Consider the following 56,746-nt stretch of genomic DNA (forward strand, 5'->3'; position numbering starts at 1 on the left):
CGGCATGATGGTGGCGGCGCGTGCATGGGTGCGGCCGAGCTTCGACTTCCGGGGCGCCGGCGGGATTGCCCGCTATGGCGTCCTGATGGCGGCGGGCCAGCTGTTCTGGGTCATCCAGAGCCAGGCCGACGTCTTCGTGGCCGGCCGCCACCTCGATGCCCATGCGCTCGGCATCTACACGACGAGCCTGTTCCTGGCGCAGATCCTGGTCGCGAAGTTCGTGCCGCCGATCAACGACGTCGCCTTTTCCGCCTATGCCCGGATCCAGCATGACCGCAGCTCGGTCGCCGCCGCGTTCCTGATGGGTGTACGCATGGTGCTGCTGCTGGCGATGCCCTTCTACCTCGGCCTCGCGGGGGTGGCCGAGCCGCTGGTGTCGGTGGTGCTGGGGGAGAAGTGGCTGGAGACCGGCCCGGTCGTGGGGCTGCTCGCGCTCGCGATGCCGTTCCTGACCCTGCAGATCCTGTTCGCGCCGGCGTGCGATGCCTGTGGTCGGCCCGGGATCAGCGCGGGCAATGGTGCGATCGGGGCAATCCTGCTGCCGATCGCCTTCCTTGTTGGCGTACGCCATGGCGTCCTGGGTCTCGCTACCGCCTGGCTCGTTACCGCGCCCCTGTACCTCGCGCTTTGTGCTTGGCGGACGCTGCCGGTGATCGGGGTGCGCGCAGGGGCGCTCGCCGCGGCCGTCTCCCAGCCCTTGCTGGGGAGCGTCGGCATGGCGATTGCGGTGCTGCTGGTCGATCACCTGCTGCCGCCGCTCGCGCCCTTGCCGCGGGTCGCCATCCTGGTTCCGGCCGGAGCGCTGGTCTACGCGGGCTGGATGCTGACCTTCGGACGCGGGCTGCTGGCCGAGGCGCTGGCGCTGGTTCGGTCGCGGCGCGCCTGAGGGGGTCGGTCAGCCGCCGATATAGGCGCGCATCGCCTGCGCCTCGGCCTCGATGCGCTCGATCCGGTGCTTCACCAGGTCGCCAATCGAGACGATGCCGACGAGACGCCCCGATTCGAGCACGGGAAGATGGCGGATGCGCCGGTGCGTCATCAACGACAGGGCCGCGAGCACGGGGCTCCTGCGGGGAGACGGTGACGGCGGGCGCGGTCATGGCCGCGGTCACCGGACGATCGAGCGTGGCCGCCCCGCCTTGGTGAAGGCAGCCGATCACGTCGCGTTCCGAAAAGACGCCCAGGATCGAGTCTCCCTCGACCACCGGCACCGCGCCGATCCGTCGCTCGGCGAGCAGGTGGACGGCGTCGCCCACCGTCCTCCCAGAGTCGATCGAGACCACGTCATGGCCCTTGCCGCTCAGGATCACCGCGATGGTCATCGCACCCTCCTCTGCCGCCGCGTGCATCGACGGGGGTTGAGCATCCCATGTTTGGATGGGATTGCAAGACGATGCTGCACGATGACCGCGATCCGCTGGACGATCCGACCTATGCGCACTTCGCCTGGGGCAGGTTTCGGCGGCTGCTGAAGTGGATGGCCGCCGTCGCGGCGCTCGCCGCGGGCGTCGCGGTGGCGTTGCTGTGGCACCTGGTCGGTCCGCTGCCGATCCACATGGCGATCGCGACCGCGCTCGGCGTCGGCCTGTCGGTGTTGATGGCGGCGGTGCTGATGGGGCTGATCTTCCTGAGCTCGGGCACGGGCCACGATGCGGCAGTCGACCGGTTCGGGCGCAAGGACCGCCCCGAGGCCGACGCTCGCGACACGGAATAACAAAAGGGCCGGCACCGCTGGTTGCGGTACCGGCCCCTTGTTTTCAGGCGTGCGCTCGACCTCAGGCGGCCGGGGGCATCACCTCGTCGTCGGCGCGGACACGGCGGCGGCGGCGCGGACGCTCCTCGCCTTCGCCTTCCACAGCACCGAGCGCCGGCGGCAGCCGATCCGCATCGATCCCATGCGCCTCGGTCGCGGCCTCTGCCGGCTGCTCAGCGTCCCGGCGACGGGCGCGCGGGCGAGCGCGGGGCGTGCGCGCCTCCGCTTCCACCGGCTGCACGTCGACGTCGTTGGCGGCTTCGGCAGGAACCAGCTGCAGCTGCTCCACCGGAGCGCCATCCACCTCGGTCTGCGTTACCGACGGACGCTCGCCGCGCGGGCCACGCTCGGGCCGCGGACGTGCATCCCGCTGCGGACGATCCTCGCGCTGGGCTCGGTCTTCGCGGCGGGGACGTTCCTCGCGCTGGCCCCGCTCCTCGCGCTGCGGGCGGTCGTTGCCGCCGTTCTCGCCCTCGAACTCGAACTCCTCGCCCTCGTCATCGGAGGCGAAGTCGCCGCGCTGACGCTGGTTCTCTTCGACCCGCGCGCGATTGTCGTTGAGGACACGGAAATAGTGATCGGCGAACTGGAAATAATATTCCGAGTTCACCCGATCGCCCTGCATCTGCGCATCGCGAGCCAGGTTCTTGTACTTTTCCAGCAGCTGCGCGGCATTGCCGCGTGCACGACTGTCGATACGATTGCCGTTATCGGAACGGCCGGGGCTGCCGCCCCCGCCTTGAGGACGCTGCCCACCACGGCCGCGACGGCGGCCGGCTTGCCGGTTGTTTATCAACGTGTGTGTGTCCCGTTCAAAACTGTCCGTCGATCCTGTCGATCCCGGATGCTGCCTGTCGCGGAGGCGCGCTCTTGCGCGACCCCGTCTGCCATGGCCACCGGACCGCAGTGGCGCGCATGACGCTGGAGGGGGCAGTGCCCCGAACTCACCTGTGACTGGTCGAAGGTGGCTTGCCCCGCCCCGGTCTTAGCGGCTGCACGGGCGATCTCCAAGGGAAATATGGGGGTGCCAACGCCGGGTTCAACCGGCAACGATCGCGCGAGGGCGCCCGCCCAGATCCTGTGCGACGCGGACTGAAAGCCCCTGGGCACGGAGCAGCGCGGACACCGCCTCCGCTTGGGTGAAGCCGATCTCCGCCACTGCCACGCCGCCGGGCGCGAGCAATCGCGCGAGCTGCGGCGCGAGCAGGCGATAGGCGTCCAGACCGTCCGCGCCGGCGAACAAGGCCCCGGCCGGCTCATGCCCCACCACCTCCTGCGGCAGGCATTCGTCCGTGCCGATATAGGGCGGGTTGGTGAGCACCAGGTCGAAGCGCGCGTCCAACGCAGCCGCCCAGTCGCCCAGCATGAAGCGCGCCCGCCCGCCCATGCCGAGCCGCTCGGCATTGCGGCGGGCATAGCCCAGGGCGTCGGCCGACCGGTCGACCCCGAGCCCCTGCGCGTCCGGCCATTGGTCGAGCGCAGCGAGCAGCAGCGTGCCGGGTCCGGTGCCCAGGTCGAGCACGGTCGCCGGGGCGCGATCGGCGAAGTGCGCCACCGCCGCCTCGATCAGCGTCTCGCTGTCGGCGCGCGGGACCAAAGCGCCCGGCCCCACCTCCAGATCGATCGTCCAGAAGGCGCGGCTGCCGGTCAGATAGGCGACCGGGGTATGCGCCAATCGCGCCCCGACGAGCGCAGAAAAGCCAGCCGGCACCGGATCGGCCAGGCGCCCGAGCAGCAGCGCGTTGCGCTCGACGCCCATCGCATGAGCCATCAGCAGTTCGGCATCGAGCCGCGGCGTGTCCGAGACGGCGGCGATCCGCTGTGCCGCCTCCCGTACCGCCTCGGCGGCGGTGAGCGTCACGCGGCGTCGAGCGTCGCCAGCCGCTCCGCCTCGTCCTCGGCGATCAGTGCGCCGATCAGCTCGTCCATCTCGCCCTCCAGGATTTCGGGCAGGCGGTGGAGCGTCAGGTTGATGCGGTGGTCGGTCACCCGCCCCTGCGGGAAGTTGTAGGTGCGGATCCGCTCGGAGCGATCGCCCGATCCGACCATCGCCTTGCGCGTGCCGGAGCGTTCCGAGGCCAGCCGCTCGCGCTCGGCCTCGTACAGGCGGGTGCGCAGGACCTTGAGCGCCTTGGCCTTGTTCTTGTGCTGCGACTTTTCGTCCTGCTGGATCACGACCAGCCCAGTCGGCAAGTGCGTGATGCGGACGGCGGAGTCGGTGGTGTTGACCGACTGGCCGCCCGGCCCCGACGAGCGATAGACGTCGATGCGCAGATCCTTGTCGTCGATCTGGACGTCGACTTCCTCGGCCTCGGGCAGCACCGCGACGGTCGCGGCGGAGGTGTGGATGCGCCCGCCGCTCTCGGTCACCGGCACGCGCTGGACGCGGTGGACGCCGCTTTCGAACTTCAGCCGCGCGAACACGCCCTGACCCGTGACCGAGGCGACGACTTCCTTGAATCCGCCCGCGTCGGAGGCGCTGGCCGAGATCATCTCGACCCGCCAGCCGCGGCTGTCGGCATAGCGTTGGTACATGCGGAACAGGTCCCCCGCGAACAGCGCCGCTTCGTCCCCGCCGGTACCAGCGCGGATTTCGAGCATCGCCGGGCGCTCGTCGGCGGCGTCGCGCGGCAGCAGCGCCAGCGCCAGCGCGTGCTCGGCCGCCGCCAGCCGCTCCCGGTTCTCGTGGAGTTCCTCGGCGGCCATGCGACGCAGTTCCTCGTCGCCGTCCTGGCTCATGTCCTCCAGCGATTCGGCCTCGGCCCGCAGTCGCCGGACGGCGCCCGCGGCCTCGGCCACCGGCTCCAGCTCGGCATATTCCTTGGACACCGCCACGAAGCGGTCGCCCGGCAGCTCGCCGGTCGCCATCAGCGCCTGGAGTTCGTCGCGCCGCGCCTCGATCTGGGCGATGCGATCGGGAGAGATGGCGGTCATGCCTGGCGCAGCAGCTGCTCGGCACGCGGCTCTCCGCGCAACGTGCGGAAGGCGGTCGCAGACGCTTCGCCCTCGAACCGCAGCGATACCGTCTCGGCCGGCTCCAGCTTGAGCGCCTTGTCATAGCGCTTGCGCGGCGATCCGGTCGCGACGAGGTCGGCGATCAGCCCCGCCTTGCGCAGCCGCGCGACGGTGGCGACACCCTCGGCAAGCGCGCGCTCGTCCTCCACGACGACGGCGACGTCGAGCTGGGGCGCGGGGGCGCCGTCCAGCAGCATCGCGAGCCGCTCGATGCCGGCCGCCCAGCCCACGCCCGGCGTCTCGGGGCCGCCGAGCGAGCCGATCAGCCCGTCGTAGCGGCCGCCGGCGAGCACCGTGCCCTGGGCGCCGAGCCGGTCGGTCACGAACTCGAACGCGGTGTGGCGGTAATAGTCGAGCCCGCGCACCAGCCGATCGTTGCGGGTCCACGCCACGCCGGCGGCATCAAGGCCCGCCGTGACGGCGGCGAAGAAGTCGCGCGCTTGCGGCGTCAGATAGTCGTCGATCCCCGGCGCCGCGTCTGCGACCGGGCGATCGCGCGGGTCCTTGGAATCGAGGATGCGCAGCGGGTTCTTGTCGAGCCGCGCCAGGCTGTCCTCGCTCAGCACGTCGCGGTGCGCCTCGAAGTGCGCGACCAGCGCGGCGCGCCACGCGTCGCGGGTCTCGGCGTCGCCCAGCGTGTTGAGCTGCAGCGTCACGCCATCGGCGATGCCGAGTTCGTGGAGCAACTGGTCGGCGAAGGCGAGCAGCTCGACGTCGGCACCGGGCTCGGCGGCGCCGATCACCTCGGCGTCGATCTGGTGGAACTGGCGATAGCGCCCCTTCTGCGGCCGCTCGTAGCGGAATACCGGGCCGTGGGTCGCGATCTTGAGCGGGGCATACTGCTGCCAGCCGTCGGTCAGATACGCCCGGGCGATGCCGGCGGTGAACTCCGGGCGGAGCGTCAGCGAATCGCCGCCGCGGTCCTCGAAGCTGTACATCTCCTTGGAGACGACATCGGTGGTCTCGCCCAGCGAGCGCGCGAAGACGGCGGTTGATTCGAACACCGGCAGCTCGACGCGGCCGAAGCAATAGAGCCGGCGGATGCGCTCGAAGGCGTCGACCACGCGGCCGAAGCGGCGCTGGTCTTCGCCGAAGATGTCCTGGGTGCCGCGGATGGGGCGGGGCGTTTCGATGCGGGCCATGGCGGCTCTCTAGGGCTGGTCCGCAGCTCCGGCAATCGCGCGGCGAGGACGCCGTGGCGGGCGGAGGCGGAAAGAAGGTGGAGCGGGTAACGGGAATCGAACCCGTGTATTCAGCTTGGAAGGCTGCTGCACTACCATTGTGCTATACCCGCCCGATGCGCCGGAGGTAGCCGCGCGAAGCGGCGGACGCAAGAGGTGGGACGGCGGCGCACGCGACACCGGAAAGAATGCCCCTCCCCCACCCCCAAACCCCGTTTGTCTCGAGTAGGGATCGAGCTTGTCGAGAGCCCGTATCGAGAGAGCCACAACAACCGGCTTCTCGATACGCCGTCTCGACAAGCTCGACGGCTACTCGAAGCGAACGGGGAGTTGAATGACGATCGGGGTGGACGGGAGGAAGCCGAAGAGGATCGAATACGCCCCTCACCGCGGCCCGAACAGGATCGCCAGGCACCCCGCGAGACACAGCCCCCCGCCGATCAGGTCGAAGCGGTCCGGCGGCAGCCCCTCGACCAGCCACATCCAGCCGAGCGAACTCGCCACATAGATGCCGCCATAGGCCGCATAGGCGCGCGCCGCCGCGGGCGTGTCGGCGAAGGTGAGGATCCAGGCGAAGCCGGCAAGCGCGACCAGTCCGGGGATCAGCCACAAGGGCGAGGCGCCGAGCCGCGCCCATTTCCAGAACGCGAAGCATCCGCCGATCTCAAGCATGGCTGCGGCGATGAAGATCAAAGGGGTCGGCAGCGCAGGTGTCCCTTCTTCCGGGAAAACCGATCCGCCGCGCCGGGGCGGATGGTGGAAGGGGCTGGATTCGAACCAGCGTACACTTGCGTGGGCAGATTTACAGTCTGCTGCCTTTAACCACTCGGCCACCCTTCCACGGGGCCGCTTCGCTGAAGCGAGGTGGCCCATTGCCGTCCGACGCGCACGCTGTCAACGGCTTGCGCGCCTTTCCCGGGCCGCATAGCGTCGTTTGTGACACTTTTCTCTCCCTCGCATGAACGGAACCCGATGCGCGCGCTCAGCCTTGCCCTGCTTGCCACCGTTGCCGCCACGCCTCTTGCCTCCCCGCTCGCCGCCCAGTCGGTCGATCGGGACGCCGTCACCCGGATCATCGACGAGGGCACCAACCAGTCGGAAGTGATGCCGATCGCGCAGCACCTGACCGACGTGATCGGCCCGCGCCTCACCAACTCGCCCGGCATGCGCCAGGCAGAGGAATGGACCCAGTCGAAGTTCCGCGAATGGGGCCTGAAGAACGTCCACAAGGAAGGCTTCGAGTTCGGCCGCGGCTGGTGGATCGTCAGCTCGAGCGTGCGCATGGTGACCCCGCGCCCGATCCAGCTGACCGCGATCCCGATCGCCTGGACGCCCGGTACCAACGGCACCGTCACCGCGCCGGTGATCGTGGCGCCGATGTCCAAGGAAGCGGACTTCGCACGCTATCGCGGGCAGCTGGCGGGCAAGATCGTGATGGTGACCCAGCCGGACACCGGCTCGGAGCCGGACCGCCCCGCCTTCCGTCGGCTCAGTCAGCAGGAGCTCGCCGATCAGGACTTCTTCGAGGCACCGGTCAATGATCCGGACGCGGCGGACCGCCGGCTCAAGCGGCTCGACTTCTCGCTCAAGCTCGACGCGTTCCTGAAGAGCGAGGGCGCGGTGGCGATGGCGACCATGTCCAGCCGCGACGGCATGCTGCTGCACGGCAGCGGCTATCTGTTCGGACGCGATCAGACCCCGGCGACGCCCGGGATCGAGATCGCGGCCGAGGACTATCGCCGCCTCGCCCGCCTCGCCCGCGTCGGCCAGGCACCGACGCTGGAAGTGACCAGCAACGTCCGCTTCGACGACAGCGACGTGCAGGCCTACAACATCCTCGCCGACATCCCTGGCACCGATCCCAAGGCCGGCTATGTGATGGCTGGTGCCCATCTCGACAGCTGGGCCGCAGGCGATGGCGCCTCCGACAACGCCGCGGGCTCTGCCGTGGTGATGGAGGCCGCGCGCATCCTATCGCAGATGGGGGTGCGGCCGAAGCGCACGATCCGCTTCGCGCTGTGGAACGGCGAGGAACAGGGGCTGCTCGGCTCGCTCGCCTATATCGAGCAGCACATCGCCACGCGCGCGCCGGCCGCAACCGGGCCGACGACCGGCCTCGCCCGCTTCTATGGCTGGACCTCGCGCTGGCCGATCACGAAGAAGCCGGGCTACGACCAGCTCGCCGCCTATTTCAACCTCGACAACGGCTCGGGCAAGATCCGCGGCATCTATGCCGAGAACAACCAGGCCGCGGTGCCGATCTTCCGCGAATGGTTCGCGCCGTTCCAGGCGATGGGCGCCGGCACCGTGGCGATGCGCCGCACGTCCAGCACCGATCACTATTTCTTCCAGTCGATCGGGCTGCAGGGCTTCCAGTTCATCCAGGACCCGCTGGACTATGGCAGCCGCATCCACCACACCAATGCCGATACCTTCGACCATATGAAGGGCGAGGACCTGCGTCAGGCGTCGATCATCATGGCATCCTTCCTTCTCAATGCAGCCAACGCGGACAAGCCGCTGCCGAAGCCGCCGCTGCCCCGCCAGCCGAAGGTCACCGACCCGTACGCCTGGCCGAAGGCGGAGGACTGAGCATGGCACGTCGTGGTCATCGCCCGAGCCAAGGCTCCCCGCAGCGCCCCCGTTTCTGGGGCCGCCATGCGGTACTCGCCGCCCTCGCCAACCCTGAGCGCACGGTGCGCAAGCTGTGGGGCACGCACGAGGCGTTGTCGCAGCTCGACCTTCCGTCGACGCTGACCGTCACCTATGCCGAGGCGGCCGACCTCGGCCGGCTGGTTCCGAACGACGCTCCGCACCAGGGCATGGTGGCAGAGGTCGATCCGCTGGAGGACATCTGGCTGGGCGACCTGCTGGAGCGCGGCCGTTCCGACACCCGCCCGCTGCTGGTGCTCGATCAGGTCACCGACCCGCACAATGTCGGCGCGATCCTGCGCTCGGCAGCCGCGTTCGACGCGCTCGGCATCGTGACGCAGGACCGGCATGCACCGCCGGAGTCCGGCACCGTCGCCCGCACCGCGTCGGGCGCGCTGGAGATCGTCCCCTGGGTGCGCGTGGTGAACCTCGCCCGTGCGCTCGAGGAGATCGCCGAGGCCGGCTATTGGCGCATCGGCCTGACCGGCAACACCGACCTGACGCTCGACCAGGCGATGGGCTCGGACAAGGTCGCGCTGGTGCTGGGCGCCGAGGGCGAAGGCATGCGCCAGAACACCGCGGCGCATTGCGACGTGCTCGCGCGGTTGCCGATCAGCGATCAGATCGAAAGCCTGAACGTCTCCAACGCAGCGGCCATCGCGCTCTACGCGGCGGCGACACGGCGCGGCTGAGGCGGACGACGGGGGCGCGGCTTCGGCCGTGTCCCCTCGCCTTTGCACCCGGGACAATCGCGGCTACTCCTGCAGGCATGAAGTGTTTCCTCAGCTGTGCAGCATTGCTGCTCGCCGTACCCGTCGTTGCGAGTGCCCAGGTCGCCCGTCCCGCCCCAGCCGCCAAGCAGGCGGCGCAAGGCATGGTCAGCGCTTCGGACCCCCGGGCCGCGGCGGCGGGCGTCGAGATGCTGCGCGCCGGCGGCAGCGCCACCGATGCCGCGATCGCGACGCTGCTCGCGCTCAATGTGGTCGAGCCGCAGAACTCCGGCATCGGCGGCGGCGGCTTCTGGGTCGGGCATGATGCCAGGACCGGAAAGCTCCTGACCATCGACGGGCGCGAGACGGCTCCCGCGGCGGCCGATCCGCGCTGGTTCTACGCGCCCGACGGCAATCCGCTGAGTCATTCCGCGGCCGTGCCCGGCGGGCGCAGCGTGGGGGTGCCGGGCAACCTGCGCGAATGGGCGATGGCGCATGCCCGCGCCGGCAAGCTCCCCTGGGCGAAGCTGTTCGAGCCGGCGATCCGCCTCGCCCGCGACGGCTTTCGCATCACCCAGCGCCTCAACGCCGGGATCGACCGCTTCGGCAGCCACATCGACGCGTGGGCGCGGACAAAATATCTAACGCCGGACGGCAAGGCGCTGCCGGTAGGCACGCTGCTCAAGAACCCCGAACAGGCCGCCTTGTTCGAGCGCCTGGCACGGCTGGGCCCGGACAGCTTCTATGTGGGGCCGGACGCGCAGAAGCTCGTTACCACCGTCAACACCGCCGCCCGCAACCCGTCGAAGATGACCGCGGGCGACCTCGCCAGCTACGATGCCAAGGAACGCGCGCCGGTGTGCGGCAGCTACCGCGCCTATCGCATCTGCGGCATGGGCCCGCCCTCGTCCGGCGGCGTCGCGGTGCTGATGATCCTGAAGCAGCTCGAACGCTTCGACATGGCGAAGCTGGGTAAGGACTCCCCGGTCGCCTGGCACCTGATCGCCGAGAGCCAGCGGCTCGCCTATGCCGATCGCGACATGTACCTGGCCGATCCCGACCATGTGACGGTGCCGGTCAAGGGACTGCTCGACCGTACGTACATCGCCGCGCGCTCGGCCCTGATTTCGCCCGACCGGACAATGGCGAGCGTCGCGCCCGGCACGCCCGCCGGTGCTCCTGCCCGCATCCGGGTCCAGCAGAGCGAAGTGCCGGGGACCACCCATGTCTCGGCAACCGATGCGCGCGGCAACGCGGTGTCGGTCACGTCGACGGTGGAGGGCTATTTCGGCTCGGGCCTGTCGGTGAACGGCACCATGCTCAACAACGAGCTGACCGACTTCGACATCGTGCCGGAAAAGAACGGCCACCTGGTCGCCAACAGGGTCGAGGGCGGCAAGCGGCCGCGCAGTTCCATGTCGCCGACCATCGTCTACGGCCCGGACGGCAGGGTCCGCCTGGTGATCGGTGCGGCAGGCGGGTCGACCATCATCGCCCAGGTCGCCAAGGCGGTGATCGCGGTGATCGACTGGCGGATGACGGCGCAGGACGCGATCGGCCTGGGGCTGATCTATGCACCGGGCAGGATTGCGACTCTCGAACAGGGTACCCAACTCGACGCCATGGCGCCGGCACTCGAGGCGCTGGGAGAGCCCGTGAAGATCGCGCCCATGGGCCTGAAAGCCAATGCGGTGGAGCGCGTCGGCGGTCGCTGGGTCGGCGGCGCCGATCCGCGCAGCGAGGGTGTCGCCATGCGGCAGGATGGCACCGTCGTCGAAATCAAGCGGGTCGGCGGCTTCGGCACCCGTCCCCCGGAATAACAACAGGCAAGTCCCCGGCGCACGGATGCCGGGGCGGCAGGAGAGGCCATGCGTACCCTCGAGCACTTCCCGAATCTCGTCACGATGTTCTTCGCGCGTGCGCGCGAGAAGGGCGACAAGCCATTCCTGTGGCACAAGGCCGGGGGCGAATGGCAGCCGACCAGCTGGGCGGAAGCCGCGCGCCAGGTCGCCAGCCTCGCCGCAGGCCTGAAGGCGCTCGGCCTCAAGCGCGGCGACCGGGTGATGCTGGTGTCGGAGAACCGCCCCGAATGGTGCATCTCCGACCTCGCCATCATGGCGGCGGGCTGCATCACGGTGCCGACCTATGTCACCAACACCCAGCGCGACCACCAGCACATCATGGAGAATTCGGGCGCCTGCGCCGCGATCGTCTCCACCGCCAAGCTCGCGCGCGAGCTGATCCCGGCCGCCCTTCACGCATCCACCCCGCAGAAGATCATCGGGATCGAGGACGTTCGCCTGGTCCAGCCCGGCAGCATCGAATTCCACAGCTGGCATCAGCTGATCGCCGATCATCCTGCCAGCGCCGACGCGGCCGCGGGCGAGGCAAGCTTCCAGCGCGAGGACCTCGCCTGCATCATCTACACCAGCGGCACCGGCGGTGCTCCCCGGGGCGTGATGCAGCACCATGGCGCGATCCTGCACAATGTGGCCGGCTGCTCGGCGGTCATCGCCGAGGATTTCGGTTGGGACGACGAGGTGTTCCTGTCGTTCCTGCCGCTGAGCCACGCCTATGAGCACACCGGCGGCCAGCATTTCGCGATCGGCCTGGGCGGGCAGATCTATTATGCCGAGGGCCTCGACAAGCTCGCCGCCAATATCGAGGAAGTGCGCCCGACGATCATGTTCGTCGTGCCGCGGCTGTTCGAAGTGCTGCGCACCCGGATCACCAAGGCGGTCGAGAAACAGGGCGGCATGGCCGCCTATCTCCTCGGCAAGGCGATCGAACTCGGTAATAAGGAGAGCGAGGGTCGCCTGCGCCTGACCGACCGGCCGGCGCAGCTGGCGGTGCGGACCTTGTTCCGGCCCAAGATCGCCAAGCGCTTCGGCGGGCGGATGAAGGCGATGGTGTCGGGCGGCGCGCCGCTCAATCCTGAGGTGGGGCTGTTCTTCCAGGCGCTGGGTGTCACCTTCCTTCAGGGCTATGGCCAGACCGAGGCCGCGCCGGTGATCTCGTGCAACCGCCCATCGGCAGGCGTCCGCATGGACAGCGTCGGCCCGCCGCTCGCCAACACCGAAGTGCGCATCGCCGAGGACGGCGAAATCCTGGTCCGCGGCGAGCTGGTGATGCACGGCTATTGGCGCAACGAGGTCGAGACGGCGCGCGTGCTCAAGGACGGCTGGCTGCACACCGGCGACATCGGCCTGATCGACGAGGCGGGGCGGATCAAGATCACTGACCGCAAGAAGGACATCATCGTCAACGACAAGGGCGAGAACGTCGCCCCGCAGAAGGTGGAGGGGATGCTCACCCTCCAGCCCGAGATCTCCCAGGCGATGATCGCGGGCGATCGCCGCCCCTATATGGTCGCGGTGATCGTGCCCGATCCGGAGTGGACGCAGGAATGGTGCGCGGCCAACCGCGCGGTCTGCGACTTCAAGCGGCTGGCGGAGGACAGCGGCTATCGTGCAGCGTTGAGCGCCGCCGTGGACCGGGTGAACCAGGACCTGACCGTGACCGAACGCATCCGCCGCTTCATCCTGGCAGACCGGCCGTTCACCATCGAGAACGAGCAGCTCACCCCCAGCCTGAAGATCCGCCGCCACATCCTGCGCCAGGTCTATGGCGAGCGGCTGGACGCGCTCTACAAGGGGTAAGCTGAGAGGCAGGGCAGAGCCACCCGCGTCGAGCCCGCCGGCTCTGCACTCCTTCGCAGGAGCACGGAAACGGGCGAGACTCGCCGGAGTCGACGCGGCAGCCTGGGTAGGTCAGGAGCCACTATCGCCTAGCGTGCTCCTGCGCAGGCAGGAGCCCAGGGCCACAAGCGTGTCGCTCGTTGACCCGGGCCCCCGCTGCGCCGGACCCGACGAACTCAGTTCGCCTTTTTCTCCGGCACGACCACCAGCGACCAGTCCTTCTCCGGGCGCAGGTATTTCGCCGCGAGCGCCTGGATCTCGGCGGAGGTCGTCGTGCCGATGTCGGAGGCGATGGTGTTGATCGCGTCGATCCGCTTGGGGTCGAGCGTGCCGCCCGCGGTCTGCTGCATCCAGAACATGTTGCCGCTCGACACGCGCGCGATGAACTGCAGCACCGGCGCCTGTGCGCGCCGCAGTTCGTCCTCGGTGATCGGGTTCGCCACCAGGTCTGCCGCGATGCCGCGCGCCAGCTGGAAGAAGAAGTCCGTCTTGTCAGGCGGCACCGCACCGATCGCCAGGATCTTGCCGCCGCTCGGCAGGCCCACGGGCCAGTCGGTGGAAACGTTGGGCGTATAGCTCACCCCAGCCTCCGACCGCAGCTTGTCGAGCAACCGATCGCGGAAGATGGCGGCGAGCAGTTCCAGCTTGCGGCTTTCCGTCAGCCCCGCACTGCCACCGCCGGTCGGCCAGGCGATCACCGCGGCCGCCTGGTTGGGCTGGCCGGTATGGGTGCGCACGACGGGCGTCGCAACATGGTCCGGGAACCGCACGTCGACATTGCCCACCGGCGCCGCCGGCCGCGGCTTCAGCGCACCGAAGGTGCTGGCCACCGCAGCGATCGTGGCGTCGGCCGTGGTGTCGCCATAGACCTGTACCTCGATCGGGCCACTGGCGAGCAGCGGCTCCCAGAACGCGCGGAACCGAGCAGCATCCAGCCCCTCGATGTCCTTGCGATCGGGCGAGGCCCAGCGCGTGTCGCCGGCGTGGAGCAGGCCTTCCAGGTCGCGCTGGAGCACGCCCACCGGCGAGGAGGACTGGCTCTCGTAGCTGGCCAGCATCACCGCGCGGGCACGCGCCACGGGCTTGGGATCCCAGCCGGGGGAAGCGAGCTTGGTCGCGATCAGCCGGAGCTGGTCGTTGAGGTCGGCCGCCGTGGTGATGCCGCCCAGCACGAAGGCATCTTCCTGCATGCCGAAGGACAGGCCGATCTGGCGGTCGCCGGTCAGCTGGTCGAGCTCTTCCTGCCCGAACTTGCCGACGCCGCTCGCCACCAGCGCCAGATCGCCGGCGAAGGCGGGCGTCTGCTTGTTCGAAGGAAGCGCGCTCAGCCCGCGGCCGAAGCGGACCTGGACATAGACCTTGCCGGTTTCCGAGTTGTTCGGGAACATCAGCAGGTTGACGCCATTGGCGAAGCTCACCTTCTCGATCTGCGGATCGGTGAGCACCACGCTGCGGCCGGTGACCTTGCCGGGCGCGCCGAGCTTGGGAAGCTCGTCGAACTTCACGGTGCGCTGGGGCCCGCGCTTCTCGGCGGCTGCCGTCACATCCGCCTGGATCGCCGCTGCCAGCTTGTTGGCTGCGGACGGGTCCGGCGTCGGCGTGTTGACGAGCGCGCGGGTCTCGACGCCCTCGAAGACCTTGCGGGTCGCCGCCTGCACCTTGGCGGGGGTGAAGAACTTGCCGGCCACCGCACCGTCGAAGATGCGCAGCGACATCTCGGGTCCTGCGACCGTCTCGCGGATGTCGACCGCCTCCACCAGATTGTCGGCAAGCTTGGCGCCCGCATCGACGCGCGACGTCGCGACGGCATTTTCCATCGCCGCGCGGATCTCTCCCACCTCGCGGTCGATTTCCTGCTGCGAAGGCGGGTTGCGCAGGGCACTGGCGACGGTGGCGCGTACGTCGCGCACGGCCGCCTCCCAGTCGTTCCCCACCGGCATGATCGAGATCGCCGTGATGTTGGCCGAACGCGACACGTCTTCCAGGTCGGCACCCGCGCTGATGTAGCTGGCGCCCGCCCGCGCCCGGCTTTCCAGGCGGCGGTTGATGATGCGGATGGCGATCTGGTCGACCATGCGCTCCTGATTGAAGACGATGGTGTCGTTGCCGACGGTCCAGGGTCGCACCGTCGCCATCTGCACCAGCGTCGGCAGCGCCGGTTCGTTCACGACGGCGCTCAGCGGCCCGCCCGCCTTGGGCTTGCCGAGGTCCGGGTTCTGGGGGGCTGGCCCCTTGCCCTTCCAGCCGGAGAAATGCTTCACCACCGCCGCCTCGAGCAGCTTGGGATCGGCGTCTCCGGCAATCACCACCACGGCCCGGTCGGGGCGGTACCAGCGATCATGAAAGGCGCTCACCACGTCGGCCGTCGCCGCCTGCAGCGTCTCGACGTTGCCGATGGGCGAACGATCGGCGAGCGGCTGGCCGGCAAAGAACAGCGCGCGCGTCGCGTCGCCCAGCCGGAGCTGCGGACCCGGCTGCTCGCGCTGCTCGGCAAGCACCACCGGGCGCTCGGCATTGAGCGAGGCCGGGGTGATCGTGGGCTCGGCCATCATGCCGGCCAGGATCTTCATGCTCTCGTCCAGGCCTGCCTGGGTGGCCCCCGGAAGGTCGAGCTTATAGACCGTCTGGGTGAAGCTGGTCGCGGCATTGGTGTCCGAGCCGAACGTCACGCCCAGCCGCTGCCACACGCGCTTCGACTCGCCATCGGGCACATGCATCGAGCCGCGGAACGAGAGATGCTCCAAAAGGTGCGCGAACCCGCGCTCCTGCTCCGTTTCCATCAGCGAGCCCGCGTCGATCGCGACGCGGATGGCGATCTGCCCCGGCGGCACGCCGTTGTGGCGGACGGCGTAGCGCAGGCCGTTCGGCAACACCCCATAGGTCCAGGACCGGTCGGGCGGGATGTCGCTGCCCTTGAACAGCCAGGGGGTGTCCGGCCCCTGGGCCACGGGCTGCAACGGCGGCAGCTGCCGGCTCTGCTGCTGCGGTGCGGGCGGGGGCGCCGTCTGGGCGACGAGCGGCGTGGTGGCGATCAGGGCCAGAAGCGGCAGTGCGATCCGGCGTACGCGTACAGGGAATGCCATGCGCCAAGCGTAGCGGGCTTTTCCCAGCACCGCCAGCGCGGGCGACCAAGTGTTCGGAATCACCGGGAAACTGGCGGACACGATCTTCCACGCGACCGCCACCTTTTCGCCTTTTCTGCGGCGCAGCGTTGCAGGCTGAAGGGAGGGGGCAATGCACCGCGCAACACGACCGGCAGACGACGAGGCACGCGCTGCGCCGGCGACCGGCCAAGCACAGCATTCGCTCGTCCTGCGCGCGGGCAAGCGGCTGCGGCACGTCTTCGACCGGCTGATCCGCGCGTCCTCGCTGGTCTCCAACGCGCCGGTGCTGGACGTGCGCGCCTTTCCCTGGACCCGGGAGCTTCGCGGCCAGTGGCAGGCGATCCGCGACGAGGCGGAGCGGGTGGCGCTGCCGGAGGGTGCCGCTCCCCCGCTCGCCGCCATTTCGCCCGATCCCTGCACCCTCGCTGCCGTCGATCGGTGGCGGTCATTCGTGCTGTGCGGCTATGGCTATGACATGGACGCGAACCTCGCGCGCTGCCCGGTCACCGCCCGCGCGCTGCAAGGCATCCCCGGTCTCACCAATGCGATGTTCTCGATCCTGGCGCCGGGCAGCCATATTCCCGCGCACCGCGGCGTCACCAAGGGACTCATCACCTGCCACCTGGCGCTGGTGGTGCCGCGGGACGGCGACGTGCGCATGCGCCTCGACAATCGCGTACTGCGCTGGGCCGAGGGCGAGACCCTGGTGTTCGACGACACCTATGAGCATGAGGTGTGGAACGACACCGGCAGCACCCGCGTGGTGCTGCTGATTCAGTTCAAGCGGCCGCTTCGGCAGCCGGGCCGCTGGGTCGCGGACCTGCTGCTCGATCTGGTCCGTCGCTCGGCCTTCGTCCAGGAGGCGCGGCGCAACCTGCTCGCCTGGCACCGCGCCCCGCACGCCGGCGCATCGCCCGCCCCGAACGGATCGTTTCCGGCGTCCGCTTGATCCTGCCCCCCCGGCACGCCAAATGACGGTCATGTTGATCGAGACCGAACCGACGCCCAATCCCGCAACCCTGAAGTTCCTTCCGGGTCGGGTCGTGATGGAAACCGGCACCCGCGACTTCGCGACGCCTGAGGAAGCGGAAATCTCACCGCTTGCGGAGGCGATCTTCGCGCTGGGCGATGTGACCGGCGTGTTCTTCGGGCGCGACTTCGTCTCCGTCACCGCCGCACCCGGCGTCGAGTGGCCGAGCCTGAAGCCCGACGTGGTCGCGATCCTGCTCGACCATTTCTCGGCCGCGATGCCGCTGTTCCGCCAGGGCAGCGCCGGTTTTTCGGTGCCGTCGGCCGATAGCGACATCGTCGACAATCCTGAGGACGCCGACATCGTCGCGCAGATCCGCGAACTGATTGAGACTCGCGTGCGTCCGGCGGTCGCCAACGACGGCGGCGACATCGTCTATCGTGGCTTCGACAAGGGCAAGGTCTACCTCCAGATGCAGGGCGCCTGCTCGGGCTGCCCCTCCTCGAGCGCGACGCTCAAGAACGGCATCGAACAGCTTTTGAAGTATTACGTCCCCGAAGTGACCGAAGTGCGGGCCGTCTGATGGCGATGCTGGACGACGCCGCGCTCGACACGATCTTCCGCACCGCCCGCAGTCACACCCATTTCACCGACCAGCCGGTCACGCAGGCGGAACTGGAGGCGATCTGGGACCTGATGAAGATGGGGCCGACCTCTGCCAACCAGCTGCCGGCGCGGCTGGTGTGGTGCGTGTCGCCCGAGGCGCGCGAGCGGCTGGCCGTCTGCTGCAGCGACAGCAACGCGGACAAGGTTCGCCAGGCGCCCGTCGCGGTGATCGTCGGCATGGACACCGAGTTCCACGAGCATCTGCCCGAGCTGTTCCCGCATACGAATGCCAAGGCGTGGTTCGACGGCAATGCGGAGCTTCGCCAGGTGTCGGCCATGCGGAACTCGACGCTGCAGGGTGCCTATCTGATCATCGCCGCCCGCGCGCTCGGCCTGGACGTGGGTCCCATGTCCGGCTTCGACAATGGCGCGGTGGACAAGGCGTTCTTCACCGCAACCCCGGCCGTCCGCTCCAACTTCATCGCAGTGCTCGGCCATGGCGACCCGTCGCGGCTGCACGAGCGCTTGCCTCGACCGGCGTTCGACCGGTTCAACACGATCGCCTGATCCCTTGCGCACGCTGGTAATCGAGACCGCGACCGCCGCCTGCTCGGTGGCGGTGATGGAAGACGACCGCATCCTGGACTTCCGGCATGAGGTGGTCGGCCGCGGCCATGCCGAACGGCTGGTGCCGATGATCGCCGAACTTCCGGACGCCGGTCGCGCCGAGTGCATCCTGGTGGATTGCGGTCCCGGCAGCTTCACCGGCGTTCGGGTGGGGCTGGCGGCGGCACGGGGCCTAGCGATCGGCTGGGGGTCGCAGGTCTTCGGCTTCTCTTCCCTGGCGCTGATTGCGGCAGGGGCGTTCGACCGGCGGCTTTCGACCGACACGCTCGCCGTGGTACTGGAGGGCGGCCATGGCGAGGTGTTCGTGCAGGAGTTCACTGCCGATCCGTTGCGCGAAGCTGCCCCGTTCGCATCGCTGCGTCCCGAGGCTGCGCTGGAGCGACTGGCCGGACAGCTGGCCGTGGGTAACGGCGTGCGTCGGCTCCAGGCGCTCGACGCCGGCATCGCCGCCGCGGAAGCGCTGCCCGATGCGCGCGATGCGCGTCTTCTGCCGGCGGCGCTCGCCAGCCTGGCGCCCCGCCCCCTCTACGGCCGCGCGCCGGACGCGAAGCTGCCGCAGTCGTGAGCCGGACGCCGGGCCCCGTCACCCTGCGCGCCGGCTCGGTCGCCGATCTCGATGCGGTCTCGATCGTGATGCGCGAGGCGTTCGACGCCCGCTTCGGAGAGGCATGGACGCCTGCCCAGTGCCTGGGGATGTTGTCGCTGCCCGGCGTCTGGCTGACCCTGGCGGAGCAGGACGAGGGTATCGCCGGCTTCGCACTTTCCCGGGCGGTGATGGACGAGGGCGAACTCCTGCTGATCGCGACCCGCCCGGCAGCGCAAGGGCGCGGCGTGGGCGGCATGCTGCTGCGCTCCGTGATCGACGACGCGCGACGCCGGACGCTCTCGCGCTTGCATCTTGAGGTCCGCGCGGGCAATGCCGCCGTAGAGCTCTACAAGCGCGAAGGTTTCGCCAAAGTAGGCGAGCGGCCGCGATACTATCGGGGCCGGGCCGGAGAGGCTTTTGATGCGCACAGCTATGCGCGCACCATTCCCTGAACTGTAACGAAACAATTTGTTGCAAAAATTTCATCCTCACCGCTGTTGCGATTCAGTCGCACGGGGTGAATAGGTCCGAACGGGGACGGCGGTGTTTTGCCGTTCTTGTTGAAAGGGTAGTAGAATGGAAGTCCAGCAGCCGCCGGCCGACGCGCTGATCGCGTACACGGCCGATATCGTGGCAGCCCATGTCAGCAACAACAGCGTGTCGCTCGCCGACCTGCCGTCGCTGATCCAGAATGTTCACGGCGCGCTCACCACCCTGGGTGGCGCGAACACCGCACCCGAGGCGAAGCAGGAGCCGGCGGTGCCGATCCGCGCATCGGTGAAGCCGGACTTCATCGTCTGCCTTGAAGACGGTAAGAAGCTCAAGATGCTCAAGCGTCACCTGATGACGCACTATCAGATGACGCCCGACCAGTATCGCGCCAAGTGGGGTCTTCCGGCCGACTATCCGATGGTCGCCCCCAACTATGCCGAGCAGCGCCGCAGCCTCGCCAAGGCGATCGGCCTCGGCACCAACCGCAAGCGCTGATCTCCCCTCCACCGGTTTTGTGCCGTCCGTTCGCCGTGAGGGCGAAGGGGCGGCCAAGCCCGCTTCCCGAAGCGGCCACCATCCGCTAAATGTCGGGCTGCACTGAAAAACGGAGAAGGAATGCCGCGCAGGATCGACCTCGAGGCGCTGTGTCAGGAAAAGGGGCTGCGCATCACCGAGCAGCGCCGCGTGATCGCGCGCGTGCTGTCGGAAGCGGAAGACCATCCGGACGTCGAGAAGGTCTATGAGCGGGCCTCTGCCATCGACCCCGGCATCTCGATCGCCACCGTCTATCGCACGGTACGGCTGTTCGAAGAGGCGGGGATTCTCGACCGCCACGACTTCGGCGACGGACGCGCTCGCTATGAGCCCTCCCCCGAATCCCACCATGATCACCTGATCGACGTCGAGACCGGCAAAGTCATCGAATTCGTCGATCCGGAACTCGAGCTCCTCCAGAAGCAGATCGCCGAACGGCTGGGCTTCCGCCTCGTCGATCACCGCATGGAGCTCTATGGCGTCAGCCTCGACCGCAAGGGCTGATCCGGTGCCCGGCCTGGCCGGGCACGTCCGCTTCGCCGGGCGCCTGGCGGCAATCCTCGGCTGCCTGCTCGGCGCGCTGGCGCTGCATGGACTGTGGCGGCTGTTCCGCCGCCCCTCCCCTTGGCCGCCCCGTTTCCTCGGCGCCGTCGCCTGGCTTGCGGGGGCGCGCGTACGCGTCCTCGGGCGTCCGCTGAAACAGAACGTCCTGCTGCTCGCGAACCACCAGAGCTGGCTCGACATCCTCGCCATCGCCGGCGCGTCCGGCAGCACCTTTGTCGCCAAGGGCGAGCTCCAGTCGGCGCCACTCGTCGGCTGGCTGTGCCGCCTCAACGATACGCTGTTCGTGGAGCGGGGCGACCGCCTGGGAGTCGCCGCACAGGTGGCCTCCCTCCGCCGTGCCCTCGGCGGTCGCCCCGTCACCATCTTCCCCGAGGGCACCACCGGGGACGGCACGGCGATGCTGCCCTTCAAGGCGTCGCTGCTGGCGGTCGTCGACCCTGCCCCGCCCGGGCTTCGCGTCCAGCCGGTCGTCCTCGACTATGGAATCGCGACCCCCGAAGTGGGCTGGATCGGCGGCGAATCCGGCATCCACAACGCCGTGCGGCTGGTCTCGCGCGCCGGCACCATTCCGCTCACGATCCGCTTCCTCGAACCCTTCGATCCCGCGGGGCTCGGCCGCAAGGGGGTCGCGGCCGAGGCGCGGCGGCGGATGGAGGCGGGGCAAGCTGGCAGCGAAGGCCAAAGCGGCGTATAGGCCCGCCCCCATGAGCACGCCTCCAAAAAGCTTTCACGTCAAATCCTTCGGCTGCCAGATGAACGTCTATGACGGCGAGCGCATGGCCGAGTTGATGGCCGCGCAGGGCATGACCGCGACGACGGACGCGGCGGCCGCCGACCTGGTCGTGCTCAACACCTGCCACATTCGCGAGCGGGCGACCGAGAAGGTCTATTCGGACATCGGCCGGCTGCGCCGTGAGGACGGATCCCGCCCGATGATCGCGGTCGCGGGCTGCGTCGCGCAGGCCGAGGGCGCCGAAATCGCGCGCCGGGCGAAGGTCGACGTGGTGGTAGGCCCGCAGGCCTATCACAACCTGCCGTCGCTGGTTGCCGAGGCAGCCGGCGGCCGACTGGCGATCGACACGGACATGCCGCCTGAATCCAAGTTCGGCGCGCTCGCTCCCCGTCGGCGCTCGGGACCGACGGCCTTCCTGACCGTGCAGGAGGGTTGCGACAAGTTCTGCACCTACTGCGTCGTGCCCTACACCCGCGGTGCCGAAGTCAGCCGCCCCTGGGGCGCCCTGCTGGACGAGGCACGCGCGCTGGTGGATGCAGGCGCGCGGGAGATCACGCTGCTCGGGCAGAACGTGAATGCCTGGAGCGGCGAGGACGACACCGGCCGGATGCAGGGCCTGGACGGCCTCATCCGCGCGCTCGACCGGCTGCCCGGCCTCGCACGGATCCGCTACACGACCAGCCACCCCAACGACATGACCCAGGGGCTGATCGACGCGCACGGCGATGTCGAGAAGCTGATGCCCTATCTCCACCTGCCGGTGCAGTCGGGCAGCGACCGCGTGCTAAAGGCGATGAACCGCAGCCACACGCGCGACAGCTATCTGCGGCTGCTCGATCGGGTGCGTGCGGTGCGCCCCGACATCGCGCTGTCGGGTGATTTCATCGTGGGCTTCCCGGGTGAAACCGACGCAGAATTCGCCGACACGCTGAGGCTGGTCGATGCGGTCGGCTATGCGCAGGCGTTCAGCTTCAAATACAGCCCGCGGCCCGGCACCCCCGCGGCAGACTATGCGGGCCCGGTACCCGCCGAGGTCATGGACGACCGGCTGCAGCAGTTGCAGGCGGCGCTGCTGCGCGACCAGCAAGCGTTCAACGCGGCGGCAGTCGGGCGTGCCACCCAGGTGCTGATCGAGCGCCGGGGCAAGCTGCCGGGCCAGATGCTCGGCAAGTCGCCCTGGCTCCAGTCGGTCCATCTCCTCACGGAGGCACGGATCGGGGACCTGGTGGAGGTCGATCTGGTGGCCGCCGGCCCGGTGTCGCTGTCGGGGGCGGAGCGGGTCGCGCAAGCCGCCTGAGCGGTCTGCGCGTCTGCCCCCTAGGCTTTCGCACGGCAAAGCTTGGCGCCGGGGATCATGCTTCCCATATTCCCCCTGTCCGTGGATGCCCACCTCTGCCACATTCCCCCGGCATGCAGCCCGGCATTCTTCGCCCGCTCCGCTTCGGCGCAACCAACCACTGGCCGCGCACGTTCGTGGCGGCTGACGCTCGCATGTCTGTTCCGGGGGTAATGTCCGCCCCCTGCCGCATCCGCCACGAAAGGATCGCATGAGTCGCAAGCCCGTTCCCGCCCGCTCCGGCGATCGCAGCCGGGTCGAGGTCAGCTTCGACAAGCCCCAGTTGTTGCCCCGCCTGTTCGGCGAGTTCGACAGCAACCTGCTCGCGCTCGAAGAGCGGCTGGGCGTCTATATCACCGCGCGCGGCGATCGCGTGGGGATCGAGGGATCGGCCGATTCGGTCGCCCGCGCGCGAGAGGTGCTTCAGGAGCTGCACCACCGCATCCTGCGCGGCGAGGACGTGGACACCGGCCTGATCGACGCGGTGATCGCGATGGCCGACCAGCCCACGCTCGACGGGATCGTGCGTGCAGACGGGGGTGGCGCAGCGTCGTCGATCATGATCCGGACGCGCAAGAAGACGATCGTGCCACGCACCGCGGCGCAGGCCTCCTACATGCGCCAGCTCGTCGGCCACGACATCATCTTCGCGCTCGGGCCGGCGGGTACCGGCAAGACCTATCTCGCGGTCGCCCAGGCGGTTGCGCAGCTGATCACCGGTTCGGTCCAGCGCCTCATCCTGTCGCGTCCGGCGGTGGAGGCCGGCGAGAAGCTGGGCTTCCTGCCCGGCGACATGAAGGAGAAGGTCGATCCCTATCTGCGTCCGCTGTACGACGCGCTGCACGACTGCCTGCCCGCCGAGCAGGTCGAGCGGCGGATCGCGAGCGGCGAGATCGAGATCGCGCCCATCGCGTTCATGCGCGGCCGCACCCTCGCCGATGCCTTCGTGATCCTGGACGAGGCGCAGAACACCACGCCCGCCCAGATGAAGATGTTCCTGACCCGCTTCGGCCAGAACAGCCGGATGGTGGTGTGCGGCGACCCGAACCAGACCGATCTGCCCGGGGGCGTTTCCGCCTCCGGCCTCGCCGACGCGACCGCACGGCTGGAGGCGGTGGAGGGGATCGCCTTTGCCCGCTTTGGCGCTGCCGACGTGGTCCGCCACCCGATCGTCGGACGCATCGTCGAGGCATACGAAGGGAAGGACGCTTGACCGGCGGCACCGCCCGGCTACCCGTCGCTGCTGCCGACAACCGGAAGACGATGCATGCTTGATATCGCGGTTCTACCAGAGGGCGACTGGCCCGCCGATGTGGACTGGGAGGCGTTGGCCACCCGCGCCGCGGAAGCGGCGTTCGCGCGCACGCCTTACGCGGGCTGGTCCACCGATCCGGCGGTGATCGAGGTGGCGATCCGCCTCACCTCGGACGAGGAGGTGCACGGCCTCAACCGCCAGTATCGCGGCAAGGACAAGCCGACCAACGTGCTGTCCTTCCCGATGATCCAGCCGGACCTGCTCGACACCGTCACGCAGAACTCCGACGACGGCGAAGTGCTGCTGGGCGACATCGTGCTCGCGCATGGCGTGTGCGTGGCGGAGGCGGAGGAGCGCGGGATTTCGGTCGCGGATCACGCAACCCACTTGATTGTCCATGGTTGCCTGCACCTGCTAGGCTACGACCATCAGGACGACGCCGAGGCGGAGGCGATGGAGGATATCGAGCGCCTCACGCTGCGCCAGCTCGGCCTGCATGATCCCTATCACGTTCGCGAGGATTGACGAGACTTCCATGCCAGAAGGTTCCAGTAGCGCCGCCCCGGGGGGCGACAGTAGCCAGGCCGCCGGAGAGGGCGGCGTATGGCGGGGCATCCGCGCCCTGCTGTTCGGCGAGGAACACAACGAGACGCTTCGCGGGCGGATCGAGGAAGTCATCACGGAGCATGAGGAGGAAGAGGCCCGGCCGGTCGCCGGCGACCTTTCCCCGATCGAGCGGCAGATGGTCCGCAACATCCTCCACTTCGGCGAGCGCGACGCAGGCGACATGGGCGTGCCGCGCGCGGACATCGTCGCGGTGGAAGAGTCGACGCCCTTTTCCGAACTGGTCCAGATCTTCGCAGAGGCCGGGCACAGCCGGCTCCCCGTCTATCGCGAGCGGCTCGACCATGTGATCGGCATGATCCATGTGAAGGACGTGTTCGCGATCCTGGCGCGCGAAGGCGCGCCGCCTGCAAGCATCACCGACCTGATGCGCCAGCCGCTCTACGTCCCCCAGTCGATGGGGACGCTCGACCTGCTCGCGCAGATGCGCGCCAGCCGCACCCATCTGGCGGTGGTGCTGGACGAATATTCGGGCACCGACGGGCTCATCACGATCGAGGATTTGATCGAGGAGATCGTCGGCGAGATCGAGGACGAGCACGACGAGGCGCCGGCAGCGCTGCTGGTGCCGATCGACGGCGGCGGCTGGGACGCGGACGCCCGCGCCGAGCTGGAGGATGCAGCCGAGCTGATCGACCCGCGGCTGGGCGAGGTGGAGGAGGACGTCGAGACGCTGGGCGGTCTCGCCTTCGTGCTCGCGGGTCACGTTCCCAAGCCCGGCGAACGACTGTTGCACTCCAGCGGCTGGACGCTGGAGATCATCGACGGCGATGATCGACGGGTCACGCGCCTGCGCCTCCACCCCCCGGTTGCCGAAGCGGCGGTCGAGGAATAGCTCCGCCGCCTGCTGGCTGGCAGGCGGACCCGGCACCCTGGCCTCGCCGGGGTGCCGACCCGATTACACCCGCGCAAAACTCCGTCTGCCGCGGCTATTCCCACTAGCATCGATGTTTTCGATCACGCTGGGCACTTCTATGCGTTTGAGTCATTCCCTCGGCTGCGGCACCAACGTGCCCGGACGATCAGGAGACATGCCATGGCAGATGCCGAAAAGAAGCGACCGACGCTCACCACCTCCGCGGGTGCCCCGGTCGGCGACAACCAGCATTCTCTCACCGTGGGCCGGTTCGGCCCGTTGCTGCTGCAGGATTATCAGCTGATCGAAAAGCTGACCCACCAGAACCGCGAGCGCATCCCCGAGCGGGTGGTGCACGCCAAGGGCTGGGGCGCGTTCGGCACCTTCACCGTCACCCACGACATCAGCAAGTACACCAACGCCAAGATCTTTTCCGAAGTCGGCAAGCAGACCGAGATGCTGCTGCGCTTCTCGACCGTTGCCGGCGAGCAGGGTGCAGCCGATGCCGAACGCGACGTGCGCGGCTTCAGCTTCAAATTCTACACCGAGGAGGGCAACTGGGACCTCGTCGGCAACAACACGCCGGTGTTCTTCGTGCGCGATCCGCGCAAATTCCCGGACTTCATCCGCACGCAGAAGCGCCACCCGCGCACCAACATGCGTTCGCCGACCGCGATGTGGGACTTCTGGAGCCTCGAGCCCCAGTCGATGCATCAGCTACTGATCCTGATGTCGGACCGCGGCCTGCCGCAGGGCCCGCAGTACATGAACGGCTATGGCAGCCACACCTATTCCTTCTGGAACGACGCGGGTGAGCGCTATTGGGTGAAGTTCCACTTCAAGACCCAGCAGGGCCACAAGTTCTACACCAATGCCGAGGCGGCCGAGGTGATCGCCAAGAGCCGCGAGAGCTTTCAGGAGGAGATCTACGGCACGATCCACCGCGGCGAGTTCCCGAAGTGGAAGATGTTCGTCCAGATCATGCCCGAGGAAGACGTGGGCAAGCACTGGTACAACCCGTTCGATCTGACCAAGGTCTGGCCGCACGGCGACTATCCGCTGGTCGAGGTCGGCGAGGTCGAGCTGAACCGGAACCCGGACAACTACTTCGCGCAGATCGAGCAGGCGGCGTTCAGCCCGTCCAACGTCGTGCGCGGGATCAGCTTCTCGCCGGACAAGATGCTGCAGGCGCGCATCTTCTCCTATGCCGACGCCCATCGTCATCGCCTGGGTACGCATTACGAGGCGCTGCCGGTCAACCGGCCGCACTGCCCGGTCCACACCTATCACAAGGACGGGCTGCTGCGGTTCATGGAGGACGTGAACCAGGACTATCCGGACGCCTATTACGAACCCAACTCGTTCGGCGGCCCGGTCGAGGACCCGCGCTACAAGGAGCCGCCGCTGAAGGTGGAGGGCACCGCCTGGCATTGGGACCACAGCGAGGGCAATGACGACTTCCGCCAGCCGCGTGACCTGTGGAACCTGTTCGACGAGGACCAAAAGGTGCGGACCGCCAGCAACATCGCCGAGGCGATGCACGGCATCCCGCAGTTCATCATCGATCGCCAGATGGGCCATTTCGAGGCCGTCGATGCGAACCTCGCCGAGCGGGTGCGCGAGCGCCTCGCCACGATGAGCAAGTCGGAGGAGGACCGCGAAACCCAGAAGGACATGGATCGCATGGCCCTGTCCGACGCGGGACCGCGCTAACTCATACCGGATCGCGGGGCGGCTCTCCCCCCATTCCTGCCGCCCCGCCTGCGCTGTCGCACCGATCCCGTGCGACAGCGTGAGGCGCCGCCGCCGACGGAACTCTCCCATCCGTCAGCGGCGGCGCTTTTCATGTTGCGTGCAGGTCCGCAGCCCCTAATCCTCCGGCCATGCGCAAACACCTGCTCCGCCTTGCCGCCATTCTCCTTGTCCTGCTGCTCGCGCTGGGGTGGTGGCTGTTCAGCCCCGATCGCGCGGAGCTGCCCGAGGACGCGGTGACGGGTGCCCAGCCGCGCTTGAGCCGCGCACGCGAGCAGACCATCCCCACCGTCCGCATCGCCAAGCCGATCGGCTGGACCGGCGACACAATGCCGACCCCGGCGCAGGGGCTGCGCGTCCAGCCGTTCGCACGCGGGCTCGACCATCCGCGCTGGCTCTATCGCCTGGCGAACGGCGATGTGCTGGTGGCGGAGAGCAACTCGCCCCCGCGCGAGGGCGGCGGGCTCAAGGGCTGGGTGATGAAGCTGTTCATGGGCCGGGCGGGCGCAGGCGTGCCTTCCGCCAACCGGATCACGCTGCTGCGCGACGTGGACGGCGACGGCGTTGCCGAACAGCGCTCGGCGCTGCTGACCGGGCTCAACTCCCCCTTCGGGATGGCGGTGATGGGCGACTGGCTCTACGTCGCCAATACCGATGCGCTGGTGCGCTTCCCGTTCCGCGTGGGGCAGACGCGCATCACCGCGAAGGCGGAGAAGGTCGTGGACCTGCCGGGCGGCGGCAACCACTGGACGCGCAACGTCGTGGCGAACCCTGAAGGCAAGACGCTGTTCGTGACGGTCGGCTCGGCCTCCAACATCGCCGAGGACGGGCTGGAGATCGAGAAGAACCGCGCAGCGATCCTGGAGGTCGACCCGCTGGTGAAGAAGTTCCGCATCTATGCCAGCGGGCTGCGGAACCCGAACGGCATGGCGTTCGAGCCCAACAGCCGGGCGCTGTGGACCGTCGTCAACGAGCGCGACATGATCGGCTCGGACATGCCGCCCGACTATATGACGCGGGTGGAGTTCGGCGGCTTCTACGGCTGGCCCTGGCATTACTGGGGCGGCTATGTCGACGACCGCGTCCAGCCGCAGCGGCCCGACCTGCGCGAATACACGGCGCGGCCGGACTATGCGCTGGGCGCCCATACTGCCTCGCTCGGCCTCGCCTTCGCCGGCGATGCGAAGCTGGGGTCGCGCTTCGCAAGCGGCGCGTTCATCGGCCAGCACGGGTCCTGGAACCGCGTACCGCCATCGGGCTACAAGGTCGTGTTCGTACCGTTCGCGGCCAACGGCTTCCCGGTGAAGGGCGCCAAGCCCGTCGATGTCCTGACCGGCTTCCTGGACCAGGACGGCAAGGCGCGCGGCCGTCCCGTGGGGGTGATCACCGATCGCAGCGGCGGATTGCTCGTCGCCGATGACGTCGGGAACGTGATCTGGCGGGTGAGCGCGGCCGCGGGGCGCTGAACCCCGCAGACCGTGTTGCCGTGCCGGCAGCCTAGCGGCCGGCGCGCTTCACCTCGGGCAGGGTCAACAGCTGCTCGCGCGTCAGCGCAGGGGCGCGCAGATGCCACTGGTCGCCCACCGCGACCGGCTCGATTCCCTTGAGAGGCAACAACACCTCGCGATCGTCCGGCTGGGATTCGATCTCCACCACCAGGCCGTTGACGCTGCCCTGCGCGTCGGTGGTCACCCGGTCCACCTCGCCGAGCTTGGCATTGCCGGCACCGAGCAGGTCCGCATCCTCCAGCTGCTCCTTGGTCATGCCAAAGGCGGTCCCGGGGCCGCTCGCGGTCGGGATCGTCGGGGCACTGCCGGTCGGCGGCGCCTCGACCACGCCGTTGTCGGCGATCTGGGTCCCGACCGGGAGCGCGACCTGGTTCTCGGTCGAATCCCGGTCCGAACAGCCTGCCAGCGCCGATGCCGCAGCCAGCACGAAAAGCGGTGCCTTCATGAGCTTCTCCTAACCCTTGTTCAACCGAAACGAGCCCGTGGCGGTTCCGTGCGGCGCCCGATCGCTACTTGAGCAGGACGGGCCCGTCCTTCTGAAGCTTGGCGCGGATCTTGTCGGCGAACAGGCGCAGGAAAGGCGGCAGGTCGAGTTCGGCGCGGACCCGATCCTCGAACAGCTCGAGCCGGCTTGCCACGCGCTGCCCCATCGCCTGCACCGTGAAGGAAAGGGCGTCACCCTCCCAATGCTGTTCCGTCACCGTGCCGCCCGGGAACATGCCGGCGAGCTTGCCGATCCCCGCCTCGATGCGGGTACGCGCCCCCTCCCGGCCGAGCTTGTGGGGAATGTCGACGGTAACGGGTTCAGCCACGCGTAAATCCTTTAACTTGCGAACAGCATTGAATCATGGGCGAACGCCTTGAACTCCAAAGCGTTTCCGGACGGGTCGCGGAAGAACATCGTTGCCTGCTCGCCCGGCTGCCCCTTGAAGCGGACGTGCGGCGCGATGCCGAACTCGATACCGGCCGCCTCCACCCGGGCGGCGAGTGCCTCCCAGTCGGCCATGCGCAGCACGACGCCGAAGTGCGGTACCGGCACCTGATGACCGTCGACCGCATTGCTGGTCGCCTGCGGCCGGGCATCGGGGTCGAGGTGCGCGACGATCTGGTGCCCGCCAAGATCGAAGTCGATCCAGTGGTCGCTGCTGCGCCCCTCGCCGCAGCCCAGCACGTCCCGATAGAAGGTGCGTGCCGCCGCCAGATCGTGGACCGGAAAGGCGAGGTGGAAGGGGCGAAGCTCGTCCATGGCGCGAGCCTAGCGGATCGAGCGCGGGCGTACACGCGCGAACTGCTTGCCCGCACCGGCAAAGCGAACGATATCCGCGCCGTGCGTTTCCCCCCTGCCCTGCTCGTCCTCCTCGCCGGTGCCGTCTCCGCGCTCGGCTTCGCGCCCCTCGAATGGTGGCCGCTGACGCTCGCCGCTTTTGCGCTGTGGCTGCACTGCGTCCATGCCGCGCCCAGCCTGAAATCCGCGCTGTGGCGTTCCTGGCTGTTCGGCGTGGCGCATTTCACCATCGGCAACAACTGGATCCAGCACGCTTTCGACTATCAGGATCGGATGCCGCCGGCCCTCGGCTATTTCGCGGTCGTCGGGCTTGCGCTCTATCTCGCGGTGTATCCGATGCTCGCCGGCGGCCTCGTCTGGCGGCTGGGACACCGGGAGGCACGGCCGGACGTCGGGTTCGCGCTGATCGCGGGCGCCGCCTGGATCGCGACCGAGTGGCTGCGCGCGGTGATGTTCACCGGCTATGCCTGGAATCCGATCGGTGTCATCTGGCTGCCGGTGCCGGGCCTTGCGCATCTGGCTGCCTGGGTAGGGACCTATGCCTTGTCCGGGTTGACGGTGATGGCAGCCGGCGCACTGCTGCTGGCATGGCACCGCCGCTGGCAGTTTCCGGCCGGGGTCGCCGTTGCGGGACTTGCGCTCACGGTCGGGTGGCCGCTGCTGCATGCCGCCGATCCGCCCCTTCCGGACGATGCACCGCGCGTGCGCGTGGTCCAGCCTAACATCGGGCAGGAGCATGTCGCCGACGACGGCTATGCCGCCGAGGTGTTCGATCGCTTGCTGCGGCTGAGCGGACGCCCCGGGCCCGCCCCGCGGCTGGTCGTCTGGCCGGAGGGGACGCTCAACTATTATGTCGAGGATGGGTATCCGCCTTATTGGTACGACGCCAATCCGGCGCTCGTCCGCGCGCAGATCGCCCGCCTGCTCGGGCCCCGCGACGCCGCGCTGGTTGGCGGCACCGCGCTGTTCTTCGATCCGCGCGGCCAGGTCGCCTCGGCAGGCAACTCGGTGTTCTCGGTGCTGCCGGACGGTCGCCTCGGCGGCCGCTACGACAAGGCGCATCTGGTTCCCTATGGCGAATATCTCCCGATGCGGCCCCTTCTCCAGCCGCTCGGCCTCTCCCGCCTGGTAATGGGCGACATCGACTTTGCGCCGGGTCCCGGACCGCGCTCCGTGCCCGTGCCGGGCTTCGGCTCCGTCGGCATGCAGATTTGCTACGAGATCATCTTTTCCGGCCAGGTGGTGGACCGCGCCCATCGCCCGCGGCTGCTGTTCAACCCGTCCAACGATGCCTGGTTCGGTGCCTGGGGGCCGCCCCAGCACTTGGCGCAGGCGCGCATGCGTGCGATCGAGGAGGGGCTGCCCATCCTGCGCTCCACGCCGACCGGCATCTCGGCGATCATCGACGCCGACGGGCGGCTGCTGGCGACGATCCCGCAGGGTCGCGCCGGCGCGATCGAGCTGCCGTTGCCGGCTGCCCATCCGCCGACGCTGTTCGCCCGCTTCGGCAACGGCATCGCCGCGATAGTGGCCCTTTTCCTTGCCCTCGCGGCCGTTGCCATCCGTCGGCGCAACCGCTAGGGCGCGGTATATAAGGAAAGCTTTATATCGGCATGGCAACGGCCGCGCTTTCCCATAGAAAAGGGAAATCCATGCGTTCCAACTATCTCTTCACCTCCGAATCCGTCTCCGAAGGCCATCCCGACAAGGTCGCGGACCAGATCTCCGACGCCGTCGTCGACCTGTTCCTGTCGCGCGACCCCGTCGCCCGCGTCGCCTGCGAGACCATGGTCACGACTCAGCGGATCGTGCTGGCCGGCGAGGTGCGCTGCAGCCAGGACGTGTTCCCGACCCTCGACGAGATCGAGAAGGTCGCGCGGGATACGGTGAAGAAGATCGGCTACGAACAGCACGGCTTCCACTGGCAGACCGCCGAGTTCGCCTGCCACCTCCACGGCCAGTCCGCGCACATCGCGCAGGGCGTCGACGAGAGCGGCAACAAGGACGAGGGTGCCGGCGACCAGGGCATCATGTTCGGCTTCGCCTGCGACGAGACGCCCGATCTGATGCCGGCGACGCTCTATTACTCGCACCGCATCCTGGAGAAGCTGGCGCAGGATCGCCACGCCAATGTCGTCGACTTTCTGGAGCCGGACGCCAAGAGCCAGGTGACGCTCAAGTATGAGAACGGCCGCCCGACTGGCGCGACCGCGCTCGTCGTGTCGACCCAGCACAGCAAGGCGCTGTCCAGCGATGCCGGCCAGAAGCAGCTGCGCGACTATGCGATGACGGTATTCGAGGACGTCCTGCCGCAGGGCTGGATGCCGGCCGACCAGTCGCAGATCTACGTGAACCCGACCGGCCTGTTCGAGATCGGCGGCCCCGATGGTGACGCAGGGCTCACCGGCCGCAAGATCATCGTCGACACCTATGGCGGTGCGGCCCCGCATGGCGGCGGCGCGTTCTCGGGCAAGGATCCGACCAAGGTGGACCGTTCGGCGGCCTATATCAGCCGCTACCTCGCCAAGAACATCGTCGCGGCAGGCCTCGCCAAGCGCTGCACGATCCAGCTGTCCTATGCGATCGGCGTCGCCGAGCCGCTGTCGCTCTATGTCGACACGCACGGCACCGGCACCGTCGAGGAATCGAAGATCGAGGCGGTTCTGCCCAAGCTGGTGCGCCTGACCCCCAAGGGCATCCGCACCCACCTGGGCATGAACAAGGCGATCTACCTGCCGACCGCCGCCTATGGCCACTTCGGCCGCAAGGCAGAGGGTGACCTCTTCACCTGGGAAAAGACCGACCTGGTCGACGCGCTCAAGGCCGAGCTGGCCTGAGCTACCGGAAGGCGGGGCGGCGCAGGGCTGCCCCGTCTTAGCTTGTGCCCTTCCCCCAGCGGTGGCAGCTTTGCCGGCACCAGGGGGAGAGGGACGATGAAACGCGTTTTGGCGGCCACGCTGGCATTCGCCGCGGCTGCAATGATATCGGGCACGCCTGCCGCAGCCCAGCAGGCCACAGACCTCAAGGTCTCTGCCGGCAAACCCTACAAGCACAAGCTCAGCGGGCTTCGCTTGCCGGCCACCCTGGCAGGCGCGCCCCGCATTAAGGCGATCGCGATCGGCGAAGATCTGCTCGACGTCTCGGCCAGCTACGAGAGCTCCGACCGCGCCGAGTTGCTGAGCCTTTACGTCTACCGCCAGGCAAGCGGTGCGCTACCGGTGTGGTTCGATCGCGCGCGCTGGGCAGTCGAGAACCGGTCGGACGTCTACGGCAAGCCCGTCGCAGCGGTGGGCGCGCCTAGCTTCGTGCCCCCGGGCCAGCAGACGGCAAGCGGCCTGATCGCCACCTACACGCTCAACAAGGGTCCGTATCGGAGCACCGGCGTCGCCATCCTCCCGTTCGGCGCCTGGCTGGTGAAACTGCGCTACTCATCCAAGACTATGGAAGCCGCGAGCCTCGCCACGGCGATGCGCACGGCGCTTGCCGAGCTCGAATGGCCAGGCACCGTTCCCACGGCACCCCCAGCCGTTCCGATTACCGACTGTTCCACGCCGCTGGCAGCGTCCGGCAAGTCCCGGCCCGTGCCTGCCGATTTCAAGGCGATGTTGATGACGGCCCTCGTCGGCGCAGCCGCGAGGACCTCCTCGATGGAGGATGCCCCCTCCACCCGCTCCGTTTCCTGGTGCCGAGACACGACGGCCCTGAAGGAAGGCACCGTCTATCGGCCGGATTCTGCAACCGACCGCTATCTGATCGCTCTGTCCGATGCCGGGCGCGGCGTGCTTGTCGATCCGAGCCCAGCCAACAGCCTGCCCTTGGAGGGCAAGCCCGCGGCACCTAGCTGGAACGTTGCCTTCGTCGATCTCGGCACCACCGCCTATTTCCAGGCACAGGATCGGCTTCCTTCCCCATCGCACGTGTTGAAGCAGGTCGTCAGGGGCTCGGTCAGCTCGCGCGTCGTTACTCACGGCAAAAAGCGGGACATCGACATCAGTCGCGGAGCCCTGGGCAATCCCTCCGCGAAATAGGCCCGCCCCGGGGCCGCCGGGAACGGCCTTTCCTCTCGGCAAAGGCGGCAATCATCGCCCGGCAGTGCCACTGTGGGGAAGATTGCGGCTTTTGGCGACGCTTCCGCCAAACACCGGAGCTCCCGAAAACCCCGTTCTCCCGTTCCGCTGCATTCCCGCTGGCAAAAAATGTGGCCGCCCCGCCTCGAAAGACTTGCGCCCGAGTCCGGGGGCGGATAGGGGACCGCCTCCCAAGCGCCCGTAGCTCAGCTGGATAGAGCATCAGACTACGAATCTGAGGGTCGGACGTTCGAATCGTTCCGGGCGCGCCATTTTCCTACATCTACGTCTTCACGCCGACGGCACCCGCTCGGGCGCCGCGTCGGGGAAGATCCGCGCGACCAGCGCTTCCGAACCGACGCCGATCGCTGCTCCTGCGAGGACGTCGATCGGAAAGTGCGAGCCGGTCGGCAGTTGGAGCGCGCCGGTCGCCACCGCCGCTGCATAGGCGGGACCGCTAGCGCCTGGATATTCCCGCAGGATCGCGCGGCTTACCGCCATCGCCCCCGCCGTGTGGCCTGAGGGGAAGGAATTGTGCGGCCCCTCGTTGCGGTCGCCCCGTGTGAGCCGGTGATCATGGTCGCTGCTGAACAACCGCGGCCGTGCGCGATCGACCCTGCGCTTGATCGCGGCCTTGATCGCCGTGGCCGCGAGATGGCTGGCTAGCATGCGCGCGCCCGTGCGTGCGAGGCGGCGATCGCCCCGTGCCGCACCGACTGCTGCCGTGCCGATCGACAGCGCGATCAGCGGCGGCTGGTCGGCAAGCTCGCGCACCAGCTTCAGCGCACGCACCACGACGTGGTCGTGCCATTCGGCAGCGGCGTGCCCTGCCTTGATGTCGACGCGCTCCAACTCGTGCGCCAGCGCCTTGCCCGTCCTGCCCTTGCTCATTCGTCGCCTTCCATGGGTGCGCACGAACAACCCCTGGGAGCATGGCAGGCTCCATCGGCGCTTGGAGCCAGCGCGGCGGGCGGCTACAGCCCCGCGCCATGACCGATCCGACCTCGATCCGCCGCCTCTACGGCCGCCGCCAGGGACACAAGCTGCGCCAGGGCCAGGCCGCGCTGGTGGAAGACCTGCTCCCCGTCGTCAGCATCCCCGACGAAGGCCCGCTGGATGCGCAGACGCTGTTCGGCGACATACGTCCGCTGGAGTTCGAGATCGGCTTCGGCGGCGGCGAGCACCTCGCAGGCCAAGCGGCGATGCGGCCGGATCATGGCTTCATCGGCTGCGAGCCGTTCCTGAACGGCGTCGTCGGGGCGCTCAACCACATCCGCGACGCGGAGCTGGAGAACGTCCGGCTGCACATGGGCGACGCGCTGGAGGCGCTGGAGCGGCTGCCCGACGCCAGCCTCGAGCGCGTCTACCTCCTCCACCCGGATCCCTGGCGTAAGGCACGCCATGCCAAGCGCCGCATGGTCAACGACGGTCCGCTCGACATGATCGCCGCCAAGCTGAAGCCGGGCGGCGAGTTTCGCCTCGGCACCGACGACCCGACCTATTGCCGCTGGTCGATGATGGTGATGCGCGGGCGCCGCGACTTCGCTTGGGCTGCCGAGACGGCGCAGGACTTTCTCACCCGCCCGGCCGACTGGCCGGAGACGCGCTATGAGCGCAAGGCGCGGCGCCAGGGGCACGAGGTCTGGTACTTCCGCTACCTGCGGCTATGAGCGCTGGGATGACCGCTGCCGACCTGCTGGACCTGTTCGTCACGACCCTGGTGCGGGATGCGGGCGGCACGCGCCGGCACTGGCGGCTGGTGATCGGCCAGGTCACCGTCCACAGCCTGGACACGCACGCGCACTGCAACTGGTCGATCCACCCGTCGGGCAACGCCGCCGCGGTCGAGGCGGTGGAGCGGGTCGCCGACGACCTGCGCGAGCGGCATCCGATCGTACGGGGATAGGTCAGGCACTCCCTTTCCCCTCTTCCATTTGTCTCGGCTAGCCTTGGAGCCCGTCGAGACCGCGTATCGAGAGGCCGGTTGCGGGGCATCTCTCGATACGGGTTCTCGACAAGCTCGATCCCTACTCGAGACAAACGGGGAAGTATCGGCTCGGTCTTCAAGTGGATGCCGATGCCGGCTGACCGCTCCGGCCGCCGAAGCGCGGCCTCAGTCCGTGTTCGACCCCGTCCCGGCATTGGCGTTGGCGCCAGTCTTGCCCTCGCCTTCGCTGCCTTGGCCCGGACCGCGATAGTCGATATCCGTCTGGCCGCCATGGCCCAGGAAGCCGCTCTGCTTCTCTTCCTTCCCCGTGTGGGGGTTGGGATAGGCGCCGCCGCCGCTCTCGCCGCCGGCATTGCGGCCGTTCACCCGCTCCTGGTCGACGCCGTCCTTGCCCTCTGCCACGCCCTTGCCGGCTGCCTGCATCGGTTGCTTGTCGCTCATGGTCCGTCTCCTCGGAATCTCTCCTTTCCGAACCAGTGCCGGCGGCGAGGGTTCCGTTCAGTCGGCGGGCGTGGCCGGGATCGGCCCCTGCTCCGTCGCCTCCAGCAGCGTGTCGCCCCCGAGGGTGCGGTAGAGGGTGACGCGGTTGCTCGCGGCCACCAGCCGGGTCTGCACCAGGGTGCGCTGCGACTGGTAGAGCGATCGCTGCGCGTCAAGGCTCGCGAGGAAGGTGTCGATCCCTCCACGATAGCGCGCCTCGGTCAGGGTGAAGGTGTCCTCGGCGGCCGCGGTCTGCGCCTCGGTGGCGCGCAGCTGCTCGCCGATCGTCCCCTGCCGGGCAAGGGCGTCAGACACTTCGCGGAACGCGACCTGGATGGTCCGCTCATATTCCGCGAGCAGGCCCTCGCGCTGCGCCTCGGTCAGCCGGACGTTCGCGCGGGCGGCCCCGGCCTGGAAGATCGGGTAGGCGACCGAGGGCCCCGCCGAATAGGTGAAGGCGCCGTTGTCGAACAACGAACCCAGCGCATTGCTGGCGAGCCCCAGCACCGCCGTCAGCGAGATGCGCGGGAACAGCGCGGCACGGGCAGCGCCGATCTCGGCATTGGCCGCGCGCAGCTGGTACTCCGCCTGCACCACATCGGGCCGGCGCAGCAGCACGCCGGAGTCGACGCCTGCGGGAAGCGCCCGGACGGCAGGCGCCGCCTGCTCGATGGTCTCCGGCAACAGGGCGCGGTCGAACGGCGCACCGATCAGCAGTTGCAGCGCATTCACGTCCTGCGCCAGCTGGGTGCGCTGCTCCGCCACGTCCGCCTGGGCGGCGGTGAGGATCTGTTCGGCCTGGCGCAGATCGGTGCGGGGCGCGACCCCGCCCCGGAGCCGTGCTCGGGTGAGCGTCACGCTACGCTCCGCACTGGTGGCCGTCTGCTCGGCGATGCGCAGCAGGCTCGTGTCGGCGGCATAGACGAGCCAGGCATCCGCAATGTCCGCGACGAGCGTCAGCCGCGTCGCGCGTGCCGCCGCTTCGGTTGCGAAATACTGGTTCTGCTGCGCGCGCGTGAGCGAGCGGATCCGGCCGAACAGGTCGAGCTCGAACGAGGTGACGCCCAGGTCCGCGCCGAAGCGGTCGCTCGTCCTCGCCCCGCTTCCGCCTTGGTCCCCCGAGCTTTCATCGTCGGTGCCGCTGCCGGACGATTGCCCCGCGCTGCGCGACCGGGTGTAGCTCGCCGAGGCATCGACTTGCGGGAACAGCTCCGAACGCTGGATGCGGTACTGCGCACGTGCCGCCACGATGTTCGCAGCGGCGATGCGCAGGTCGCGGTTGTTGACCAGCGCCTGACCGATCAGCGTCTGGAGACGCGGGTCCACGAACACGTCGCGATAGCTCACCACCGGCAGGCTCGCCTCGCTCTGGCGCAGATAGGCATCGCCCACCGGCCAGGACGCGGGCACCGGCGACGGCGGACGTACGTCCTCCGGGGCCATCGAACAGCCTGCCAGCAGCAGCGGCAAGAGCGCGGTCAGCCGGGCGTTCATGCCGCGGGTTCCTCCTTCGGCAGGTCCTTGGGCTGGTGACCGGTCGGCCTGCCGCGGAGCTTGGCAAGACCGTCGCGCACGCCGCGGCGCACCAGCACGAAGAACAGCGGGATGTAGAAGATGGCGAGGATCGTGGCCGTCACCATGCCGCCGATCACCGACGTGCCGATCGCGATGCGGCTGTTGGCACCGGCGCCCGTGGACAGCGCCAGCGGCAGCACGCCGAAGATGAAGGCAAGGCTGGTCATCAGGATCGGACGCAGACGGATGCGCGCCGCCTCCAGCGCGGCGTCGATCACGCGCGCGCCCTTGCGCTCCGCCTGCTCGGCGAACTCGATCATCAGGATCGCGTTCTTGGCCGCCAGCCCCATGGTCGTGAGCAGGCCGATCTGGAGATACACGTCGTTCTCCAGCCCGCGCAGCGTCACGAAGAACACGGCGCCGATCAGGCCGAGCGGGATCACCAGCAGAACCGCGATCGGGATCGACCAGCTTTCATAAAGCGCAGCGAGGCACAGGAAGACGACCAGCAGCGACAGGCCGTAGAGCAGCGGCGCCTGGCCGGAGGACAGCCGCTCCTGAAACGACAGCCCGGCCCAGGCAACGCCGACACCCGGGATCTCGGCCGCAAGCGCCGCGATCCGCTCCATCGCCTCGCCCGAGCTGGTGCCCGGTGTGGCATCGCCCTGGAACTCGTAGGACGGCAGGCCCTGGAAGCGCGACAGCGTCGTCGGTGCCACGCCCCAGGAGGTCTGCGCGAAGGAGGAGAAGGGCGCCATCGAGCCGTCCCCGGTGCGGACGAACCACTGGTCGAGATCGGAGGGCGCCGCGCGGTAGGGCGCATCCCCCTGGACGTACACCCGCTTCACGCGGCCACGATCGATGAAGTCGTTGACGTAGCGGCCACCCCATGCGGTCGACAGGGTGGCGTTGACGTCGCTTTGCGAGAGACCCAGCGCGGAAAGCTTGGTCTGGTCGAGATCGACCTGCAGCGTCGCGACGTCGGGCAGTTCGGTCAGACGCACGCCCGTCAGCTTCGGATCGGCGGTTGCGGCCGCGAGCAGCTTGTCGCGCGCTTCTGCGAACGCCTCGGCGGACATGCCGCTGGTGTTCTGCAACTCCATGGTGAAGCCGCTCGATTGACCGAGACCCCGGATCGCCGGCGGGATCAGCGCATAGACCTGCGCGTCGCGCAAGCCGCGGAAGGCGGCACCGGCACGGGCGACGATTGCGTCGGCGCTGTTTTCCTTGCCCTCGCGCTCCGACCAGTCGACGAAGTTCATGAAGCCCTGGCCGGTGTTCTGGCCGGCCGCTCCGCTGCCGCCGCCGCTGACCGTCAGGATGGTGCGAACGTTCTTGCCTTCGTGCTTGAGCAGGTAGTCCTCGACCGCCCGCTGCACCGCCTCCGTACGCCCGCGCGTCGCCCCGGCCGGCAACTGGTAGCGTACCAGCGCCGCGCCCTGGTCCTCGGTCGGCAGGAAGCTCGTCGGCAGCCGCAGGAACAGCAGCACCAGCAGCGCGAGAACGCCTGCATAGATCAGCAGGAACAGCCACTTGCGGTTGATGACCCGCTGCACGCCGCCTTCGTAGCGCGCGACCATCCGTTCGAAGCCATGGTTGAAGCCATGGCGGGCGCGATCCGCCAGGCGGACGACGCCCGGGAAGCGGCGGGCGAACCGGCTGTCGCGCAGATGCTCGCCATTCTCGTCGCGCGGGTTCTGCTTGAGCAGCGTCGCGGTGAGCGCGGGCGAGAGAATTAGCGCCACCAGCACCGACAGCACCATGGCCGCCACGATCGTCACCGAGAACTGGCGATAGATCACGCCGGTCGACCCGCCAAAGAAGGCCATCGGCAGGAACACCGCGGAAAGGACGATGCCGATGGCGATCAGCGCGACCTGGATCTCCTTCATCGACTCGATGGTCGCCTCGCGCGGCGTCATGTCGGGATTCTCTTCGAGCAGACGCTCGACGTTCTCGACCACCACGATCGCGTCGTCGACCAGCAGACCGATCGCCAGCACCAGCCCGAACAGGGTCAGCGTGTTGATCGAGAAGCCCGCGAGATAGAAGACCGCAAAGGTGCCCAGCAGCACGACCGGCACCGCGATCGTCGGGATCAGCGTCGCACGCCAGCTTTGCAGGAACACGAACATGACGATGACGACCAGGATCACCGCTTCGATCAGCGTCTTGATCACTTCCTTGATCGACAGCTGGATGAAGGCGGTGGTGTCGTTGGCGTAGTCGTAGGTGTAGCCCTGCGGGAAGTCCTTGGCGCGGCGCGCCACTTCCGCCTTCACCAGCCGGGCGGTCTTGAGCGCGTCCGCCCCTGGCGCCAGCGAGATGGCGACGCCGGCGCCGGGATGCGCGTTCACGCGGCTGAGCGAGCTGTAGTTCTCCTGCCCCAGTTCGACGCGGGCGACGTCGCCAAGCCGGACGCTCGCACCGCTGCTCTGAGTCTTCAGGATGATGGCGCGGAACTGCTCGGGGGTCTGGAGACGCGCCTGCGCGGTCACGGTTGCGTTCAGCAGCTGGGTGTTCGGCTGCGGCTGCCCGCCCAGTTCGCCCGCGGCCACCTCGGTGTTCTGGTTCTGAATGGCGGTGATGACGTCGCCGGGGATCAGGCTGTAGCTCGCGAGCTTCGCCGGATCGAGCCAGATGCGCATGGCATATTGCGAGCCGAAGACGTTGGTTTCGCCCACGCCCTCGATGCGGCCGAGCGGCTCGACGAGGTTGGATTCGAGATAGTCGGAAACGTCGCCGTTGGTGCTGCGGTCGGTCTCGTCATAGACGCCGACGATCATCAGGAAGTCGGGGTTCGACTTGGTGACGCGCAGCCCCTGCTGCTGCACCTGCTGGGGCAGGCGCGACAGCGCTTGCTGGACCTGGTTCTGGACCTGCACCTGCGCGATGTCGGGATCGGTGCCCTTGGCGAAGGTCGCGCTGATCGTCACCTGCCCGCGCGAGCTGGACTGCGAGCTGAAATAGAGCAGCCCGTCGATGCCGGTCAGCTGCTGCTCGATGATCTGGGTGACGCTGTTCTGGATCGTCTGGGCATTTGCGCCCGGGTAGGTCGCGCGGATGTTGACCTGGGGCGGTGCGACGTCGGGATACTGCGCGATCGGCAGGCTGAAGATCGCGCCGATGCCCGCAAGCATGGTGATGATCGCGATCACCCAGGCGAAGATCGGGCGATCGATGAAGATCCGGGACATGCTGGCTCAGCCCCCCTTGGCGGAGGTGGCTGCGCCCGACTGGCTGCCCTGCTTGCCCTGGCCGGAGGGATTCCCCTGCGGCGGAGCGACACGTTGCGGGCTGTCCGCGGGAACCGGGCGGATCTGGGCGTTGGGACGCAAGTTGCCGGTCCCCTGCACGATCACCTTGTCGCCGGGCTGCAGCCCCTGGGTCACCACCCAGTTGGTCCCCTGGGTCAGGCTGGTGACCACCTTGCGCTGAACGGCGGTATTGTTGGGCCCCACCACGAACAGCGTCGCCTCGCCGGCCGGGCTGCGGCTGATGGCGGGCTGCGGCACGAGGAAGGCCCGGCTGTTGATCGACTGGGCGAACACCGCGCGTGCGAACATCCCCGGCAGCAGCAAGCCGTTCGGATTGGGGAAGCGGGCGCGCAGCGTCACCGTGCCGGTGCTGGGATCGACCAGCGATTCCGCGAACTCGACCGTGCCGGTCTGTTCATAGTCGCTGCCGTCCTCCAGCTTGAGCCGCACCGTGGCACGCCCCGGAGCGACGCCGTCGCGCGACAGCGAACGCCGCAGCGCGAGCAGCTCTGCGCTCGACTGCTGGATGTCGACAAAGATGGGATCGAGACGCTGGATCACCGCAAGCGGGTCCGCCTGGTTGGCCGTCACAAGGGCGCCGACGGTCGCAAGCGAACGGCCGATGCGCCCGGTGATCGGAGCCGGGACGCTGGTGAAGCGCAGGTTGATCCGCGCCGTTTCCAGCTGCGCCTGCGTCTGGGCGACCGAAGCCTGGGCCTGGCGCGCCGCTGCGGCGGCGTTGGTATATTCCTGCTGCGAGACCGCTTCCATCCGCGCCAGCGGGCGCAGCCGCTCCGCATTCACCCGGGTCGCCTCGGCGTTGGCACGGGCACTCTGGAGGTTCGCCTGCGCTTCCGACACGGCGGCGCTGTAGATGCGGGGATCGATCTCGTAGAGCGTCTGCCCGCGCCGCACGATGGAACCTTCGGTGAAGAACCGGCGGCGGATCACGCCCGCGACCTGGGGCCGCACCTCCGACTGCTCATAGGCGGTGACGCGCGCGTTCAGCTCGACGGTCTGTGCGACGCTGGTCGGCTGGACCACCACGAAGCCGACCTGCGCCGGCCCGCGTGCGCCGCCGCGTCCTCCACCCTTTTCCTGCTCTTCCTCATGCGAGCAGCCGACAAGCAGCAGAGCCGCCGCAAACATGGGAAGGGTCGCGCGAGGAAAAGCCGGGTGCATAGCGAAAGCCTGGTCGTTGCACGCCGCCACGGCCGAGGCCGCGGCTACGCGCCGGGGATACGGGCGGCCCCGCACGGAGCAGCCGGACGCAGACCCGGAGCTGGCGCTCTGGGCATCGCTGGCCGCCCGCCGAGGCGCTGGGCAAGGACGGGGCCTTGTTAGCCGTCGCCTCCGCGGGCTGGCAATCGCTACTTTGTAACCGATTGTCGCAGGTTAGCGCGTCCCTTGGGCGCCTCTTCCTTCGGCGCTTCGAGGGGCTCGACCGCCCCGATGCCGCCGTAGAGGGTCCCGAAGAAGTCACCCCGGTTCCAGACCGGCCGTTCGGGCGCATCGGCGATGTCGCGGGCGATCTGGTAATTCACCTTGATGAAGCGGACGCCGGATTCCCAGTCGATCCCCGGGTCCTGCACCACCTCGTCGGAGGGCTGGTGGTAATGCTCGGCAAAGAACTTCTCGACCGCAGCCTTGCCCGCGCCAGCCTCACCCGGCCACAGGAAGACCGAGGGGATGCCCTGCTGCACGAAGCGGTAATGGTCGGAGCGCACGAACAGGCCCTGCTCCGGCATCGGATCGGGCGAGAAGCTCGCACCCGCCATCGCGGCCGCGCGGCGCACGATCGGCCCCAGCGTCGAACGGTCCGCGCCGAACGCGATCACGTCGGTGAACTTGTAGGTGATGATCGGCATGTCGAGGTTGACGTTGGCGACCAGTGCCGACTTCGCGATCGTGGGATTGTTCGCGAAATAGTCGGAGCCGACCAGCCCCTTCTCCTCGGCGGTGACGGCCAGGAACAGGACGCTGCGCCGCGGCGGCTGCCCGGAGGCCTGGAACCGTTTCGCCTCCTCGATCAGCGAGGCGACGCCTACCGCATTGTCCATCGCCCCGTTGTAGATGCTGTCGCCCTTCACCGCGGTGCCGACACCGACGTGATCCAGGTGCGCGCTCAGCACGACCACCTCGCTCCCCACTGCGGGATCGCTTCCGACCAACAGCCCAGCGACATTGTAGCTGGTGAAAGGCGTGCTGGTGGTGGTCATCCGCACCGACAGGTTCTTGTGCAGCGGGATCGCCTCGAACCGCTCGGGGCCCTTCAGCGCGGCCGCGACCTGTTCCCAGCTGGTCGACGCGCCCGCGAACAGCTTGGTGGTCGCGGCCTGGCTGAGCATGCCCAGCGTCGGCGTGGAGGGTGCAGGGACGTTGGCGATGCCGTTGCGGTTCACCCAGGTGACGCGGGGCTGGTTCCAGCTCTCGGCCAGCTTGGCGAAGGGCCGCTGCTTGGCCGCCTCCGGCGTCTCCAGCGTGACGATGCCCACCGCGCCCTTCGACATGGCGATCGCGGCCTTGGTGGCAGGGCTGCCGAAGTGGGCGCGCTCCTCGCCATTCAGGCCATCAGGCGTTCCCGGCACGATCGCCACGATCTTGCCCTTCACGTCCACGCCCGAATAGTCGTCGCGACCGATGCTCGGCGCAACCAGGCCGTAGCCGACGAACACGACCGGCGCGTCCACCGCCAGCTGCGGCGTCGCAGGGTTGCCGGCGGGAATATAGTCCTCCCCGAACACCAGCGGCTCGCCGCCGATCGCCACCCCGCCCTTGTCGGCCGGCTTGTAGCTCAGCAGCGGCACCTTCTGCAGATAGCTGCCCTGGTCGCCCGCCGGCCGCAGCCCGGCCGCATAGAATTGCGACGCCACATAGTTGGCCGCGATGTCATATTCCGGCGAACCCGCCTCGCGCCCGCGCATCGCGTCGGAGGCGAGGAACAGCACATGCGCCTTCATCGCCGCCTGGTCGGCGGGCAGCGGCGCGTTCGCCGCGGCATTGCGTTGGGCAACATCGGCGGCGGGCTGCGCGGCCGGTGCAGGCTTGGCCTTCTGGGCCAGGACCGGGGATGCGATCGGAGCGGTGGCGACGAGGGCGACGAGCGGCAGGACGGTACGGAGCATTGGAATCCTTGGCGTCGAGGGCATATGGGTCGGCTATGCAGCGGGCCGCGGTGCGACGCAATCACGCGCGCACTCAGGCCCCGACCGCCTCCGCAAGGGTTTTCCGATGGCCGACGCACTCCGTTCCCCCGACCAGCCTCCCGCGCCGATCCTGCGCAGCGACTATCGCGCGCCGGACTGGCAGGTGTCGGAGATCGCGCTCGACTTCGACCTCGATCCAGCCCGCACGGTGGTGCGCGCGAAGCTGCACGTGACGCGCAACGGCGACCACGACCGGCCGCTCCGCCTCGACGGCGACGGGCTCCAGCCGCTGTCGGTGGGGATCGACGGGGTGGCCGGCAGCAACGACCGCTGGCGCATGGACGGCGACGCGCTGGTGGTCGACCTCGACGGCAAGGCCCATGTCGTGGAGACGGAGGTCGCGATCGCGCCGGAGCGCAACACCCAGCTGATGGGGCTCTATGCCTCAGGCGGGAACCTGTGCACCCAGTGCGAGGCGGAGGGCTTCCGCCGCATCACCTTCTTCCCCGACCGGCCCGACGTGCTCGCGCGCTATTCGGTGCGCATGACCGCGGACAAGGCGCGCTTCCCGGTGCTGCTCGCCAACGGCGACCCGATCGCGCACGGCGACCTGGAAGACGGCTGCCACTGGGCCGAATGGCACGATCCCTTCCCCAAGCCCTCCTACCTCTTCGCGCTGGTCGCGGGCGATCTGGTCGCCAACCGCGCCACCTTCGTCACGGCAAGCGGACGCGAGGTGCAGCTCGCCATCTGGGTGCGGGAGAAGGACCTCGCCAAGACCGATCATGCGCTCGACGCGCTCAAGACGTCGATGGCCTGGGACGAGCGCGTCTATGGCCGCGAGTACGACCTGGACGTGTTCAACATCGTCGCCGTCGACGACTTCAACTTCGGCGCGATGGAGAACAAGGGCCTCAACATCTTCAACTCGCGCTACATCCTGGCCGACCCGGATACCGCGACCGACCACGACTACGACGCGATCGCTGCCGTCGTGGCGCACGAGTATTTCCACAACTGGTCGGGCAACCGCGTCACCTGCCGCGACTGGTTCCAGCTGTCGCTGAAAGAGGGCTTCACCGTCTTCCGCGACCAGGGCTTCTCCGCCGACCAGGGCTCGGCGGCGGTCAAGCGGATCGAGGACGTGCGGAGCTTGCGCGCGGCCCAGTTCCCCGAGGACGCGGGTCCGCTCGCGCACCCGATCCGCCCAGACAGCTATCTGGAAATCTCCAACTTCTACACCGCCACCATCTACAACAAGGGCGCGGAAGTGGTGCGGATGCTCCACACCATCCTCGGCCCGCAGCGGTTCCGCGCCGGCACCGATCTCTACTTCGACCGCTTCGACGGCACGGCCGCCACCTGCGAGGACTTCGTCGCCTCCATGGAGGAGGCGAACGGCGTGGACCTCGCGCAATTCCGCCGCTGGTATTCGCAGGCCGGGACACCGCGGGTCACGGCCACGCTGGAGCACGAGCCGGGCGGCGGCACCGCGACGCTACACCTCGCCCAGGCGGTTCCGCCCACGCCCGGCCAGCCGCACAAGCTGCCGATGGTGCTGCCGCTCAAGCTGCGGCTGTTCGGCGGCAACACCGGCCGGCCGCTCGGCGACGAGCAGCTGGTGTTGCTGTCGGACGCGGAGGCGACGCTGCGCTTCGAGGCCGTCACCGAGCGGCCGGTGCTGTCGATCAACCGCGGCTTTTCCGCACCGGTGATCGTGGACACGAACCGGACGCCTGCGGACCTGGCCTTCCTCTCAGGCCACGACGACGATCCCTTCGCGCGCTACGAGGCGATGCAGCAGCTGATGCTCGACACGTTGGTCGCGTCGGTGGCGAGCGGGCGCGGCGACCATGGCGCGGTGGTGGATGCCGTGCGCGAGACGCTGCGCAACCCGGAGCTCGACCGCGCCTTTGTCGCGGAGGCAGTGCTGCTCCCTTCGGACAATTTCATCGGCGACCAGCTCCCGATCGTGGACCCGGACGCAATCTTCCGCGCGCGGGAAGCCCTGCGCCGCGACATCGGCCGCGCCCTCGAACGCGACTGGCGCCAGGCCTATGAGGACACGCGGAACGGTGCGTTCGAATATTCGCCGGAGGCCAAGGGCAAACGCCGCCTGAAGACGGTGGCGCTCGGCTATCTCGCCGCCTCGGGCGCGCCCGACATCGGCGAGCTCGCCTTCGCCCAGTTCGAGCAGGCGGACAACATGACGGACCGCCAGGGCGCGCTGATGACGCTGGTGAACGGCCCCTGGGACCAGCGGGTCGCAGCACTCGACATCTTCTACAATCGCTACCGCGACAATCCGCTGGTGCTCGACAAGTGGTTCTCGACCCAGGCGCTGTCGACCCGCGACGACACGCCCGAGCGGGTGGAGGAACTCGCCGGCCACCGCGACTTCACCCTGGCCAACCCGAACCGGGCGCGCGCGCTGGTGGGTGCGTTCGGGGTCAACCAGCGCGCCTTCCACGCAGCCGATGGCCGCGGCTATCGCTTCTTCGCGCAGCAGCTGATCGCGCTCGATCGGCTGAACCCGCAGACGGCGGCCAAGATGATGCCGCCGCTCGGCCGCTGGCGCCGTTTCGATCCCGCCCGGCAGCAGGCGATGCGGGCCGCGCTGGAGCAAATCCTCGCCTCGCCGGGTTTGTCCAAGGACATGCTCGAGCAGGTGAGCAAGAGCCTCGCCGGCTGATCTCCTGGACTCCACGACTAAGGTTGTTTGTTATGCGTTTTCCGCTTCTCGTTGCCCTGCTTGCCACCACCGCCTGCACGCAGGCCCAGAGCGTTTCCCCGCAGTCCGCGACCGCGTTGAAACCCATCCCGTCCACGACCGAGGACGACGGCTATTCGGTGGAGGCGCAGCGCGCCAAGATCGCGCGGGTCGACATTGCGCCGGACACCGGCTTTCTCTCGGCCGAGGAGCGCCAGGTGGTGAACCTGCTGATCCAGGCATCCGACCTGATGACGCCGATCTACCTGCGGCAGCGCTCGGTCCACAATCCGGAGACGCGGCTCGTGATTTCGCGCATGCGCCGGGCGGATCAGCCGCTGATCCTCGACTGGTTCGACGCCAACCTGGGTCCCTGGGACGACTTCGCCGAGCTGCGCCCCTTCTGGGGGGACCAGCCGATGCCGGAAGGTGCCGGCTTCTACCCCGAGGACCTGACGCGCGAGGAGTTCGACGCCTATGTCGCCCGGCACCCGGCGGAGAAGGCAGCGCTTACCAGCCTCTACACGGTGGTGCGGCGCGACGGCACCAAGCTGAAGGCGGTGCCCTATTCGGTGGAATATGCCGAATGGCTGGAGCCGGCGGCCAAGCTGCTCGAGCAGGCGGCGGCCGTCACCACGAACCCCAGCCTCAAGCGCTTCCTCACCCTGCGTGCCAAGGCGTTCCGCACCGACGATTATTTCGAGTCGGAGCTCGCCTGGATGGACCTGAAGGACACGCCGATCGAGGTCGCAATCGGGCCGTACGAGGTCTACACCGACCGCCTCTATGGCGCCAAGGCGGCGTTCGAGAGCTTCGTGACGATCAAGGACCCTGAGGAGTCCGCCGCCCTCGACAAGTACAAGCATTATCTGCGCGACATGGAAGCGAATCTGCCGGTCGACGCGCGCTACAAGAACTTCACGCGCGGGTTCGAGTCGCCGATCGCAGTCGCCGAGCAAGTGCGCGGCGGCGGCGACAACGAGCATGGCGGCCGCACCATCGCCTTCAACCTGCCCAACGACGAGCGGGTGCGCGAGGCCAAGGGCGCAAAGAAGGTGATCCTCTCCAACGTGCTGGGCGCCAAATACGACCGCATCCTCGCCCCCATGGCGCCGCTGGTGCTGGTGCCGGATCAGGCCGGGCTGGTCGCCAAGAAGTACATGCAGCTGGAAACCCTGTTCCATGAGCTGTCGCACAGCCTGGGGCCGGGCAACATCACGCTGAACGGCCGCAAGACCAGCGTGAACGAGGAGCTGAAGGAACAGGCCTCGGCCCTGGAAGAGGCCAAGGCCGACGTGATGGGCGTGTGGAACATCCTGTTCATGATGAACAAGGGCGAGCTGCCGGTCGCGGAGAAGCCGCAGCTGTTCTCGACCTATCTGGCCGGCGTCTTCCGGGCGATGCGGTTCGGCACGGCCGAGGCGCATGGTCGCGGAGCGGCGATGCAGTACGGCTACCTGCGCGACAAGGGTGCGTTCGCGTGGGATGCGGGTGCCGGCCGCTTCCGCATCGACGACGCCAAGATGGAAGCCGGGCTGCGCGACCTGCTCCGCGACATGATCGTGGTGCAGGGCAATGGCGATTATGCGGGTGCCAAGGCGATGCTGTCGCGCTGGCAGCAACTCGATGCCGATGCGCAGAAGGTCGTCGGCACCATGGCCGCGATCCCGGTCGACATCCAGCCGATCTACCCGACCCGCATCTGACCGGATGGGGAGGCGTATCCGTCGCCTCCCCTCTTCCGCCTCAAGCCTGTGTCTGCGCTTCGTCTTCTTCGTTCATCCGGATGCCTGCCTTGGCGGCACGCTCCGACTCCCGCTCCAGCGCGACCTTGATCATCGCCACCATCGGATCGGCGAGCGCCAGGCCCAGGATGCCGAACAGCGTCGATGCCAGGATCTGAGAGGACAGCGTAAGCGCCGGGGGCAGGTCCACCGTGCGGCGGGCCACGATCGGCAGCAGCACATAGCCGTCGAAGGTCTGCACCACGAAATAGATGACGATCGCCCACAGCCCGGTGTCGACGCCGGCGCTGAAGCCCACCGCCACCATCAGCACGCCGCTGATGAACGCGCCGATGTTGGGGATGAAGGCGAGCAAGCCCGTGATGATGCCCAGCAGCAGCGCCATGGGCACGCCGGCGATCCACAGCAGCAGCCAGGTGAGCACGCCTTCGAACAGCATCCCGGCCAGCCGCCCCGCGAGCAGCCGGCGCATGGTTGTCGCCATGCGATTGATGGTGACGGCGAACTCGGCGCGATTGCCGACCGGTACCATCCACTGAAGGCCGCGGTCGTAGATGCGCGGCTCCATCGCGACGAACAGCCCGATGACCATGATCATGAACAGGCTGGTGAACGCGCCGAACACCGTGCCGACCGCGGAGGTCAGCCGACCCACCGATCCCATCGCCTGCTGGACGATCCCGCTCAGGTCGGATCGCCCAGGCATCAGGCCCATGCCGTTGGCCCAGGCGATCAGGCGATTGCCCTGGATCTCCAGGGTGGAGCGCAACTGCTCCGCCTGGGCGGCGATCTGGACGCCGGTGAGGTAGAAGGTGCCGAGGATGAAGGCGAGGGCCAGCAGCACCACGATCATCAGCCGCAGCCCGCGCCCGATCGGCAGCACGCGCCCGAGCAGCCGCACGCCGCCGTCCAGCATCGCGGCGAACACTAGCCCGCCGAAGATGATGAGCAGCGGCTGGATCAGCAGCACCACCAGGCCGGCGGCGATCGCCAGGCCGAACCAGACCGAGGCGCGGCGCAGCTCCGCCCGCACCAGCGGATCGCGCAGCTCGTTCGGGCCGGGCGCGCGCTCAACCTCGACCCCCTCGTGCTTGCTCATTGGGCGCGTTCCGGATGCAGCGAGGTCCCCGCACGGCCACTGCGCAGCGACGACCACCAGGTCAGCGGATTCAGGCTCGTCGTCCCGTCGAGCGAGAAGGTGATGAATTCGGCGCGACCGCCGATGTTTTCCCAAGGCACGGGACCGCCCAGCCCCTGGTCCGCCAGCGAGAAGCGGCTGTCGGCGCTGTTGTCGCGATTGTCCCCCATCAGGAAGACATGGTCGGCAGGCACCGTGATCGGCCCGAAATTGTCGCCGATCGAGCCCTGTACCGCGTCGATCGTGTCATAGGATCGCCCGTTGGGCAGCGTCTCGCGATAGATTGGCAGGCGGCAGAATGCTTCCCCCGCTGCATTGCGCACCTGCGCATCGGGATACTGACCGGCGGGACAGTGGGTGTTGGCGTCGACCGGGATCATCCGGTCGCCGGCCGCATGCCGCTCCACCGGCTTGCCGTTGAGGTAGAGCATGCCGCCCGACACCTGCACCCGGTCCCCCGGAAGCCCGATCACGCGCTTGATATAGTCGGTCTTGGTACCCGGTGGTGTCACGATCACGACGTCGCCACGTTCCGGCAGGCTGCCGAACAGCCGGCCGTGGAAAAAGGGCAGCAGGTGGAAGGCGGGGGTGACGAAGGAATAGCCATAGGGATATTTGGTCACCACCAGGCGATCGCCGACCAGCAGCCCCGGCATCATCGATTCCGACGGGATGTAGAAGGGCTTGGCTACCAGGCTGTGAAAGCCGAGCACGGCCAGGACCAGCACCAGCAGGTTGCGGATCTCCGCCCCCCAGTCTGTGGGTCGACGCGTCGTTTTGGACGGCTGGTGGGTTTCGGACGGCAGCGCCAGGTCCTCTCCGGTCATCGGACTTCCTGCTGGGCGCCGGGCAGCGCCTCGATGATAACGAACGCCTGCGCCCAGGGATGGTCGTCGGTGAGCGTCAGGTGAATCTTGGGGACGTGCCCCGGCGGGATCAACGCATCGAGCGCCGCCTTGGCTCCGCCCGAAAGCGCCAGCGTCGGCGCGCCCGAAGGCGCGTTGACCACGCCGATGTCGCGCATGAAGACGCCACGGTTGAAGCCGGTGCCGACCGCCTTCGAAAAGGCCTCCTTGGCGGCGAAGCGCTTGGCAAAGGTCCCGGCGCGGGTGAACGGCCGGCGCGCGGCCTTGGCCTGCTCGACCTCGGTGAAGACGCGCTGGATGAACCGCTCGCCGAACCGGTCGAGCGAATTCTGGATGCGCTCGATGTTGCAGAGGTCGGAGCCGAGCCCGACGATCACCGCGCCGCGTCCATCAGCGCGCGCATCCGCGCGACCACGGGCGCAAGGCCGTCGAAGATCGCCTCGCCGATCAGGAAATGTCCGATGTTGAGTTCGCGGACCTGAGGAATGGCGGCGATGGGCACGACATTGTCGAAGGTCAGGCCGTGGCCGGCGTGCACCTCGATGCCGTTCTTGGCGGCCAGCGCCGCGGCGTCAGCAAGCCGCTTGAGTTCGACTTCCCGGGCGGCCTCGTCCAGCTCCGCATAGCGGCCGGTGTGGAGCTCGACCACCGGCGCCCCCAGCCGGACCGCGGCGTCGATCTGCGCCGCCTCGGGCTCGATGAACAGCGATACGCGGATACCGGCATCCCGCAGCGCCGCCACCATGGACGCCAGATAGTCAAACTGGCCGGCCGCATCCAGCCCGCCTTCGGTGGTGCGCTCCTCGCGCTTCTCGGGCACGATGCAGGCGGCATGGGGACGATGGCGCAGCGCAATGCCGAGCATCTCCTCCGTCGCCGCCATCTCCAGGTTCAGCGGCACCGGCAGCTCGGCGGAGAGGCGCGCGATGTCGGCATCGGTGATGTGCCGGCGATCCTCCCGCAGGTGTGCGGTGATGCCCTGGGCACCGACTTCTGCCGCCAGCAGCGCCGCGCGCACGGGATCGGGATAGCCGCTGCCGCGTGCGTTCCGGACGGTCGCGACATGGTCGATGTTGACGCCCAGGCGGATCGGCCCCGTCACGCCGCGGCCCTGCTCCCCGGCTTGATCGCGGGGATCGCCGCTAGTTCCGGCGGCAGGGCGTCTGCCTCGTAGCTCGGGACCTCGAGCCGGATCAGCGGATAGAAGGGCACGCCCAGGTCCGCCTGGCCGTTGGAGCGGTCCACCAGCGCCGCAGCCGCAACGACCTGGCCGCCCGCGGCACGAATCGCCGCGATCGCTTCGCGCGAGGAGAGACCGGTGGTGACGACGTCCTCCATCATCAGCACGCGCGTACCCGGATCGAGGCGGAAACCGCGGCGCAGTTCGAACGTGCCGGTCGGCCGCTCCAGGAACATCGCCGGGCGGCCCAGCGAACGCCCCATCTCGTGCCCCGCGATGACCCCGCCCATCGCGGGCGAAACCACCGCGTCGATCGCGCTGCGCACGTCGCTCGGCAAGCGCGCGACGAGTTCGTCCGCCAGCCGTGCACCCCGCCTGGGATCCATCAGCACCCGCGCGCACTGGAGATAGCGTGCGCTGTGGCGCCCGGAGGAGAGAATGAAATGCCCTTCCAGCAGGGCCTCGGCCGCGCGGAATTCCGCCAGGATGTCGTCGTCTGTCATGGTCGAGGCTCTCTCTAGGCGCAGCCGTGCGGCGCGGCAATCGGCGCGGCAAAAAGAGCCGGTACGCGCTTGAGGCACGGCAAAACGCTGCCTATACCCCTCAACTGGGCCTTTTTTCGGGGTTCCGGATGCGCAAGCCCGCGCGACAAAAACGGGTGGATGGGGATGCGAATGGCTGGAATGGGGCTTTCCGGACTGAAGCTGGCCTTGCTGGGTGCCAGTCTGGCGCTGGCAGCGGGCGGCCATGCGACGACGCCCGCGGTGCCGGCGAGCACGGGCACGCAGGCAGCGGCACCGCAGGTGGGAGCGCCGCCTCCCGGATCCGCAGAAGCCCAGCCCGACGGCAGCGTCACGCCTCCGGCCACTGCCGGTGCGGCCCAGCCGGCCGGAGCCGTCGCCGATCCCACGCTCAACGCCGACGGCAGCCCGAAGCTGCGCCCGACCGAAAACAAGGGCCAGCCGAGCCCGCGCGTGCTCGGCATCCAGAACCAGGTGACGCCCAATGGCGAGGAGGCGGCCCGCTTCCACAACAACCTGCTGATGCCGGTCGTCACGCTCATCGTCCTGCTGGTGCTCGCGCTGCTGGTTTGGGTGGTGATCCGCTATCGCGCGGCCGCCCACCCCAATCCGTCGCGCACCTCGCACAACACCACGATCGAGATCCTGTGGACCGCGGTGCCGGTGCTGATCCTGGCCGTGTTCGCCGTCCCCTCGATCCGGCTGCTCGCCCATCAGTTCAAGCCTGCACCCGACAATGCGGTGACGCTGAAGGCGATCGGCAATCAGTGGTTCTGGACCTACGAATATCCGGACAACGGCGGCGTTTCGGTGACCGCCAACATGCTCAAGGAGCGCGACCAGGTCGCGCCCGGCCAGCGCTATCGCACCGACGCCGACGGCCCGCGCCTGCTCGCCACCGACAACCGCATCGTGCTGCCGGTCGGCGTGCCGATCCGGCTGATCACCACCGCCAACGACGTGATCCACAGCTGGGCGATTCCGTCCTTCTGGGTGAAGCTTGATGCGATCCCCGGCCGGTTGAACGAGACCAGCTTCACCATCAAGGAGCCGGGCGTCTATTTCGGCCAGTGCTCCGAACTGTGCGGCGCGCGCCACGCCTATATGCCGATCGCCATCGACGCGGTTTCCCCGGCCGAGTTCGCCGCCTGGATCCGCGCCAAGGGCGGCACCATGCCGGGCGCCGCCCAACCCTCCACCGCCGCGCCGGCGCAGCCTTCGGCCGACCATGTCGACGACACCGCGACCCCGCCCACGGGCGGCGACGGTCCAACCGTCAACGCGACCGAAACCGCCACTCCCGTCACCCAGGGCGCAACCGGCAACCCGGCCGGCGCCGGCAACGTGGATCAGTAAGCCATGACCGACACCGCCCTGCAGCCCTCTGCGTTCGAGGCGCACTCCCATGATTCGCATGATCATCATGCGGACCATCGCCCTGGTTTCTTCGCGCGCTGGTTCCTGTCCACGAACCACAAGGACATCGGCACCCTCTACCTGATCTTCGCGATCTTCATGGGCGTGGTCGGCGGCGCCATCTCCGGCTTGATGCGCTGGGAGCTGGCGGAGCCCGGCATCCAGCATCTTGGCAGCTGGGCGACCTGGCTCGCGGGCTCGGAACAGAGCCTGGACGAGTCGCTCCACCTCTGGAACGTGATGATCACCGCCCACGGGCTGATCATGGTGTTCTTCATGGTGATGCCGGCGATGATCGGCGGGTTCGGCAACTGGTTCGTGCCGATCATGATCGGGGCACCGGACATGGCGTTCCCCCGCATGAACAACGTGTCCTTCTGGCTGCTGGTGCCCTCGGGCATCCTGCTGCTCGCCTCGCCCTTCTTCGGCGGCGCGGGTACCGGCTGGACGGTCTATGCGCCGCTGTCGACCTATGGCGAGCCCTCGGCCTCGGTCGACATGGCGATCCTGTCGCTGCACCTGTCGGGCGCCAGCTCGATCCTGGGCGCGATCAACTTCATCACCACCATCTTCAACATGCGCGCCCCGGGCATGACGCTGCACAAGATGCCGCTGTTCGCCTGGTCGGTGCTGGTCACGGCCTTCCTGCTGCTCTTGTCGCTGCCAGTGCTGGCCGCGGCGATCACCATGCTGCTGACCGACCGCAATTTCGGCACCACCTTCTTCGACCCGGCCGGCGGCGGCGATCCGGTGCTCTACCAGCACCTGTTCTGGTTCTTCGGCCATCCGGAGGTCTACATCATGATCCTGCCGGGCTTCGGCATGATCAGCCATGTGGTCGCGACCTTCAGCCGCAAGCCGGTGTTCGGCTACCTCGGCATGGCCTATGCCATGGTCGCGATCGGCGCCGTCGGCTTCATCGTGTGGGCGCACCACATGTTCACGACCGGTCTCAGCGTAAACACCAAGATGTATTTCACCGCAGCGACGATGATCATCGCGGTGCCGACCGGCATCAAGATTTTCTCGTGGATCGCGACCATGTGGGGCGGCAGCCTGCGCTTCCCCACCCCGATGCTGTGGGCGCTGGGCTTCATCTTCATGTTCACGGTGGGCGGCGTCACCGGCGTCATTCTCGCGAACGGCGGCGTCGACGATTACATGCACGACACCTATTATGTCGTGGCACACTTCCACTATGTGCTGTCGCTGGGCGCGGTGTTCGCGTTGTTCGCCGGCTTCTACTACTGGTTCCCGAAGATGTCGGGGAAGATGTACAACGAGCTGCTCGGCAAGCTGCACTTCTGGGTGTTCTTCGTCGGTGTGAACGTGCTGTTCTTCCCGATGCACTTCCTGGGCGCCAACGGCATGCCGCGCCGCATCCCGGACTATCCGGACGCGTTCGCGTACTGGAACCACATCGCCTCGATTGGCTATGTGATCATGGCAGTCGGCATTGTGATCTTCCTGATCAACCTGGCCGTGTCGCTGGCAAGCGGCCGCCGCGCCGGCGACAATCCCTGGGGGGAAGGCGCGACCACGCTGGAGTGGACGCTGTCGTCCCCGCCGCCCTACCATCAGTTCGAGACGCTGCCGAAGGTCGACTGACCCTCCAGCACCTCCGCAAACAAGAACGCCTCGGGGAGCATCCTCCTCGGGGCGTTTTCTTTATCCGCTGCCGCCGGAGGTCAGGGGCGGACGAACAGGCTAACCGAAGCCACGTGGTTGACCGCGGTCTCGCCCCCGGTGCGGTTCACCAACTGATTGAGGTATCCCGCCTCGATGGTCGATTTGCCCTTCAGCGGCACCTCGACGCCCACGAAGCTGCGCAGCTGGTCGAAGCCGCCGCGGGCGCCCCAGTCGGTGTCGTTGAGCGCGAACATGGCTTCCGCGGAGAGGAGCGCCTTGAGCGGCTTCGTCCCGCTGGCGATCGGCGTCTCCAGGCGGGCCATCTGGCGCACGCGCAGCCCGGTGTCGCTGAAGCCGTCCACCCAGCGCTGCTCGAATCGCGTGCGTGAGGACAGCTCGGTCGCGCCCGGCACCAGCGTCCATGACAGCTGCTGGAAGCTGCGGTGCTCGTCACGGTCGGGCGCGGGCCCCTCCACCGGCTGCACGACATAGGCATAGCCTTGGTAGACGCTGACCTGGTCGTTCAATCGCCAGCCGATCGCCCCCCGCAAGAGGGCCTGCCGCATCTCCGACAATCCTTCCATCAGCCGCGGCTGTGCCTCGACGAAGTAGAGGAGGTCGTCCTTGGCCGATCCGGTGACGGTAACGTTGATCCAGACCTGCTCGTCCTGGGTCGTCCGGGCGAGCGCCGGGGTCGGGGAGATGGCCGCGGCGAGAGCCGCGCAGGCTAGAAGAGTTCGCATGCCGCCCCCTGTATCGCCGCCGGGGGTGGCGGCAACCCTTTCGCGGCGGCGTCCGCCGGCCTATACACGGGCGCAGCCCATGACGACCGCAGTTTCCCTGACGATGCCCGCCGATTGGCGGGACTTCCTCGCCCTCACCAAGCCGCGCGTGATGACCCTGGTGGTCTTCACCGGCCTGTGCGGCATGCTCGCCGCCCCCGTCGGCATCCATCCCGTGCTCGGCTTCACCGCGATCCTGTGCATCGCGCTCGGCGCCGGGGCGGCAGGTGCGCTCAACCAGTGGTACGAGGCGGATCTGGATGCACACATGAAGCGCACCCGCGGCCGTCCGCTCCCCGCCGGGCGTATGGACCGGCAGTCGGCTCTGCATTTCGGTGTCGGGCTCGCGGTGTTCTCGGTTGCGCTGATGGGGCTGGCGATCAACCTGGCTGCCGCCGCGATCCTGACCGTCTCGATCCTCTTCTATGTGCTGATCTACACCGTCTGGCTGAAGCGCCGCACGCCGCAGAACATCGTCATCGGCGGCGCCGCCGGTGCTTTTCCG

51 protein-coding genes, 3 tRNA genes and 1 pseudogene (2 of these 55 cut by a window edge) are annotated in these 56,746 nt (G+C 68.4%); 31 read left to right on the forward strand and 24 right to left on the reverse strand.

Features of this window, described 5'->3' with window-relative positions; translation table 11 throughout:
- A protein-coding gene (locus EDF69_RS00660; protein WP_132883291.1) for a lipopolysaccharide biosynthesis protein crosses the window boundary here: on the forward strand, positions 1 to 886 show its 3' portion. The gene continues 590 nt to the left of window position 1, outside the view; the window shows 886 of its 1,476 coding nt (coding positions 591-1,476); the start codon falls outside the window, past its left edge; it ends in the stop codon at positions 884 to 886.
- Positions 887 to 895: 9 nt separating this feature from the next.
- On the opposite strand, the pseudogene EDF69_RS00665 reads toward EDF69_RS00660, so the two are convergent.
- Positions 896 to 1,322, reverse strand: a pseudogene (locus EDF69_RS00665) (CBS domain-containing protein).
- 71 nt (positions 1,323 to 1,393) lie between these two features.
- On the opposite strand from EDF69_RS00665, the gene EDF69_RS00670 reads away from it, so the two are divergent.
- Entirely contained in the window at positions 1,394 to 1,714 is a 321-nt protein-coding gene (locus EDF69_RS00670) for a hypothetical protein (RefSeq protein WP_132883292.1), read from the forward strand.
- 61 nt (positions 1,715 to 1,775) lie between these two features.
- Here EDF69_RS00670 and EDF69_RS00675 read toward each other — a convergent pair whose 3' ends face one another.
- From EDF69_RS00675 to EDF69_RS00705, 7 genes are all read right to left on the reverse strand, one after another.
- Positions 1,776 to 2,549, reverse strand: a complete 774-nt coding sequence (locus tag EDF69_RS00675) for a DUF4167 domain-containing protein (RefSeq protein ID WP_132883293.1) — start codon at positions 2,547 to 2,549, stop codon at positions 1,776 to 1,778.
- Between the two features lie 243 nt (positions 2,550 to 2,792).
- Entirely contained in the window at positions 2,793 to 3,614 is an 822-nt protein-coding gene (gene prmC / locus EDF69_RS00680; RefSeq protein WP_132883294.1) for a peptide chain release factor N(5)-glutamine methyltransferase, read from the reverse strand.
- Positions 3,611 to 4,687, reverse strand: coding sequence for a peptide chain release factor 1 (prfA, locus tag EDF69_RS00685; RefSeq protein ID WP_132883295.1), 1,077 nt, complete (start codon positions 4,685 to 4,687; stop codon positions 3,611 to 3,613). Before prfA ends, prmC begins: the two co-directional genes overlap by 4 nt.
- Entirely contained in the window at positions 4,684 to 5,910 is a 1,227-nt protein-coding gene (hisS, locus tag EDF69_RS00690) for a histidine--tRNA ligase (protein ID WP_132883296.1), read from the reverse strand. The genes prfA and hisS overlap by 4 nt, the downstream gene beginning before the upstream one ends.
- A gap of 78 nt (positions 5,911 to 5,988) precedes the next feature.
- Positions 5,989 to 6,062: transfer RNA gene (locus EDF69_RS00695), tRNA-Gly, on the reverse strand.
- A gap of 271 nt (positions 6,063 to 6,333) precedes the next feature.
- Positions 6,334 to 6,654 (reverse strand): YnfA family protein, encoded by a 321-nt coding sequence (locus EDF69_RS00700; RefSeq protein WP_132883393.1) that lies wholly within the window; start codon positions 6,652 to 6,654, stop codon positions 6,334 to 6,336.
- 49 nt (positions 6,655 to 6,703) lie between these two features.
- Positions 6,704 to 6,789 (reverse strand) — tRNA-Tyr (locus EDF69_RS00705).
- A 132-nt stretch (positions 6,790 to 6,921) separates the two neighbouring features.
- Between EDF69_RS00705 and EDF69_RS00710 the strand changes: the two genes are divergently transcribed.
- The 4 genes from EDF69_RS00710 to EDF69_RS00725 all read left to right on the forward strand — a co-directional run bounded on the left by EDF69_RS00710 (position 6,922) and on the right by EDF69_RS00725 (position 12,970).
- Positions 6,922 to 8,541, forward strand: a complete 1,620-nt coding sequence (locus EDF69_RS00710) for a M20/M25/M40 family metallo-hydrolase (RefSeq protein WP_132883297.1) — start codon at positions 6,922 to 6,924, stop codon at positions 8,539 to 8,541.
- Between the two features lie 2 nt (positions 8,542 to 8,543).
- Entirely contained in the window at positions 8,544 to 9,293 is a 750-nt protein-coding gene (gene rlmB, locus EDF69_RS00715) for a 23S rRNA (guanosine(2251)-2'-O)-methyltransferase RlmB (RefSeq protein WP_125959292.1), read from the forward strand.
- A 77-nt stretch (positions 9,294 to 9,370) separates the two neighbouring features.
- Positions 9,371 to 11,131 carry a gamma-glutamyltransferase gene (gene ggt / locus EDF69_RS00720; RefSeq protein WP_132883298.1) on the forward strand — a complete coding sequence of 587 codons (1,761 nt, stop codon included), beginning with the start codon at positions 9,371 to 9,373 and terminating at the stop codon, positions 11,129 to 11,131.
- Between the two features lie 48 nt (positions 11,132 to 11,179).
- Positions 11,180 to 12,970: an AMP-dependent synthetase/ligase gene (locus EDF69_RS00725; RefSeq protein ID WP_132883299.1), complete on the forward strand. Its 1,791-nt coding sequence runs from the start codon at positions 11,180 to 11,182 to the stop codon at positions 12,968 to 12,970.
- 215 nt (positions 12,971 to 13,185) lie between these two features.
- Here the strand turns inward: EDF69_RS00725 and EDF69_RS00730 are convergent, their stop codons facing one another.
- Entirely contained in the window at positions 13,186 to 16,092 is a 2,907-nt protein-coding gene (locus EDF69_RS00730) for a M16 family metallopeptidase (protein ID WP_132883300.1), read from the reverse strand.
- A gap of 151 nt (positions 16,093 to 16,243) precedes the next feature.
- Between EDF69_RS00730 and EDF69_RS00735 the strand changes: the two genes are divergently transcribed.
- The 14 genes from EDF69_RS00735 to EDF69_RS00800 all read left to right on the forward strand — a co-directional run bounded on the left by EDF69_RS00735 (position 16,244) and on the right by EDF69_RS00800 (position 28,514).
- Entirely contained in the window at positions 16,244 to 17,062 is an 819-nt protein-coding gene (locus EDF69_RS00735; RefSeq protein WP_132883301.1) for an aspartyl/asparaginyl beta-hydroxylase domain-containing protein, read from the forward strand.
- Between the two features lie 31 nt (positions 17,063 to 17,093).
- Positions 17,094 to 17,666 carry a NifU family protein gene (locus EDF69_RS00740; RefSeq protein WP_132883302.1) on the forward strand — a complete coding sequence of 191 codons (573 nt, stop codon included), beginning with the start codon at positions 17,094 to 17,096 and terminating at the stop codon, positions 17,664 to 17,666.
- Complete coding sequence (locus tag EDF69_RS00745) at positions 17,666 to 18,256, forward strand: malonic semialdehyde reductase (RefSeq protein WP_204991281.1); 591 nt, start codon at positions 17,666 to 17,668, stop codon at positions 18,254 to 18,256. Before EDF69_RS00740 ends, EDF69_RS00745 begins: the two co-directional genes overlap by 1 nt.
- 4 nt (positions 18,257 to 18,260) lie before the next feature.
- On the forward strand, positions 18,261 to 18,881 hold the full coding sequence (gene tsaB, locus EDF69_RS00750; protein ID WP_132883304.1) for a tRNA (adenosine(37)-N6)-threonylcarbamoyltransferase complex dimerization subunit type 1 TsaB: 621 nt from the start codon (positions 18,261 to 18,263) through the stop codon (positions 18,879 to 18,881).
- Positions 18,878 to 19,354, forward strand: a complete 477-nt coding sequence (rimI, locus tag EDF69_RS00755) for a ribosomal protein S18-alanine N-acetyltransferase (protein WP_132883305.1) — start codon at positions 18,878 to 18,880, stop codon at positions 19,352 to 19,354. Before tsaB ends, rimI begins: the two co-directional genes overlap by 4 nt.
- Positions 19,355 to 19,478: 124 nt before the next feature.
- Positions 19,479 to 19,889: a MucR family transcriptional regulator gene (locus EDF69_RS00760; RefSeq protein ID WP_125959299.1), complete on the forward strand. Its 411-nt coding sequence runs from the start codon at positions 19,479 to 19,481 to the stop codon at positions 19,887 to 19,889.
- Between the two features lie 120 nt (positions 19,890 to 20,009).
- A complete protein-coding gene (locus EDF69_RS00765) occupies positions 20,010 to 20,432 on the forward strand; it encodes a Fur family transcriptional regulator (RefSeq protein WP_125959300.1) in 423 nt (140 codons plus the stop codon).
- A gap of 4 nt (positions 20,433 to 20,436) precedes the next feature.
- Complete coding sequence (locus tag EDF69_RS00770; RefSeq protein ID WP_339537487.1) at positions 20,437 to 21,186, forward strand: lysophospholipid acyltransferase family protein; 750 nt, start codon at positions 20,437 to 20,439, stop codon at positions 21,184 to 21,186.
- 10 nt (positions 21,187 to 21,196) lie between these two features.
- A complete protein-coding gene (miaB, locus tag EDF69_RS00775) occupies positions 21,197 to 22,522 on the forward strand; it encodes a tRNA (N6-isopentenyl adenosine(37)-C2)-methylthiotransferase MiaB (protein WP_132883306.1) in 1,326 nt (441 codons plus the stop codon).
- Between the two features lie 250 nt (positions 22,523 to 22,772).
- Complete coding sequence (locus EDF69_RS00780; protein WP_132883307.1) at positions 22,773 to 23,774, forward strand: PhoH family protein; 1,002 nt, start codon at positions 22,773 to 22,775, stop codon at positions 23,772 to 23,774.
- A gap of 54 nt (positions 23,775 to 23,828) precedes the next feature.
- On the forward strand, positions 23,829 to 24,341 hold the full coding sequence (gene ybeY, locus EDF69_RS00785) for an rRNA maturation RNase YbeY (protein WP_132883308.1): 513 nt from the start codon (positions 23,829 to 23,831) through the stop codon (positions 24,339 to 24,341).
- Positions 24,342 to 24,351: 10 nt separating this feature from the next.
- On the forward strand, positions 24,352 to 25,275 hold the full coding sequence (locus tag EDF69_RS00790) for a hemolysin family protein (RefSeq protein WP_132883309.1): 924 nt from the start codon (positions 24,352 to 24,354) through the stop codon (positions 25,273 to 25,275).
- A gap of 201 nt (positions 25,276 to 25,476) precedes the next feature.
- Positions 25,477 to 27,009, forward strand: a complete 1,533-nt coding sequence (locus tag EDF69_RS00795) for a catalase (RefSeq protein ID WP_132883310.1) — start codon at positions 25,477 to 25,479, stop codon at positions 27,007 to 27,009.
- 170 nt (positions 27,010 to 27,179) lie between these two features.
- A complete protein-coding gene (locus EDF69_RS00800) occupies positions 27,180 to 28,514 on the forward strand; it encodes a PQQ-dependent sugar dehydrogenase (protein ID WP_132883311.1) in 1,335 nt (444 codons plus the stop codon).
- A gap of 31 nt (positions 28,515 to 28,545) precedes the next feature.
- On the opposite strand, the gene EDF69_RS00805 is transcribed toward EDF69_RS00800, so the two are convergent.
- From EDF69_RS00805 to EDF69_RS00815, 3 genes are all read right to left on the reverse strand, one after another.
- The gene (locus tag EDF69_RS00805) at positions 28,546 to 29,001 is read right to left on the reverse strand and encodes a hypothetical protein (RefSeq protein ID WP_132883312.1); all 456 of its coding nucleotides are present in this window, start codon (positions 28,999 to 29,001) and stop codon (positions 28,546 to 28,548) included.
- A gap of 64 nt (positions 29,002 to 29,065) precedes the next feature.
- On the reverse strand, positions 29,066 to 29,368 hold the full coding sequence (locus EDF69_RS00810; protein WP_132883313.1) for a polyhydroxyalkanoic acid system family protein: 303 nt from the start codon (positions 29,366 to 29,368) through the stop codon (positions 29,066 to 29,068).
- 11 nt (positions 29,369 to 29,379) lie between these two features.
- Entirely contained in the window at positions 29,380 to 29,802 is a 423-nt protein-coding gene (locus EDF69_RS00815; RefSeq protein ID WP_132883314.1) for a VOC family protein, read from the reverse strand.
- 81 nt (positions 29,803 to 29,883) lie between these two features.
- Between EDF69_RS00815 and lnt the strand changes: the two genes are divergently transcribed.
- The 4 genes from lnt to EDF69_RS00835 all read left to right on the forward strand — a co-directional run bounded on the left by lnt (position 29,884) and on the right by EDF69_RS00835 (position 34,180).
- Entirely contained in the window at positions 29,884 to 31,422 is a 1,539-nt protein-coding gene (lnt, locus tag EDF69_RS00820) for an apolipoprotein N-acyltransferase (protein ID WP_132883315.1), read from the forward strand.
- A 71-nt stretch (positions 31,423 to 31,493) separates the two neighbouring features.
- Positions 31,494 to 32,678, forward strand: coding sequence for a methionine adenosyltransferase (gene metK / locus EDF69_RS00825; protein WP_132883316.1), 1,185 nt, complete (start codon positions 31,494 to 31,496; stop codon positions 32,676 to 32,678).
- A 96-nt stretch (positions 32,679 to 32,774) separates the two neighbouring features.
- On the forward strand, positions 32,775 to 33,869 hold the full coding sequence (locus EDF69_RS00830; protein ID WP_132883317.1) for a hypothetical protein: 1,095 nt from the start codon (positions 32,775 to 32,777) through the stop codon (positions 33,867 to 33,869).
- 234 nt (positions 33,870 to 34,103) lie between these two features.
- Positions 34,104 to 34,180 (forward strand) — tRNA-Arg (locus EDF69_RS00835).
- A 19-nt stretch (positions 34,181 to 34,199) separates the two neighbouring features.
- On the opposite strand, the gene EDF69_RS00840 is transcribed toward EDF69_RS00835, so the two are convergent.
- Positions 34,200 to 34,799: a phosphatase PAP2 family protein gene (locus EDF69_RS00840; protein WP_132883318.1), complete on the reverse strand. Its 600-nt coding sequence runs from the start codon at positions 34,797 to 34,799 to the stop codon at positions 34,200 to 34,202.
- Positions 34,800 to 34,897: 98 nt separating this feature from the next.
- On the opposite strand from EDF69_RS00840, the gene trmB reads away from it, so the two are divergent.
- The gene (gene trmB / locus EDF69_RS00845) at positions 34,898 to 35,578 is read left to right on the forward strand and encodes a tRNA (guanosine(46)-N7)-methyltransferase TrmB (protein WP_132883319.1); all 681 of its coding nucleotides are present in this window, start codon (positions 34,898 to 34,900) and stop codon (positions 35,576 to 35,578) included.
- An 8-nt stretch (positions 35,579 to 35,586) separates the two neighbouring features.
- A complete protein-coding gene (locus EDF69_RS00850) occupies positions 35,587 to 35,814 on the forward strand; it encodes a hypothetical protein (protein ID WP_125959314.1) in 228 nt (75 codons plus the stop codon).
- A 207-nt stretch (positions 35,815 to 36,021) separates the two neighbouring features.
- On the opposite strand, the gene EDF69_RS00855 is transcribed toward EDF69_RS00850, so the two are convergent.
- The 5 genes from EDF69_RS00855 to EDF69_RS00875 form a co-directional block, all read right to left on the reverse strand.
- Positions 36,022 to 36,297: a hypothetical protein gene (locus EDF69_RS00855; RefSeq protein ID WP_204991283.1), complete on the reverse strand. Its 276-nt coding sequence runs from the start codon at positions 36,295 to 36,297 to the stop codon at positions 36,022 to 36,024.
- A gap of 57 nt (positions 36,298 to 36,354) precedes the next feature.
- Positions 36,355 to 37,830 (reverse strand): efflux transporter outer membrane subunit, encoded by a 1,476-nt coding sequence (locus tag EDF69_RS00860; protein WP_132883320.1) that lies wholly within the window; start codon positions 37,828 to 37,830, stop codon positions 36,355 to 36,357.
- Entirely contained in the window at positions 37,827 to 41,048 is a 3,222-nt protein-coding gene (locus tag EDF69_RS00865) for an efflux RND transporter permease subunit (protein WP_132883321.1), read from the reverse strand. The genes EDF69_RS00860 and EDF69_RS00865 overlap by 4 nt, the downstream gene beginning before the upstream one ends.
- A gap of 6 nt (positions 41,049 to 41,054) precedes the next feature.
- On the reverse strand, positions 41,055 to 42,257 hold the full coding sequence (locus EDF69_RS00870; protein WP_239555210.1) for an efflux RND transporter periplasmic adaptor subunit: 1,203 nt from the start codon (positions 42,255 to 42,257) through the stop codon (positions 41,055 to 41,057).
- A 221-nt stretch (positions 42,258 to 42,478) separates the two neighbouring features.
- Positions 42,479 to 44,233, reverse strand: a complete 1,755-nt coding sequence (locus EDF69_RS00875; protein ID WP_132883323.1) for a M28 family metallopeptidase — start codon at positions 44,231 to 44,233, stop codon at positions 42,479 to 42,481.
- A 106-nt stretch (positions 44,234 to 44,339) separates the two neighbouring features.
- Between EDF69_RS00875 and pepN the strand changes: the two genes are divergently transcribed.
- Both pepN and EDF69_RS00885 read left to right on the forward strand, forming a co-directional pair.
- A complete protein-coding gene (pepN, locus tag EDF69_RS00880) occupies positions 44,340 to 46,946 on the forward strand; it encodes an aminopeptidase N (RefSeq protein WP_132883324.1) in 2,607 nt (868 codons plus the stop codon).
- 32 nt (positions 46,947 to 46,978) lie between these two features.
- The gene (locus EDF69_RS00885; RefSeq protein WP_132883325.1) at positions 46,979 to 48,670 is read left to right on the forward strand and encodes a dipeptidyl-peptidase 3 family protein; all 1,692 of its coding nucleotides are present in this window, start codon (positions 46,979 to 46,981) and stop codon (positions 48,668 to 48,670) included.
- A gap of 40 nt (positions 48,671 to 48,710) precedes the next feature.
- Here the strand turns inward: EDF69_RS00885 and EDF69_RS00890 are convergent, their stop codons facing one another.
- Genes EDF69_RS00890 through pyrE form a run of 5 tightly spaced genes read right to left on the reverse strand, consistent with a single transcriptional unit; the run spans position 48,711 to position 52,396 of the window.
- Complete coding sequence (locus EDF69_RS00890; RefSeq protein WP_132883326.1) at positions 48,711 to 49,808, reverse strand: AI-2E family transporter; 1,098 nt, start codon at positions 49,806 to 49,808, stop codon at positions 48,711 to 48,713.
- Positions 49,805 to 50,674, reverse strand: coding sequence for a signal peptidase I (lepB, locus tag EDF69_RS00895; RefSeq protein WP_125959322.1), 870 nt, complete (start codon positions 50,672 to 50,674; stop codon positions 49,805 to 49,807). The genes EDF69_RS00890 and lepB overlap by 4 nt, the downstream gene beginning before the upstream one ends.
- A complete protein-coding gene (gene acpS, locus EDF69_RS00900) occupies positions 50,671 to 51,090 on the reverse strand; it encodes a holo-ACP synthase (protein ID WP_132883327.1) in 420 nt (139 codons plus the stop codon). The genes lepB and acpS overlap by 4 nt, the downstream gene beginning before the upstream one ends.
- On the reverse strand, positions 51,087 to 51,815 hold the full coding sequence (locus EDF69_RS00905; RefSeq protein WP_132883328.1) for a pyridoxine 5'-phosphate synthase: 729 nt from the start codon (positions 51,813 to 51,815) through the stop codon (positions 51,087 to 51,089). The genes acpS and EDF69_RS00905 overlap by 4 nt, the downstream gene beginning before the upstream one ends.
- Complete coding sequence (gene pyrE, locus EDF69_RS00910) at positions 51,812 to 52,396, reverse strand: orotate phosphoribosyltransferase (protein WP_125959325.1); 585 nt, start codon at positions 52,394 to 52,396, stop codon at positions 51,812 to 51,814. The genes EDF69_RS00905 and pyrE overlap by 4 nt, the downstream gene beginning before the upstream one ends.
- 165 nt (positions 52,397 to 52,561) lie before the next feature.
- Between pyrE and coxB the strand changes: the two genes are divergently transcribed.
- Both coxB and ctaD read left to right on the forward strand, forming a co-directional pair.
- The gene (gene coxB, locus EDF69_RS00915) at positions 52,562 to 53,770 is read left to right on the forward strand and encodes a cytochrome c oxidase subunit II (RefSeq protein ID WP_239555213.1); all 1,209 of its coding nucleotides are present in this window, start codon (positions 52,562 to 52,564) and stop codon (positions 53,768 to 53,770) included.
- A 3-nt stretch (positions 53,771 to 53,773) separates the two neighbouring features.
- A complete protein-coding gene (ctaD, locus tag EDF69_RS00920) occupies positions 53,774 to 55,438 on the forward strand; it encodes a cytochrome c oxidase subunit I (protein WP_132883329.1) in 1,665 nt (554 codons plus the stop codon).
- Between the two features lie 80 nt (positions 55,439 to 55,518).
- On the opposite strand, the gene EDF69_RS00925 is transcribed toward ctaD, so the two are convergent.
- Positions 55,519 to 56,202, reverse strand: a complete 684-nt coding sequence (locus EDF69_RS00925) for a DUF2490 domain-containing protein (protein ID WP_132883330.1) — start codon at positions 56,200 to 56,202, stop codon at positions 55,519 to 55,521.
- A 79-nt stretch (positions 56,203 to 56,281) separates the two neighbouring features.
- On the opposite strand from EDF69_RS00925, the gene EDF69_RS00930 reads away from it, so the two are divergent.
- Positions 56,282 to 56,746 carry the 5' portion of a heme o synthase gene (locus EDF69_RS00930; protein WP_132883331.1) on the forward strand. Its footprint extends 441 nt past the window's final position, so 465 of the gene's 906 nt are visible here — the first part of the coding sequence; it begins with the start codon at positions 56,282 to 56,284; its stop codon lies off the right edge, out of view.

Source organism: Sphingomonas sp. JUb134 (assembly GCF_004341505.2).
Classification (GTDB): Bacteria; Pseudomonadota; Alphaproteobacteria; order Sphingomonadales; family Sphingomonadaceae; genus Sphingomonas.

Bases quoted from the DNA above. Each gene is read 5' to 3' on its own strand.
- EDF69_RS00795 (WP_132883310.1), top strand. From the start codon at position 25,477: ATGGCAGATGCCGAAAAGAAGCGACCGACGCTCACCACCTCCGCGGGT.
- EDF69_RS00790 (WP_132883309.1), top strand. From the start codon at position 24,352: ATGCCAGAAGGTTCCAGTAGCGCCGCCCCGGGGGGCGACAGTAGCCAG.
- EDF69_RS00885 (WP_132883325.1), top strand. From the start codon at position 46,979: ATGCGTTTTCCGCTTCTCGTTGCCCTGCTTGCCACCACCGCCTGCACG.
- EDF69_RS00850 (WP_125959314.1), top strand. From the start codon at position 35,587: ATGACCGCTGCCGACCTGCTGGACCTGTTCGTCACGACCCTGGTGCGG.
- metK (WP_132883316.1), top strand. From the start codon at position 31,494: ATGCGTTCCAACTATCTCTTCACCTCCGAATCCGTCTCCGAAGGCCAT.
- EDF69_RS00830 (WP_132883317.1), top strand. From the start codon at position 32,775: ATGAAACGCGTTTTGGCGGCCACGCTGGCATTCGCCGCGGCTGCAATG.
- EDF69_RS00710 (WP_132883297.1), top strand. From the start codon at position 6,922: ATGCGCGCGCTCAGCCTTGCCCTGCTTGCCACCGTTGCCGCCACGCCT.
- EDF69_RS00740 (WP_132883302.1), top strand. From the start codon at position 17,094: ATGTTGATCGAGACCGAACCGACGCCCAATCCCGCAACCCTGAAGTTC.
- rlmB (WP_125959292.1), top strand. From the start codon at position 8,544: ATGGCACGTCGTGGTCATCGCCCGAGCCAAGGCTCCCCGCAGCGCCCC.
- EDF69_RS00780 (WP_132883307.1), top strand. From the start codon at position 22,773: ATGAGTCGCAAGCCCGTTCCCGCCCGCTCCGGCGATCGCAGCCGGGTC.
- pepN (WP_132883324.1), top strand. From the start codon at position 44,340: ATGGCCGACGCACTCCGTTCCCCCGACCAGCCTCCCGCGCCGATCCTG.
- ybeY (WP_132883308.1), top strand. From the start codon at position 23,829: ATGCTTGATATCGCGGTTCTACCAGAGGGCGACTGGCCCGCCGATGTG.
- EDF69_RS00890 (WP_132883326.1), bottom strand. From the start codon at position 49,808: ATGAGCAAGCACGAGGGGGTCGAGGTTGAGCGCGCGCCCGGCCCGAAC.
- EDF69_RS00855 (WP_204991283.1), bottom strand. From the start codon at position 36,297: ATGAGCGACAAGCAACCGATGCAGGCAGCCGGCAAGGGCGTGGCAGAG.
- EDF69_RS00840 (WP_132883318.1), bottom strand. From the start codon at position 34,799: ATGAGCAAGGGCAGGACGGGCAAGGCGCTGGCGCACGAGTTGGAGCGC.
- EDF69_RS00815 (WP_132883314.1), bottom strand. From the start codon at position 29,802: ATGGACGAGCTTCGCCCCTTCCACCTCGCCTTTCCGGTCCACGATCTG.
- hisS (WP_132883296.1), bottom strand. From the start codon at position 5,910: ATGGCCCGCATCGAAACGCCCCGCCCCATCCGCGGCACCCAGGACATC.
- ctaD (WP_132883329.1), top strand. From the start codon at position 53,774: ATGACCGACACCGCCCTGCAGCCCTCTGCGTTCGAGGCGCACTCCCAT.
- EDF69_RS00800 (WP_132883311.1), top strand. From the start codon at position 27,180: ATGCGCAAACACCTGCTCCGCCTTGCCGCCATTCTCCTTGTCCTGCTG.
- EDF69_RS00670 (WP_132883292.1), top strand. From the start codon at position 1,394: ATGCTGCACGATGACCGCGATCCGCTGGACGATCCGACCTATGCGCAC.
- EDF69_RS00730 (WP_132883300.1), bottom strand. From the start codon at position 16,092: ATGGCATTCCCTGTACGCGTACGCCGGATCGCACTGCCGCTTCTGGCC.
- EDF69_RS00860 (WP_132883320.1), bottom strand. From the start codon at position 37,830: ATGAACGCCCGGCTGACCGCGCTCTTGCCGCTGCTGCTGGCAGGCTGT.
- EDF69_RS00925 (WP_132883330.1), bottom strand. From the start codon at position 56,202: ATGCGAACTCTTCTAGCCTGCGCGGCTCTCGCCGCGGCCATCTCCCCG.
- EDF69_RS00870 (WP_239555210.1), bottom strand. From the start codon at position 42,257: ATGTTTGCGGCGGCTCTGCTGCTTGTCGGCTGCTCGCATGAGGAAGAG.
- EDF69_RS00805 (WP_132883312.1), bottom strand. From the start codon at position 29,001: ATGAAGGCACCGCTTTTCGTGCTGGCTGCGGCATCGGCGCTGGCAGGC.
- pyrE (WP_125959325.1), bottom strand. From the start codon at position 52,396: ATGACAGACGACGACATCCTGGCGGAATTCCGCGCGGCCGAGGCCCTG.
- EDF69_RS00765 (WP_125959300.1), top strand. From the start codon at position 20,010: ATGCCGCGCAGGATCGACCTCGAGGCGCTGTGTCAGGAAAAGGGGCTG.
- lepB (WP_125959322.1), bottom strand. From the start codon at position 50,674: ATGACCGGAGAGGACCTGGCGCTGCCGTCCGAAACCCACCAGCCGTCC.
- EDF69_RS00875 (WP_132883323.1), bottom strand. From the start codon at position 44,233: ATGCTCCGTACCGTCCTGCCGCTCGTCGCCCTCGTCGCCACCGCTCCG.
- EDF69_RS00735 (WP_132883301.1), top strand. From the start codon at position 16,244: ATGCACCGCGCAACACGACCGGCAGACGACGAGGCACGCGCTGCGCCG.
- coxB (WP_239555213.1), top strand. From the start codon at position 52,562: ATGCGAATGGCTGGAATGGGGCTTTCCGGACTGAAGCTGGCCTTGCTG.
- trmB (WP_132883319.1), top strand. From the start codon at position 34,898: ATGACCGATCCGACCTCGATCCGCCGCCTCTACGGCCGCCGCCAGGGA.
- EDF69_RS00865 (WP_132883321.1), bottom strand. From the start codon at position 41,048: ATGTCCCGGATCTTCATCGATCGCCCGATCTTCGCCTGGGTGATCGCG.
- EDF69_RS00745 (WP_204991281.1), top strand. From the start codon at position 17,666: ATGGCGATGCTGGACGACGCCGCGCTCGACACGATCTTCCGCACCGCC.
- EDF69_RS00725 (WP_132883299.1), top strand. From the start codon at position 11,180: ATGCGTACCCTCGAGCACTTCCCGAATCTCGTCACGATGTTCTTCGCG.
- prfA (WP_132883295.1), bottom strand. From the start codon at position 4,687: ATGACCGCCATCTCTCCCGATCGCATCGCCCAGATCGAGGCGCGGCGC.
- ggt (WP_132883298.1), top strand. From the start codon at position 9,371: ATGAAGTGTTTCCTCAGCTGTGCAGCATTGCTGCTCGCCGTACCCGTC.
- miaB (WP_132883306.1), top strand. From the start codon at position 21,197: ATGAGCACGCCTCCAAAAAGCTTTCACGTCAAATCCTTCGGCTGCCAG.
- EDF69_RS00760 (WP_125959299.1), top strand. From the start codon at position 19,479: ATGGAAGTCCAGCAGCCGCCGGCCGACGCGCTGATCGCGTACACGGCC.